Genomic DNA, 57,671 nt, shown 5'->3' with positions numbered 1-57,671 from the left:
ACCGCCGTTCCGCCCACACGGATCAGTCGTGGTTCCCACTCTCCTTCTCTTCGCACTGCTCATCCTGGCGATCATCGTCGGGGCCGCCTTCCTGCGCCCGTGGCTGAACCGCAGCACCGCGGCCGCAGGACGCCGCGCGGGCGACCGTTTCGCGCGAGACTAGCTCGACAAGGCCCTCGCCGAGTTCGGTCGCACGCTGCGGATCCACGCGCCCGCCCCGGAGGCACGTGAGCTCCTGACGATGGCAGCGGCCGCCGGCAAGGACTTCCTCCCGCTGGAAGACGGCGCCATCGGCATCCGCTTCGTCGACCCCGACGACACCGTCGTGCGCGTGACCGCCGACCCGATGGGCGCGGTGCTGCGCGTCGAGACCTTCCGCGAGTACATGGGGTTCCCGCAGACCACGGCGCTGTGGACCGAGCTGCGCTCCCGCGTCGCGGCGGCGGCGGGGGCGCGGGGGATCACGGTGTCCGACGGGCCGCCGGTCTCGTACGTCCGTGGCGCGCTGCTCGACGATCGCAATGCCCGCTGGTCGCGCTCCGGATGAACCGTCCGTCGGCACCGCCCTCCCCGGTGTGAAGAGGGGCTCACGATCCACAGCCGGCGCAACTAGGCTAGGACCGCGTCGCGCCCGGCACAGCGTCCGCTGAGGACACGGTCGCGACGTGCGCCGGGCGGCCTCCTCGTCCGTGCGTGCGATCCCGTTCGGCGGTCGGAGCCCCCGCTCCGCGTCCGGACACGCCAGAAAGGCCCAACCATGAGCGACTCCCCGGACGGCTCCCGCGACGAGCGGTCGCCGGACTTCTTCGACCAGCTGATCGAGACGGCACCGCGCGACCAGCAGTCGTCGTCGGCGTCGAACGCCGCGTTCACGATCGGCTTCCGCGGCTACGACAAGGGCGAGGTCGACGCGGCGCTCGCCTCCCTGCGGGCGCAGGTGCAGCAGCTGTCCGACCAGCTCGCCGAGACGCAGACCAGGGAGACCGAGTCGGTCGAGGCCATCCGCGCGGAGGAGCGTGAGGCGCGCGAGGCGCTGGAGAGCGAGCTCGCCGCCGCGAACGCCAAGGCCGCCGACGCCGAGCAGCAGGTCGCCACGCTGACCTCCGAGCTCGTCGACACCCCGCAGCCCGATGGCGAGGAGGCGCCGTCTCGTCAGCAGTTCGAGGCGATCCTGCGCGTCGCGGAGGAGCAGGCGAACGTGCTGATCCAGAACGCCGCCGTGCAGGCCGACCGGCTCATGGCGGCGGCGCGCGAAGAGGTCGCCGCGCAGCGCGCCGAGGCCGAGGCCGACGCCGATCGCATCACTTCGCAGGCCCAGCGGGACGCCGACCAGGTGCGCCTGAAGATGGAGACCGAGTACACGGCCCACGAGGCGCGCATCGAGCGGGAGGCGTCGCACGCCGCCGAGAAGGTGAACCAGGCGTCGCAGGAGGCCACCGCGATCCGCACGGAGGCCGAGAAGGGCGCGGCGGCGCTGCGTTCGCTCGTCACGAGGGAGACCACGCAGCTGCGGGCGGATGCGGAGCGCGAGGTGCGCGAGATGAACGCCCGCGTGCTCGAGTTCGAGGAGACGCTGACCCGTCGCCAGGACGACGCGCAGCAGGAGTTCCTGGTGCTGCACAACCAGGCCGTCGCGCACGCGGAGCGCATCACGACCGATGCCAACGAGCAGGTCACCGCTTCCCTGGAGCACGCGCAGCGGATCTCCGCGAAGGCGGACGACTACGAGCGGCTCATGCGGTCGCAGGCGCAGGCGATCGAGGCGGACGCGCAGGTGCGCGCCAGGGAGATCCTCGACCGCGCCAGGGTGAAGTCGCAGAAGATCGTCGATGCGGTCACCGGTCACACGACCGCGGTGCTGCACGACGCCGAGGACCGCACGCGGCAGCTGCGCTGGCAGCAGCAGCAGCTGTCGAGCTTCATGGCCGAGGTGCGCGAGCTCATCCGCCCCGACGGCATCTTCAGCGACGATGCGCTGCCCTCGTCGATCGCGGTCGCCGAGGCCACGATCGACGACGAGGACGAGTCGGGTTCGGAGGCCACCGAGACGGTCGTGGAGACGTTCCTGGGCGACGAGGTGCTGGACGACGAGCTCGACGACGACAGCCCGCTCGAGAAGATCACGATCGACGTGGTGGAGACCGACGACAGCAAGCGGTAGAGCCGGACACGACGAAGGCGCGAGCAGCTCTCTGCTCGCGCCTTCGTCGTGTCGTCGGTGTGGTCAGGCCCTGGCCCGGCGCACGCGGCGGCGTCCGGAGCGCGGCACGGACCGGAGCCCGGAGCGCGGTGCGGGCCGGGTCGCAGCGTCGAGTGCGTCGCAGGCGTCGTCGAGCGAGGCGTAGGTACCGAGGTCGGTACCGCGCTCGTCGCGCAGCACGTGTGCGGCGCCGTCGAACTCGACGAAGCCGGCGAACTCGCCGCCGCGGGTGGCGACGTGCACGTCGATGTCGGCCTGCTTCCAGGTGAGGGGGTCGGACGGAGGGACGGTGGTGGTGCTCATGGTGATGCTCATTGCTATGTGGCGGGCACGCAGGGCGGTCCGCAAGTGAGGAGATCGAAGGCGGCGTCGCGCGCGTCGATGTGCGCGAACCGTGGATGGGCCTTGATCAGTGGCGACGCGGCGGCCGAGAGGGGCGAAACGCACACGTTGCATCGTAAGTCTAGCAGAGATGCCGTGACGACGGGTTCGGGGGCGCGACGGAGGAGGTGGGGACATCGCTCCGCCGCGCACGCTGCCGAGCGAGAGTTCGTCAGGCAGCGGTTGCCGGGGCGACGGGGAATCGCGCGCGCGGCGTGGTCGACGATCGGGCGCTGGGGACGCTCACGATCGCGATCCATCCAGTGCATCACGGGATTGGTCACGTGTCAAGTTTTTCTTGGATGAGTGTCCAGTTTTTACTTGACGACTGTTCAAATCCGTGACGGTGCCCACTAGCATGACCGATACCGAACGCAGGGACGGAGTCGAGACGAGACGATGAACACAGCGATCAAGAGGGCCGAGCGCGCCGGAACCGACAAGTTCGCCCTCCGTCGACGGAGCCTGGCGGAGGCCGCGCTGGAGGCGATCGCCGAACGCGGGTTCGCCCGCACGGGGCTGCGCGAGATCGCCCAGCACTCCGAGCTCTCCCACGGCTCGCTGCACTACTACTTCACCGACAAGAACGACCTCATCGCGGAGGCCGTCCGCATCTCGCGCGGCCAGCCGGCCGAGCGCTACGCCGCCATCATCGAGACGGCGACCACCCCCGACGAGCTCGCCGGGCGCGTGGCCGACGAGATGGCCAGGAGCCTGAAGGACGACGCGTCGCTGCACCGCCTCTGGTACGACCTGCGCAATCAGGCACTGTTCGAGTCCGGCTTCGGCGACACGATCGAGCAGATCGAGCAGATGCTGCAGGAGGCGATCGGCGAGGTGCTCGCGCGCTACGCGGAACTCGCCGGGAAACCGTGTCGCTTCGACGCCACCCTGGCGTACGCCCTGACCGACGGCATGCTCCAGAACGCCCTCATCCGCCATCTGCGCGGCGACACGGAGGCGATCTCGCGACTGCGTCAGGAGTGCCTCGCCCTGTTCGCCGCCTGCGTCTGAGCGGCGCGGCGCCTACGTCCCCACCGGAGCCTCGGCCTCGCGCGTGACCGGCGGTCGGAGCACGAGCACGACCACGACGGCTGCCAGGATCAGTGCGGTGAGCGTCACCGGGACCGGCAGCACCGGATCCAACAGCACGAGTGCCGCTCCGGTCGGCACCACCGTGTTGACCACACGGTCCGCGTTCTCCTTGATCGCGATCCACCAGACGCCGAGGAGGAACACCGCGATGGGGACGGTCACGGTGAACGAAGCGGCCATGCTCGACAGGTGGCTCTCACCGGTGAGCACGTCCAGCTCCACCTCGATGCCTGCCGAGAAGGCGGCGGCCGCCGCGAACACGAAGTAGTGCGTGTAGCCGTACCGCAGCGACCGGCGGAACGAGGTGATCGCGCGGTGATGCGGCGGCCAGAAGTAGATCCACCAGAGCGAGGCGGTGACCACCAGCGTGAGCACCGAGATCGCGATCAGCGGCCCGAGCGCCTCGACTTCGTCGAGCGCGTCGATGATCGCGTTCGCCGAGGCGAGCAGGCTCTCCCCCAGCACGATGAGAGTGAACAGCCCGTAGCGCTCTGTGATGTGGTGCCGGTGCCACGGGGTCTGCCGGCGGTATTCGGCGAACACCGGAACGGAGATCTCGATGAGGGCGAACACCACGAACGCCACGATCTGGGCGGGCCCCGTCGGGATCAGGAGGAACAGCACCCAGAGCACCTGCACCCCGGCGATGCCCGCCGCGTACCGGCGGGTGGCGGAGCGCAGCGCACCGGCCGACCGTGAGGCCCTGAGCCACTGCGCGACCATGGCCACGCGCATCACGACGTACCCGATGACCGGTACGGTGAAGTCGCCCTCGTCGAAGGCCCGCGGCACACCGGCCGCGAGGATGAGCACCCCGCCCATCTGCACGAACGTCGTCACGCGGTAGAGCCAGTCGTCCGTGTCGAACGAGGTGGCGAACCACGTGAAGTTCATCCACGCCCACCAGATCGCGAAGAACACCATCGCGTACGACGTGATGCCGTGGACGAAGTCCCCGTGGGAGAGGGCGTGGTGCAGCTGCGACGAGGCGATGCTCACGGCCACGACGAACACCAGGTCGAAGAACAGCTCGAGGGTGCTCGCGGTGCGATGCGGCTGCGCCGGATCACGGGGCAGCATCGTGCGCAGGCGAGAACGAGGAGAGGGTGGGGGCGCCGTCACGGCGTCAGGATAGCGCCCGGGCCGCGCCCGACCGCGCACCACCCGCGATGGGGTTTCATCCATTCCCCGGATTTGTCTTCCGTTTCCTGGCCGCGTCCGCTACAGTGTTCCAGGTCTGCAGCGCCTGCTGCACGAAGCCGCCGGTTGGGACGGCGCCTTCGACTCCGAGATGTGGGATCACGGAGTTCCAGCAGGACCCGAGGGGTCGGGACGCAGACGACTGCCGTGAACGTGGGGTTCACGGTCTGGGGATATCAAACTGGGGAAATCAATGTCGCACTGGGGAATTCTGCGTACATTCACGGCTCAAGGGGCCTCGGCATGACGTCCGTCGAGGATGCTCTGAGCATCTCTCGCACGGGATTCGTTCCGGCCACCGCTCCGCGGGCCACCACGTCGTCCACGCGCCCGGCGACCACGCCGCGCGCTTCGGCGACGCTGGAACGGCGTCGGCAGTGGGAACGTCACTATCGGATGCGGCTGCGGATCACGGATGCGGCTGTCATCCTGATCGCCGTCGCTCTGACGGTCGCGGTCCAGCTGACCTCCGGCGTCGTGGCGATCGAGGCGGGGCGCAACGCTGCTCTGCTCGGCCTCGCCTGGTACCTGATGCTGTCGGCGCTCAACACCCGCGACGCCGCCATCTTCGGTTCCGGGGCCACGGAATACCGCCGCGTGGCACACGCCAGCGGCCTGGCATTCGGCATCACCGCTATCGCGGGCGTCCTGCTGGCGTGGGAGGGACTGCAGCCGCTGTTCCTCGTCGCGCTCCCTGTCGGGACGTTCGGGTTGCTCGGCGCGCGCTGGGCCTGGAGACGGTGGCTGCAGCGCCGCCGGATCCGGGGCCAGTACGCGTCGCGCACCCTGGTGGTCGGCGCGACCGAAGACGTCGAGTATGTGATCACGTCTCTGCAGAAGGGCGCAGAGAACGGCTACCACGTCGTGGGGACGACGCTGGTCGATCGCAAGGCCGGCGCGTTCGCGATCGGGGAGAGCATCTACCCGGTCGTCGGCGATCTCGACAGCGTCGCCGCCGCAGCAGCCCAGCTCGGGGCGGACACGATCATCGTGGCGAGCCGTCCCGATGGAGACCCCGACTTCGTCAAGCAGCTCAGCTGGCAGCTCGAGGGCACCGCCGCCGAGCTCGTGCTCTCGAGCCGACTGACCGACGTCGCCGGTCCTCGCATCTCGCTGCGTCAGGTCGACGGCCTGCCGCTGATCCAGGTGAAGATCCCGACGTACGAGGGCGGAGTGCACGTGCTCAAGCGCGCGCTCGACATCTTCGTCGCGACGGTCGCGTTGATCCCGATCGCCCTCGTCACCCCGGTGCTGATGGCGCTCATCAAGCTCGACTCGCCCGGACCCGCGTTCTTCTTCCAGGAGCGCGTCGGCCGCGACGGCCGCCGCTTCAAGATGGTGAAGTTCCGCTCGATGAAGACCGATGCCGAGCAGCAGCTCGCTGCCCTCAAGGCGCAGAACGACGGCGCCGGTCTTCTGTTCAAGATGAAGGACGACCCCCGCGTCACCCGCGTGGGAAAGGTGCTGCGCAAGCTGTCGCTCGACGAGCTGCCGCAGTTCTGGAACGTCCTCACCGGCGACATGAGTGTCGTCGGGCCTCGTCCGCCACTTCCCAGCGAGGTCACGGCGTACGACGGCACCGTGTTCCGCCGCCTGTACATCAAGCCCGGCATCACGGGCCTGTGGCAGGTGTCCGGGCGCAGCGACCTGTCGTGGGACGAGAGCGTGCGCCTCGACCTGCGGTACGTCGAGAACTGGTCGGTCATGAATGATCTGCAAATCATGTGGCGGACCGCGAAGGTGATGATCCAGCCGAAGGGGGCTTACTGATGGATGACGAAGGACAGGTGATCGAGGGCGAGAAGGCGCCCGCGACGCACCGCAGACGATGGATCGCGATCGGTGCCGTGGCACTGCTCGCGCTGGGCGCCGCAGGGGTTGGCGTCGCCCTCGTGACGAACAACGGCGGAGCGCCGTCGGCCTCGTCCACCCACAAGCCCGTCGACGACGGCGACGAGGACAAGGCGGCATCCGAAGATCCGCTGAAGTCCGTCCCGAAGGTCGTCGACGGCCCGATGAGCGATGACCAGGACGCCGAGGTCAAGCGGGCGACCGCGGCCGCCGACGCCGTGGTCGCCGCCCTCGACGAGGTCAGCCAGCGCGGCGACGGCTCGGCGGTCGGCGTCGACGCGGTCGCGACCGGCTGGGTGCTCGGCGAGGTGCAGTCCCACGCACGGGAGCAGATGGACCTGGGCTACACGCAGACGGGCAAGGCGGTCGTCACGAGCGTCACCCCGACGGCGGTGGACCTGGCGTCCTCCCCCGCGACCATCACCCTCAAGGTGTGCGTCGACGTGTCCGACATCGACGTGAAGGACGCGGCGGGCAACTCGCTCAAGGACTCGCTGTACAACCCCGGCCACCCCGTGGCCCACATCTACGGAGCCGTCTTCGAGGACGACACCTGGAAGATCTCGTCGCACGAGATCCCCGACGTTCAGGACTGCCCCGCAGCCTGACCTTCCCCCAACACCCCCGGGGGATCGCCGATCTCTCGAACACCCGAACGTGGCTCACCCGCACCTGGAGCGACTCACCCCCGAGTCGCTCCAGGCGAGCCTCACACCCGAAGAAGGACTCCATGAACACTGCAGCACCCGCGCGGAGAGTGAAGGCGACCCGCGCAGCCGCTGGCGCCATGATCGCCGCGGCCGTCCTGGTGGGCTCACTGCTCACCCCGCTCGCGGCGAACGCCGCACCCCCGGCACTGCCGGACGGCCTCTCTCAGGAGACCGCCGCCGCGTCGTGCTGGGAGATCAAGCAGAACTACCCGCAGTCCACCGACGGCGTGTACTGGCTGGTCACCCCGGCGCTCGTCGCGCCGGAGCAGTTCTACTGCGACCAGACCACGTCCGGCGGCGGCTGGGTGCTCATCGGCCGAGGCCGCGAAGGCTGGAAGGAGGGGTACAACGGTTTGCGCACCGCAGCCCAGATCCGCAACACCCCGACCGGCACCGACGCGTTCCAGCCGGCACAGCTGCCGGCCGCGACGGTCGACGGACTCCTGAACAACGGCCGCGTCGACGCGCTGGCCGACGGCATCCGCCTGCGCCGCGCCACCAACACGGCCGGCACCACGTGGCAGGAGGGCCGGTTCACGTTCACGCAGCGCGATCGCTGGGTGTGGACCTTCGGCGCCGAGCACCGCGTGAAGAACTACAACTTCGACGGCTCGACCGGCACCGGCGGCCAGACCAACAACTTCGGCAACAACAACCAGCTGCGCCGCGTCGTGTTCAATGAGCAGGCGTCGCACAACTACATCAACGGCTGGGCGTTCGGCTCGAGCATCGGCGGCAGCACCGCGGCCACCTCGTACCTGTGGGCCCCGTCGGGCCAGGGCTACGCGCGGCCGTTCACGCAGGTCTTCCTGCGGCCGCAGCTGAAGCTCGCGAACCTCGACTTCGGCGCCGTGCCCGCCTCGGGCACGCCCGCCTCCACGGTCGCGGCCATCCCGGAGAGCAACGCCATGACCACCGTCTGGGGTGTCTCCGGCTTCGCCAACGGCAGCAGCGGCGAGCTCAACACCGAGGTGGCCGAGTTCGGCGAGGTCGCCGGCAAGGTCTTCGTCGGCGGCAACTTCCGCTACGTGCAGCGCAACGAGGGCGGCACCGGTCAGGTCGAGCAGCCGTACCTCGCGGCCTTCGACGTGAACACGGGCGAGTGGGTCTCCACGTTCCGTCCGCAGCTCAACGGTCAGGTCAAGGCCATCACCGGTCTGCCCGACGGCCGCGTCGCGATCGGTGGACAGTTCTCCACGGTCAACGGCACCCCGCAGGCGGGCATCGCGATCCTCGACCCCACGACCGGGCAGCTCTCGGGCTGGCAGGTCAACGCGGAGCACCGGGCGACCGGCAGCGTGCCCTACGTGCGCGACCTCGACGTGCAGGGCGACTTCCTGTACGTCGCCGGTGCCATGACGCACCTCACCGCGGTCGGCTCCACCATCAGCGCGAGCACCTGGAACGGCGGTCGCATCAACCTGACGACGGGTCGTCCCGACACCAACTGGAACGCGTTCCTCAACGGCACCTCGATCGCCGTCGACGCCTCCGACCAGGGCGACCGCACCTACTTCTCCGGCTACTTCAAGATGAAGCAGACCACGTCCACCCCGAGCGCGGCCGCCATCCAGACCGCCGCGGGCGCCCCGCTGGTCGACCCGCTGTGGGTGCCGAAGTTCAGCAAGGCCACGCTCAACGCGGACGGCTCCTACTCCGGCAACATCTGGCAGCTCGGCGTGACCGAGGCCGGTGGGAAGGTGTGGCTCGGCGGCTCGGAGCACTCGCTCTTCGCCTACGACCGGAACACGTTCGAGCGCGTCGGCGGGTCGATCACGAAGAACGGTGGCGACTTCCAGACCGTCGAGCACGACGCGAACCTCGTGATCGGCGGCTGCCACTGCGGCCACTGGGTCTACCAGGACGCGTACTCGTGGAGTGACGTGGGCACCGGCTGGACGCAGGCCGACAAGATGAACCTGATGGGTGCGTGGGACGCGCAGACCGGCAAGTTCGTGGCCGCGTGGTCGCCCGTCGTGCAGGCTCGCGCCGGCTACGGCGCCTGGGGCACGTTCTTCGACAGCACCGGCGTGCTGTGGGCCGGCGGCGACTTCAGCCGCTCGGTCAGGGCGGGCGAGGTCAACCAGTGGTCGGGCGGGTACATCCGCTTCGCCCCGCGCGACACCACCGCTCCCACGACGCCGGGTGCGATCACGGCGACCCCCGGCAACGGCGGCACCGAGGCGACGCTCACCTGGGCGGCCTCGACCGACACCGGAGGCGTGACCTACGAGGTGCTGCGCGACAACCGGGTGATCGCGTCGACGACGTCGGCCACCTACACCGTGCCGATCACGGAGACCCCGACGAACTACTTCGTCCGGGCACGCGACGCCGCGGGCAACCGTTCCGCGAGCACGGCGGCCTACGTCGCCCAGCCCGCACCCGAGAGCGCCCTCACGTTCATCGAGAACGGCGCGACCTGGTCGTGGCGGTACTCGTCCGACGCGCTGCCGTCCGACTGGAACACGCTCGCGTTCGACGACGCGTCGTGGAACACCGGACAGGGGCTCTTCGGCCGGGGCGTCTCGTCGGCGACGACGAACATCGACCCGACGAACCTCGCGACGAAGCCGCTGAGCGCGCAGTTCCGCAACGAGTTCCAGGTCACGAACGCGCTGAGCGTCGTGAACGGCAGCATCTCGGTCATCGCGAACGACGGCGTGGTGCTGTACCTCAACGGCGTCGAGCTCGGACGGGTGCGGATGCCCGCGGGCACCCTCACGCAGAACTCCTACGCGAACGGCGTCGTGTCGCACACGACCGCCGCCGCGAACCGGGTCGTGTTCGAGGTGCCGCAGGGCGTGCTCGTGGACGGGACGAACGTGCTGGCCGCCTCGGTCCACGCGAACTACCGCACCACTCCGGACCTGAGCTTCGACCTCGCCTTCACGGCGGAGCGCGGCCAGGCGCCGGCGGCTCCGAACCCGGTCACGGGTCTCTCGGGGACCACCACTCTCGATTCCGCCACGCTCACCTGGGCCGCTCCCGCGAGCGGCACCACCCCGCAGTCCTATGTGATCAGCCGGGGCGGCCAGCAGGTCGGCACGACGGACGCCGCGACGACGACGTTCACCGAGAGCGGCCTGACCGCCGCCACGGCGTACGACTACAGCGTGGTCGCGGTCGGGATCGGCGGTCTCGCGTCGACTCCCGCGACGGTCCAGGTGACGACGGCGACTCCGCCGTCGGACAACGAGCTGCCGGTCAGCGTGCCGAGCGGTTCGGCCTGGTCGTGGCGCTACTCGGCCGATCCGCTACCGGCGGACTGGAACGCGGTGGCGTTCGACGCCTCCTCGTGGGCGAGCGGCTCGGCCGTCCTCGCCCGCGGGGTCGCGACGGCGGCGACGAACATCGACCCGACGAACCTCGCAACCAAGCCGCTCAGCGCGCAGTTCCGGCACTCCGTCACGGTGACGGACGCCGCGAGCGTCGCGAACGGCACGGTCACGGTTACGGCGGACGACGGTGTCGTGGTATACCTCAACGGGGTGGAGCTCGGGCGGGCGAACCTCGGGGCGGGGACCCTGACGCAGAATTCGTATGCCACGGCGGCACCGCGGGCGACCACGGCTGCGGCCAACAAGGTCACCTTCGCGGTGCCCGCCAACCTGCTCGTGGAAGGGACGAACGTGATCGCGGCGTCTGTGCACGCCAACTATCGCGGAACTCCCGACCTGAGCTTCGATCTCGCATTGGACATGCCTCGTAAATGACGAAAATCTCCTACGCAGACGCGCGTCGAGCGCTCGCCTCCGCACAGAAAGCGGGGGCGGGCGTTCCCGCGTACCTGCGCTGGATCAATCGACCGCTCGGCGGCAGGGCCGCCGTGGTCGCCGCCACCTGGGGCGCCAGCCCCAACGGGGTCACGGCGGTCAGCGCGTTGTTCGGCCTCGCGGCCGTCGTCGTGCTGGCCGGCGTCACCGCGTGGTGGGCGGGGCCGCTCGCGGCCGTGCTCCTCCTGATCGGGTACATCCTGGACTCCGCCGACGGCCAGCTCGCGCGCATCCAGAAGCGCGGCGGCCCCGCCGGCGAATGGCTCGATCATGTGGTCGACGGTGTGCGGGCCCCGCTCGTGCACATCGCCGTCGCGGTGCACCTGCTCCGCACGGACGCGTGGCCGTGGTTGGTGCTGGTCGCCGGCCTGTTCTCGGTGCTCGTGTCCGGCTGGTTCCTCTCCCAGCTCCTCGCCGAGAAGCTCCTCCCCAAGACTCCCCCTTCCCCGGACGACGGACGCCGTGGCATCCTGGAGTCGTTCGTCAAGCAGCCTCAGGATCCCTCCACGACGTATGTCGTCCTGGCGTTCATCGGACTGCCGTTCGCGTTCGCGGTGCTCTACACCGCACTGTTCGTCTGGCACGTGCTGATCTTCGCCGGCTCGCTCCGCCGCAAGTACACGCAGCTGACCGCACTCTGAACCTGGACGCATCCGCATGGCACTCATCTCTTCACCGAGCCGTTCGCTGATCGCAGCGACCGGTCAAGACCCCAGCCTGGAGGTCGAGCCGAGATCGCTGCCCGCCTGGCCGGTGCTGACCGTGCTGTGGGGCTACCCGCTGTTCTGGCTCCTCGGGATGCTGCCCTTCGCGTCGGTGATCATGGCGGTGCCCATGGTGGCGCTGCTGATCATGCGGCGGCGCATCCTCATCGTCCCCGGCATCCTGCCGTGGATCGGGTTCGTGCTGTGGATGATCCCGTCGGCGCTCATGATCGATCAGCTCGGTCGCGGCGTCGGCCTCGGCGTACGCATCAGCCAGTTCCTCGCGCTGGCGATCATCATGGTCTACATCGTCAACGCGCGCAGCTCGCTGACGCCCAAGCGCATCTTCAACGGGCTGACCTTCATCTGGCTGTTCGTCATCGTGGGTGGCTACCTGGGGATGCTGTTCCCCGAGGTGCAGCTGACCATGACGATCGGTCGGCTGCTGCCGGACGCGATCTCGAGCAACGACTACGTGTCGGAGCTCGTGTTCCCGACCCTCGCCGAGATCCAGACGCCGTGGGGAGCTGCCGAGCCGTTCGTCCGCCCGTCGGCACCGTTCTCGTACACGAACGGCTGGGGGGCGGCGATGGCGGTGCTCACCCCCATCGCGATCGGCACGGCGATCGGCCACCGCACCGCGCGCGCCATGTGGTTCCTGGTGATCGCCCTCGTCGCCGCGATCCCCCCGGCGATCGCGACCACGAACCGCGGCCTGTTCCTCGGCATCGCGGGCGCGATCGTCTACGTCCTGTTCTGCCTGCTGATCCGCGGACGCTTCCTCGCCTTCTTCTGGGTCACGGTGCTGGGTATCGCCGCGGCCGTCATCCTCTTCCTCTCCGGGTTCCTCGACGGCATCGTGGCGCGCCAGGAGACGGTCGACACGACCGAGGGACGCGGCAACCTCTACGCGGAGACCTGGGAGCGGACGCTGCAATCGCCGGTCATCGGCTGGGGCGCTCCCCGGCCCAGCACCTGGAGCGAGATCTACGTCGGCACGCAGGGCGCGATCTGGAACGCGATGTTCTGCTTCGGGCTGGTCGGCCTCGTCCTCTTCCTCGGCATGATCGTGATGGGCGCGGTGCGCACGTTCGACGCCCCGAACCTGTCGGCGGTGTGGATCCACGCCAGCGTGGTCGTGGCGGTCGGCCTGTCGATCTTCTACGGCCTGGACAGGCAGCTGGTGTTCGTCGGCATCGCCCTCGCGGTGCTGCTGCGGGAGAAGTATCTCGGCAAGTCCTCGTACTGGACACCGCAGCCGACGCCGTTCGCGAAGGCGGCGAATGAAGAGTGAGGGGCTGGCGAAGAGTGGTCTGATCAGCCTGTTCGGCTCCGCTTTCGCCGCCCTCGCCGCCCTGCTGCTCACCGCGATCGTCGGTAACACCCTCGGTGCCGACGGGACCGGTCTGTTCTTCCAGGCCATGGGGATCTTCACGATCCTCACCCAGGTGCTCCGGCTCGGGACCAACAGCGGCATCGTCCGCTTCATCGCCGAGCAGCGCGCCTTCCACCGCGCCGGGGCGGAGTGGCGCATCGTGATGTTCGCGGTCGGCCCGGTCGCGGTGGTTTCCGGTCTCGTGTCGCTCGCGATCTGGCTGCTGGCGGATGCGCTCGGAGAGTGGCTGGCCGCGCCGCGCGACGCTGCGGCGATGGCCGATCTGATGCGTGCGATGGTGCCGTATGTCGTGGTGGGCGCCCTGATCGGCGTCCTGCAGATCGCGGCGCGCATGCTTCGGGGCGTCACTGCCTTCACGCTGCTGCAGAGCATCCTGCTCCCGGCCAGCCGACTGCTGACCGTGCTGCTCGCGGTCTCGGTCGCCGGGGTCGGCGCGTGGGGAGCGTTCGAGGCGTGGCTGCTGCCGCAGCCGTTCTGGCTGGTCGTGACGCTCGTGGTGATCGCGGCGCCGTTCGTGCGCGACTTCCGCCGTCGCCGGGAGAGCACGCCGGGCACGCGACCCACGATGGGCGAGTTCTGGCGGTTCAACGCCCCGCGCACGGTGAGCTCTGGCCTGGAGACCGCGCTCGAGTGGTCGGACGTGCTCATCATCGCCGCGCTCGCCTCGCCCTCCGCCGCGGGCGTGTACGCGGTCATCACCCGTGCCGTGCGCGCGGGTGGCGTGGTCGACAAGGCGATGCGCGTGGCGGTGTCCCCGACGATCTCCGCTCTCCTCGCCCGCGAGAACTACGCCGAGTCCACACGACTGCACACCAAGGTCGTGCGGGCGATGATCCTGATGAACTGGCCGTTCTACATGCTGCTCATCTCGATGGGCCCCGCGGTCCTCGGCATCTTCGGCTCGGAGTTCCGCTCCGGGTGGGGACCGATGATGCTGCTGGCTCTGGCGATGATGTTCCAGACCGCGTGCGGCATGCTGCAGAGCATCCTCCTGCAGGGCGGGAAGAGCACGTGGCAGATGTACAACAAGGCGATCGCGCTGGCTGTGAGCATCGGAGGCAACCTCGCCCTCGTGCCGCTCCTGGGGGTCTGGGGTGCCGCGATCACCTGGGTCATCGTGATGCTGGCCGACAACCTCATCGCCGCCGTCCAGGTGCACCGCCTGATGCATGTGGACCTGCAGCCCTCGAAGCTGCTCGTGCCGATGCTGCCGCCCGTCTTGATCTTCGGCGGGGGCGGACTCCTGTTCACGTGGTTCGCGGGGTCGAGTCTGCTCGTGCTGCTGGTGGCCGGTGTCGTGCTGTGCGCGGTGTACGCCGCCGTGCTGTGGCTGTTCCGGCACGCCCTGCACATCGAGACGCTGTGGCGCCGGATCCCGTTCCTCGGCCGCTGGGCCTGACGGGAGTCCGGCGCCCGAGCGTCAGCGCCGCAGCTTGGTCGCGATGATCGCAGCCCCGCTGCGGAACAGGCGCGGGACGAAGGCGAACCACGGCGCGCGGCGGACCGGCTGCTCGAGCAGGGCGCGCACGGTGTCCGCCCCCGGCGTGGCGATCGTCCCGGGGGCTTCCGCGCCGCCGGAGAGCGCGCGGTCGAGCTGGGCGGCGAGTTCAGCGGAGGACAGGGCGCGCCGGATGATCCCGAGCTCGGCCATCTCCGCGCTGAACACGAGCTGGTGATCGTCGACCACCTCGCCGTCTCCGGGCACGCGCGGCACGACGATCGGCACGATGCCGAGGGCACGCATGTCCATCACGCCGCCGGCCCCGCCCTGGAGCACGACCGCGTCGGCCTCCCGGCACAGCGTCAGGAGTTCGGTGTAGGGCAGGATCTCGACGTTCTCGGCGCCGTCGACCGGAGCGGACGGGCCGTGCTGCATCACGAGGCGCACGCCGGGGTTCCGGTGCAGCCACTCCTCCACCCACTGCGAGAGCCGGTCGAAGGGCAGGTGGTACGTGCCGGCGGACACGACGACCAGCGGCGCGCTCACAGCACGACCCCCACGTTGCGCGACCCGGGGTAGAACCGGCGCATCCGCTCCCACTGCACGAGGAACTCGTCCGCGAACGGGTAGACGAGTCGCCCGCTGAGGCCGGGTGAGGTGATGCGGTCGACGGGCTCCAGGTACACCGTCCGCGCCCCGAAGAACCGCGCCTGGGTGAAGAACGGCAGGGCGATGGCCGCGCCGGTCGAGAACACGATGTCGGGCCGCTCCTCGGCCAGCACGCGTCGGGCGAGGCCGAAGTTGCGCAGCAGATTCGGCACGTTCCGCACGGTCGGGTAGTGGATCTCGTACACCTTCTCGTCGGCGAGGCGCGAGCGCGCATCCTCCACCGGGAACGTGGCCCAGCACCGCTCGTGCTCGCCCCACCAGTCCCGCAGCGCCAGCGCCTGGGTGAGATGCCCGCCGGAGGAACAGGCGATGAGGATCTTCATGGCGTCAGATCCCCCGGCCGAGCTTCTGGACGACCTTCGTGATCGCCTGCGGTGTCACGAGCTTCCATGAGATGGCGATCGCGAGCGCCGCCTTGACCTGCTTCGGGTTGTGGCGGAGCGCGCGCCAGGCCCACGAGCGGGCCTCCTTGCCCTGCCCGGCCGAGGCCAGGGAGAACGCGACCTGGGCCTCGATGCGACCGAGGGCCGCGGGGATGGTCGCGAAGTCGGGGTGCTTGCGCAGCAGGTACTGCAGGGCCTCGGCGTACGCGGCCCACTTCCCGAAGTAGTACGACTGCCCCGTCCACAGCACGCGCACCAGCGGCTCGTTCACCACGGTCACGAGCCCGAGGGAGGAACCGCGCAACAGGATGTCGTAGTCCTCGCCGTAGCTGCGCGGAAGCTCCTCGTCGATCAGTCCGAGCTCGCCCAGGAGCACCTCGCGCCGGAACATCAGGCTCGACGAGTGCAGGCCGGGGTTGCGGTTGCGCAGGAAGTCCTCGTGAGTGAGGTCATCGGATGGCACACGGCGGACGATGCGGTTGGTGCCGTCGTCGACGACCATGGCGGTGCCGACGATGATCGCCTCCGGCTTCTCCTCGAAGCGGCGCAGCTGCGCGGCGAGCTTGCCGGGCAGCCACTCGTCGTCGTCGTCGAGAAAGGCCACCAGCCGCCCCTCCGCGGCCAGGATCCCCGAGTTGCGCGCGCCGGCGAGTCCGCGGGTGCGGGTGTTCGAGATGCCGCGCACCGTCCACCCCTCCGGCACCTCGACGTCCGGCACCTCGATCGGGCAGGCGTCGAACACGATGACGACCTCTCCCGTGGCCGAGGTCTTCTGCGCGAGCACGCTCTCGACGCCGAGCTTCATCAGCTCCGGTCGGTTGTGTGTCGGCAGGACGACAGAAACATCCAACTGCATGGTCACTCCCCTTGTGTGACGCGTCCGACCCACGCCGTCGGCGTGCGTCGGAATCCCCTGAGATACACCGGGCCCCATCCCGGCGCGAAGTTCGCACTGCCATCAGCGCGGACTTCGGGTTAGTATAGCGGCTGGCGTCTCTACGGGGAGAGTCGCCTCTGAAGGGGAAACTAACTGGGGAAGGGGATTTCGTCGTGCCAGAAAACACTGACACACGACGTGTTCGGGTCGGAGTCGTCGGCGTGGGGAAGATGGGGCTCTCCCATCTGTCCATCGTCCGGGCTCTGCACAACGTGGAGCTGGTGGGCGTCGTCGACGCCACGGACTACCTGCTCGACGTGCTGAACAAGTACACGGGGGCGCCGACGTACTCGACGCTCGACAAGATGCTCGACGACGCGGCACCGGAGGCGGTGATCATCGCCACGCCGAACGCCTCGCACGCTGCACTCGTCCGCAGCGCGCTCGAGCGCGGTGTGCACGTCTTCTGCGAGAAGCCGCTCACGCTGAGCGCGGCCGAATCGCTCGAGCTCGCCGCGCTGGCCGCCGAGCGGGGGCTCATCGCACAGGTGGGCTTCCACAACCGCTTCATCGCGACGTTCCAGGAGGTCAAGCGCCTGCTCGACGCCGGAGCGCTCGGTCGTGTGACGCACGTCCTGGCCGAGGCCTACGGGCCCGTCGTGCTCAAGCCGAAGGGCTCGACCTGGCGCACCAAGCGGTCGACGGGAGGCGGGTGCGTCTACGACTACGCGACACACCCGCTCAACCTCGTCAACTGGTACCTGGGCACGCCGGAGCGCGTCCGCGGATCGGTGCTGAACAGCATCTTCTCCGCCGACATCGACGACGAGGTCTATTCCACGCTCGACTACCCCGACGGCCTGAGCGTGCAGCTCTCGGTCAACTGGTCCGACGAGTCCTTCCGGAAGATGTCGACCTCGGTCACGATCTCCGGCTCGCAGGGCCGCATCATCGCCGACCGCCAGGAGTTGCGCGTCTACCTCCGCGAGGGGGCGACGATCCCGGCGGGCTACCGTGCGGGGTGGAACATCTCCTACACGACCGACCTCACCGAGCAGGTCGCCTTCTACCTCCGGGGCGAGGAGTACAGCGCGCAGCTGGCATCGTTCGTCGACGCCATCGCGGCGGGCGAGACGGAGGCGCGGGAGAACGGCTTCGCCGGAGCGGCCGAGACGGACCGCGTCATCGAGTGGATCCTGCAGGATTCCGCTGCCGCTGCGGAGTCCGCACCGGCACCTGCCGTGGTCGCCGCGGCACCCGCGGCGAAACGCGGACTGTTCGGACGCGGGAGGAAGGCATGAGCGAGATGACGACGACGACCATGGACCGGCTGCTGCTGGGCGACAACCAGTTCTTCGGCATCAACCACATGTCGGAGGAGAAGGCGCGGGCGCAGGCCATCCGCTTCCAGGACACCCAGGCGATCATCGACGTGGTCGACATCGCCCTCGACAACGGCATCCGCACCCTCATGTGCACCACGCACGAGCGCATCGCCGAGGTCTGCGATCACATGCGCGCGAACCCGCAGCGGTACGCCGACTACCGCTTCTACCCGTGCATGCCGTACGCGCACAAGTACGCCAACGCAGTGACCGACAACGGCATGCTCGGCGCGCTGAAGCAGTTCCTTCCGGAGGAGGGTCTGCTCAACGCGGCGGTGCGCGGCGGCAAGTCGTTCATGAAGAAGGACATCGAGGGCATCATCACGCTGCTCGTCGACGCGGAGATGAAGATGTTCCAGGGCCTCAACACCCCGGTGGTCTTCCTCCAGAACGTCGTGGTCGACCTGATGCTGGGACTCGGCTTCGACGAGGCCTTCGCGATCTTCGATCGTCACGTGCGCGAGCGCTACAACGCGGAGCCCGGCTTCATCACGATGAACCTGCCGATGCTGCTCGACACGCTCGATCGCGTCGGAGTGAAGAACCCGATCGTGTGCGCGAACATCAACGAGATCGGCTTCCGGATGTCCGGCGGCATCGAGGCGTACGAGCAGGCTCTGCGTGAGCGCCCGTTCCGCCCCGTGGCCATGTCGGTGTTCGCGTCCGGGGCCATCCCGCCGCGGCGCGCCCTGGAGTGGATCCACGACCACGCGAACGTCGAGTCGATCGTGTTCGGCGCGTCGTCGCGGTCGTCGATCGAGAGCACCACGGGAATTGTCAGGGAGCTTTGGGGGAGCGACGCCGTATAGTAGGCGGACAACACCCGTCCACAGGATGCATCGAGGGGGAATGCTCGGCCCGCATCCGCAACCCGGACGGTGCTGTGCGAGCGACCGGTTTGCACAGCACCGTTTCGCTCCCCCTCGAGATGAAACTGAAGACACACACCCGAACCCCCATCCATCGCATCCTCTTCGCCTTCGTCGCCGCGCTCGCGGTCGTCGGGGCATCCGTCGTCGCCAGCGGGCCCGCCGTGGCCGCTGACACCACGATCACCTCGGTGATCCCCCGCGGCTCCGCGGGGTGGTCCTACTACCGGGCCGCGACACCTCCGCCTGCCGGGTGGCAGACGGCCGCCAACACCTGGAAGACGGGCACGGCACCGCTCGGTGCCGGCACCGGTGTCGGCACCATCGGCACGCTCATCCCCCGCACGTCGGGTCAGCAGCCGATCGCCACGTACGCCACCAAGACCTTCACGCTCACTTCCGATATGCCGGAATGGGCGTGGGTGAACACGTGGGCCGACGACGGCATCGTCATCTGGATCAACGGCGTCGAGATCGGCCGCAAGAACGCCCCCACCGGGCGCATCACCGACAAGAGCTACGCGACCGCCGCTCCGTCGTCCACCGCCGCCCGCAAGAACCCGGTCTCGTTCTCCATCCCGAGCCGACTGTTCCGCACCGGCACCAACACCATCGCCGTGCAGGTGCTCTCCAACTGGCGAGAGACCCACAACATCAGCTTCGACGCCCACCTCGTGCGCGAGGACAAGCCGGCCGTGACACCGCCGCCGAAGCCCACGCCGACTCCGACGCCGACTCCCACGCCGAAGCCCACGACAACACCGAGCCCGACGCCGAAGCCGACCACCCCGCCGGCGCAGCCGCAGAAGCCGACGACGCCTCCCGCATCGGACGGCAGTGTCCCGGGCTGGGGTGCCCCCACCTGGCGTGACGAGTTCACCTACCGCGACTCCTCCGGCAGCCCCGCGGTCGACCCCGCGAAGTGGAACGTCCGCGGCCAGGACGACCTCGGCCTCCTCTTCGACGCGGCCGTCCCCTCCCGCGACCAGGTGTCGGTGGACGGGAGCGGCGTCCTCCACATCCGCGCCGATTGGCGGACCACCCCCGCGATCCGCCCCTCCACGCAGAGCGGCCCGCGCGAGCTCTGGCACAACACCGGCTACCTGGACCAGCGCCGCCTCCAGTCGGATGACGTCAGCATGAGCCAGCAGTACGGTCGATGGGAGATCCGCGCCAAGACGCCGAGCGGCCCGAACACGTTCGGCTCGCTGGCCGCGTTCTGGCTGCGCAACAACCAGTCCGGAGAGATCGACATCATGGAGGCGTGGGGCTACGACGACGCCGCGGTCCGCGACCAGCGGATCGACACCGCCACGACGACGGTCCACACGCACACCTCGACGCCCTCGGCCAATCAGCGCTACATCTGGCATCACGCCGACTACGGCGCCGCGACACCGGTGTGGAAGGACTTCCACACGTACGCGTTCGAGTTCACGCCGACGTACGCGGCCGTGATCGTCGACGGGAAGCAGCTGTTGCGCGCAACCCCCGCGACCCACCCGAACCTCTGGAACCCGAACTACTTCGGCTCACCGCTGCACATGCGGTTGAACCTCCACGTGGGTCCGTCGACGACCTACTGGGGCCTCCCCAACCCGGCCGACAAGGCGGCGACCCAGAACCTCGACTTCCAGGTCGACTACGTGCGGGTCTGGAGCTACTCCGGCTGACGGGACAAGCGAAGAGGGCACCGGGTCGTCATGACCCGGTGCCCTCTTCGTCTTCTGGTGGCGTTTCAGCGCCGCGAGGTCGTGTGCCCGCGTTTCGGAGCTCCGATCGGACGCGAGACCGGCAGCCCCGCGTCTTCCGGCTCCAGCAGCCGGTCGTCCTCATCGAGGGCGACGTCGTCGTGCTCCGGCACCTCTTCGGTGTCGTCGGCATCGTCGGCGTCGACCTCGTCAGCGACACTGCGCTTGTAGCTGGCGCCCGGTCCGTTGCGCACGCGCGACACGATGAGCGCGGCGATGGCGCCGACGAGGATGCCGAGGAAGAGACCCGCGGCGATGAAGACCAGCACCGAGGGCCGGTTCGACTTCTGCGGCGGATCGGCCGGCGTCACGAGCGTGCCCGAGTAGAACGGCGTCGCGGTGATCCGCGCCTGCTGGTCGAGCAGACCCTGCAGCTGGAGCTGCGTGGCAGCCCGCTCGCTGCTGTCGATGGGCTGCGAGTCGACGACGGCCTGCAGCTGCGCGATGGAGTCCCCCAACTCCGCCGTGGTCTGCTCGACGACGGCACGCGCGTTGTCGGTGCGCTGAGCACCGTACGCCTCAGCGAGCGCGTTCGCCCGGTCGGCCGCCTCCTGCGGCGTGTTCGCGGTCACCTGGAAGCTCAGCACCTGCGAGTTCCGCGGCACGTCGATCACGGTGTTGTTGCGCAGCGCCTCGATCGACGTGTCGTCGAGGTCTTCCACGGCGCGCTTGAGCACGGCCGTCGAGGTCGCCACGACCTTCTCGGTCTCCATGTTCACCGTGTTGAAGCTCGATCCGGTCGAGAGCACGCTGATCGGCTCGACCGTGTGCTGCGCTTCCGCCGTGTACTTCTGCGGATAGATCAGGAAGATCCCGAAACCGACCAACGCGAACGCGACGATCGTCCCCACCAGGACCATCCACGACTGCATGACCCCTCGATAGAGGTCTTCCAATGTCCAGTGTGTTGCCACTTGTGCACTCCCCCAATGCGGCGCCCGACACGTCGTCGGGCGCAGAACGGCGTAAGTCTAGTACTCGGTCCTGTTCAGGAGCCGTGAGCGTTACGCGCCTCAGGGGGCGTCGGGAGCGTGCGAGATCACGAGCCGAGCCTTGCCGCCCTGGCTCTCGATGCTCTCGACCTCCATCGCCGACACCGCGACGGCGTCGTCATCGAGCAGCGTGCGCAGGGCACGCACCGCTGTCGCGGCGGCATCGCGCGCCCCTCCCGGCGTCGTCGGGACGTAGCGGATCGTGACCGCGTAGTCCGCCGCCTGCACGACCTGCATCTGCCGGATGGCTCCGGGGTCGCCGAGGAACAGCCCGCTCAGGCCTCCCGTGATGCGGCGCCCCGACGGGGTTCGCACCACATCGGCCAGTCGTCCCTGCACGGGGGCGATCCGGGGGAAGACCCGCCCGCACGCGCACGCGCCGTCGAGTCGCCGTGATCGGTCCCCCATCTCGTATCGCACGAGCGGGAACACCTCGTTGCTGAAGTCCGTGACGACGACCGAGCCCTCGGTCCCCGCATCCACCGCACGCCCCGCGTCGTCGACGATCTCCACCAGGCGCTGATCGCCCGCGACGTGGAGTCCCTCGTGCTGCTCGCACTCGGCCGCGATCCAGGGGATCTCCGCCGAGCGGTAGGTGTCGAACACGGGAGCACGGAACACCGACTCGAGCAGGGCGCGCTGCCCCGGCTGCAGCATCGCCGCCGTGACGGAGACGGCCGACGTGGGCAGCGTACGCCCCGTCCGCGCCAGATGCGTCGCGACGGCCGTCGCGCCCTCGACATAGGCGACGAGCAGTCGCGGACGCACCCGCTGCCAGTCGCGGACGAACGTCTCGATCGCGTCGTCGGTGATCGCCCGCGCATCGAGGTGCAGGTGGCGACTCGGCCACCACTGCGCGGCGTACACCAGCGCCTCCCTGCCCTGCCGGAGGCGTCGATAGATGAAGGCCATGTCGTCCGCGGGATGCACGCCCCACCAGCGGTAGATCCGCCACCACATCGCCGCGGTCGGGGCGGCCTGGTCGTTGCGCACCCGCAACGGCGATCCGGTGCTGCCGCCCGTCTGCGACACCAGCGCGCGCGAGGAGGGCACCGTCATGGAGAGCACGGCATCCCCCGCATCGCGCAGCGCGGCCTTGGTCACCACCGGCAGCGCGGAGAAGTTGCCCGCTTCCGCGACGTCCTCCCGACCGAATCCCGCCCCCGCGTACAGCTCGCGATAGAACGGCGACGAGTCGAACGCGTGCAGCGCGATGCGGGTCGCCGCGCCCCGCGACAGTTCCTCGAAGGCCGCGCCCCCCAGACGTTCATTGCGGACCATCACCTCGAAGGCGCGTCGGTCGTTCCGCATCAGCAGACGCGTCTTGGCGTCGAAGATCGCTCTTTTCACCACTCCCCCAGCAGCCCGGCCCCCTGCCGGTCAGGTCCATGGTAGAGCGCCGGCCTCAGAGCTCGCCCGGTTTCATCACCTCGACGTCGATCGCGCGGATCACGCGCTGCGCCGCGGTGTCGGTCTCGGGCTCCGCGCTCTCGCCACGACGGCGACGCTGCGGCGCGTACACGACGAGCGAATGGAAGAGGAAGCGCGCGAAGAACGCCACGATCAGCGACAGGGCCGTGGCCAGCACGCTGGAGATGTGCCAGGTCTCGACCATGAGCGCCATGACGGGGATGCGCAGCGCCGCCTCGACGTTGTTGAACGCGAAGGAGCTCGCGAAGCGGATGCCGAGCGCTCGGGCGTCCGTGCGCATGTCGGCGAACACGAAGCGCTCCTGCAAGAGGAAGTTGCCGATGATGGTGACCTCGGCGCCGATGATCGCCGCCCAGACGTACGGCACGCCCGCGGCCGTCAGCGCCCACATGATGCCGAGGTTCGCCACGGCCCCGATGACGCCGATCAGCGCGAAGAGCGACATCTTGCCGAAGCGCAGCCGAGCGAGATGGGCGATGAACGTGGCGCCCTGGCGGATACTCGCCTTCGACGTCCCGTGCCGCCGCTCGGCGAACTCCATCGGCACTTCGGCGATGCGCAGGTCGTTGCGCGCCAGGATCTCCAGCAGGATCTTGAACCCCTGCGGCTTCAAGCCGTCGAGGTCGAGGCGCGACCGGTCCACGAGGAAGAAGCCCGTCATGGGGTCGGTGCTGCGGGCCAGCCGGATGGGGAACATGGCCCTGGTCAGCCACGTGGCCGCGCGGGACACCCCGAAGCGCAGCGCCGTGCCGAGGCCGCTGGTGTCGCCGCCGCCGATGTAGCGCGATGCCGCGACCACGTCCGCCCCGCCCTCGGCGTGCCGGTCGAGGAGCGCGGGCAGCAGCTCGGGCGGGTGCTGGAGGTCGCCGTCCATCACGATGCAGAGGTCAGCGGCTGCGGCGTGCAACCCGAGCACGACGGCACCGCCGAGCCCGCCGGTGTTCTCGGCGCGATGGATCACCCGCACCGGGAGCGGCGCGTCGACGGCCACGCGTTCGACCTCCGCGACGGTGTCGTCCGAGCTGTCGTCCACGAACAGGATCTCCGCCTGCCGCCCGGCAAGCGCCGCCGCCGTGCGCGCCACGAGCTCGGCGACGTTGTCGCGCTCGTTGAACGTCGGCACGATGACCGTGACGGCTGGCCCCACTCGAGTCCCCTTCGCTCGGCAGGCACCGCGCCTGCGCGCTCCATCGTTTCACGCCGACCTATGGGCGGGGAAACCCGCGTCTGATAGACTCTGGCAGCGCGGCTGTGGGAGTCGCATTAAGTGGGTGGGGATCCGCTTAACTGGGGATTTAGTGATCTGGGGAGATCATGGGGACGCGTATCGGCTATGCCGTCGGAGCATTCGACCTTTTCCATGTGGGGCATCTGAATCTGCTCCGGCATGCCAAGCAGCACTGCGACATCCTGATCGCGGGCGTCGTGAGCGACGAGATGCTGCGGCAGGTCAAGGGCATCGAGCCGGTCATCCCGACCGCCGAGCGCGCAGAGATCGTCAAGCACATCTCGTTCGTGGACGACGTCTACATCGAGACCACGCCCTCGAAGATGGACTCCTGGAGAGACGTGCAGTTCACGCACTTCTTCAAGGGCGACGACTGGCGAGGCACCGACAAGGGCCTGCGCCTCGAGCGCGAGTTCGCCGAGGTCGGCGTCGAAGTCGTCTACTTCCCGTACACCGCGCACACGTCGAGCTCCGCGCTCCGTCGTGCGCTCGACGCCATCACCGCCAACGCGGCCGGCGCCGCTACGGCGTCCACCCGCTGACGCGACGCGACCCTTCGGGGGCGGACACCGGCGTCCGCCCCCGAAGCGCGCCACTCGTGCCATGAACCGAGGAGTGCGCAGGACTCCGAGCGTGCCGGCGGCATGCTCGGACGCAGCGACCTAGGCGCCGTCCGACCCGGGACCCCCACCGGGAGCGACGCCGAGCCCGCGCTCCGCCGCGGATCACTCCGGAAGGACACGATGCGAACCGACGCGATTCGGTGGGGGAACAGATCTGTGCGCACGCTGATGGCGCTGGCCGCCGCGGCCACGCTGGGCGGCTCTCTGCTCGCACCCCTGTCGGCGCCCTCCGCGCGCGCCGCCGGGACCGGGAGCGCAGCTCCCGACGGACGCACCGCCGAGACCGCCGCCGCATCGTGCTGGGAGATCAAGCAGAACGACCCCGATTCGGACGACGGCGTCTACTGGCTGGTCACGCCGACGCTCGTCGCTCCGCAGCAGTTCTACTGCGCTCAGGAGGAGTACGGCGGCGGATGGGTGATGATCGGGCGTGGCCGCGAGGGGTGGAGCGAGGACTACGCCGGGCAGGGCGCACCGACGCAGCTCGCCGAGACGCCGGACGGCCCCGGCGCCTTCACCCCGATCCAGCTTCCGGCGAAGACCGTGGACGGCCTCCTCGACGGGGGCCGGGTCGACAAGCTCGCAGACGGCGTGCGGGTTCACCGCGCCTCCTCGATCGACGGGACCTACGGTCAGGAGGTGCGCTTCCGCATCCAGCAGCGCGACCGCTGGACCTGGGCGCTGGGCGGCGCCAACCCCGTGCGCAACTGGGTGTTCGACGGCACGAGCGGCACCGGTGGGAGCACCCGGACCTTCGGGGAGGGTGACGGGTGGCATGTCTCGTCGTTCGTCCACCGCGCGACGCACAAGAAGAAGGCGGGGTGGGCGTACGGCCGCACGGTGACCGGAACCGGCGACAGCTCGTCGTACCTGTGGGCTCCGGCGGGCGAGGGCTACGCGATCCCGTTCGCGCAGGTCTTCGTCCGCCCGAAGCTCCGGCTGTCCGATCTCTCGTTCCCGACGGCACCCGCCACCGGCACGCCCGCCGCAGCCGTGCGCGCCCTCCCCCGCAGCACCGCGATGAAGACGCAGTGGGGTGTGGCCCAGTCGGCGGAGGACGAGGACGGGAGTGCCGCCGTGCGCGCCTTCGGGCAGGCGGGCGCGAGCGTGTTCGTCGGCGGCGACTTCCGGTACGTGCAGCGCACCGAGTCGGGGATCGGTCGTGCGGAGCAGCCGTACCTCGCGGCCTTCGATGTGACGACGGGCGAATGGCTCCCGCGATTCCGACCGGACCTGGACGGCGAGGTGACCGCCATGACCACCCTGCCCGACGGTCGCCTGGCGATCGGCGGCCGGTTCACGACCGTCGACGGCGCGCCGCAACCGGGGCTCGCCCTGCTCGACCCGAGCACCGGCCGCCTGGCCGGCCCCCAGGTGACGGTGGAGCAGCGCGAGACCGCGCGCACACCGGCGGTGCTCGGGCTCGACGTGCACGGCGACGAGCTCTACCTCGCAGGGTCGTTCACCCACCTGTCCGCCGCGGACGCCGACACCGCGACGCCCGCGCACAACGGCGGACGGATCGACCTCGCCACCGGCCTCCCCGACCCGGAGTGGAACCCCGATCTGAACGGCACCGCGCTGGCGATCGACGCGTCCGACCTCGGCGACCGCGCGTACGTCGCCGGGTACTTCACGGCGACGCGCACCACCCCGTCCCGGAGCGCGGCCGCGCTGACGACCGCGCCGGGTGCCGCTCCGGTGCCTCCCCTGTGGGCACCGGCGTTCAGCGCGACCGGAGTCCCTGCACGCGCCGTGGTGGAGACGGGCGGGCGCGTCTACCTCGGTTCCACGCGCCGCTCGATCGCCGCGTACGACCACGCGACCTTTCGCGTGCTCACCGGGTCGACGGCCTCGGGCGGCTCCGACATCCGGAGCATCCTCGCCGCCGGAACGGTGGTGATCGGCGGCTGCGCGTGCGGGCGCTACACCTACCAGTACCAGGGTGAGACGCTGAAGCGGAAGACGCGCAAGATGCGGGCGAGGGCGCTCCAGGTCGATCGCCTCGACGGCCTGGGCGCCTGGGATGGGGCCACCGGCGTCTTCCTCCCCGACTGGGCGCCGCGGCTCGGCTTCGCGGGTCACCTCGGCGTGCAGCGCAGCTTCGTCGACAGCGCGGGAGCGCTGTGGGTCGGCGGTGACCTCGACCGCTCGGTCCGCGCCGGCGGTTCGACGCAGTGGTCGGGTGGCTTCGCCCGGTTCGCCCCGGGGGACAGCACGCCGCCCACCACCCCGGGGCCGATCACCTCCACCCCGGTCGCGGGCGGCGAGCAGGCCGTGCTCACCTGGGGCGCGTCGACCGACACCACGGACGTCGTCTACGAGGTGCTGCGCGGGGACCGTGTGGTCGCCACCACCACGGCATCGACCTACACCGTGCCGATCACCGCCGACCCCACCGCGTACCAGGTCAGAGCGCGTGACACCGCGGGCAACCGGTCGGCGGGCACCGCGGCCTTCGTCGTGCAGCCCCCCTCCCCGGCCGACCTCACGTTCATCGGCGACCGCGACACCTGGGCGTGCCGCTATTCGGCGACCGCCCCTCCCTCCGACTGGACGACGCCGGGCTTCGACGACTCCTCCTGGCACACCGGGTCCGGACTGTTCGGCGCCGGGGTTCGGGGTGCAGCCACCACGCTCAGCCGTGGGGGCGGGCGACCGCTGAGCGCGCAGTTCCGCAAGTCGTTCGAGGTGCAGAACGCTGCCACCGTCACGAACGCACGCGTCTCCGTGATCGCCGACGACGGCGCCGTGCTCACACTCAACGGCACTGAACTCGGACGCATCCGCATGCCGGACGGACAGGTCACCGCGGACACACTCGCAACGCAGGCCGTCTCACCGCCCGAGGCGGCCGGGGGGAGGGTGGTGATCCCGATCCCCGCGGACGCCCTGATCGAGGGCACGAACGTGCTCGCCGTCTCGGTGCACACCGCCGACCGCGCACGGCCCGCCCTCGGATTCGACCTGGCCCTCATCGGCGAGCGCGCTGCCCCACCGCAGCCCGTCACCGGCCTGTCCGCGACGAGCACCGCCGACACGATCGCCCTCACGTGGCGCGCCCCGGCCGGGGGCACGGCCCCGGCGTCGTACGTGATCCGCCGTGACGGGAAGCAGGTGGGCATCGTCGCCGCGCCGACCGTCGCGTTCTCCGACGGAGACCTCGCCGCCTCGGCGGGACACCGCTACACCGTGGTCGCCGTCGCGGCCGACGGACAGGCCTCGACCGCGGCGACCCTTCAGGCCAGCACCACGGCGGACGCGCCCATCGCGATCGCGAACGGATCCGCGTGGTCATGGCGGTACACGAACGCCGCCCTCCCCGCCGGATGGAACACGCTCGGCTTCGACGCCTCGGGATGGGCGACGGGCGCGGCGCTGCTCGGCCGGGGTGCGCGCGTCGCGACCGACATCGATCCCGGCCATCAGTCGCCCTCGCCGATCAGCGCCCAGTTCCGCCACGAGTTCACCGTCACCCACCCCGCCACCGTGCGAGACGGCACGGTCACGGTGATCGCCGACGACGGCGTGGTCGTGTACCTCAACGGCGTCGAGCTCGGCCGGGCGCGCATGCCGGGCGGCGCGATCGGCCAGAACACGTTCGCCTCGGCGTCGGCGGCTGCTCGGGGCGCCTCGGCACGCCGCGTCTCGTTCGTCGTTCCCGCCCGCCTGCTGGTGAAGGGCACGAACGTGCTCGCCGCCTCGGTGCACGCCAACTACCGCACCACACCGGATCTGAGCTTCGACCTCGCCATGACCATGGCTCGCGGCTGACCTCACGCCGCACCCCGCCCCCCATCAGGAAGGAACAACAATGACCAGAAGCACGCAGAGGGGCTCCGCCCGCGCGGGCGCCCTCGTGGGGATCGCGACGGTCGCGGTCCTGGCGGGCTCGCTCCTGGCGCCACTCGGCGCCTCAGCGACCGAGAACGCGCTCGACGCGAACGCGCCCGTCGAGAACGCGGCGACCGAGAACGCGCCGACCGAGAACGCTCCGGTGGCGGGCGCCAGCGCACCGGACGGGCTCACCCCGGAGACCGCGGCCGCCTCCTGCTGGGAGATCAAGCAGAACAACCCCGGGTCGGCGGACGGGGTGTACTGGTTGGTCACGCCCACGCTCGTGGACCCGCAGCAGTTCTACTGCGACCAGACCACCCTCGGCGGAGGCTGGGTCATGATCGGCCGCGGACGCGAGGGGTGGAAGGAGAACTACAACGGCGTGGGAACGCCCGAGCAGATCACCACGACACCCTCGGGGACGGCCGCTTTCGCGCCGGCACAGCTGCCGGCCAAGACCGTCGACGGGCTCCTCGACGGCGCCCGTCCCGACCAGCTCCCTCCGGACAGCATCCGCGTGCACCGCGCATCGGCCGTCGACGGCAGCCGGTGGCAGGAGGTTCGCTTCAGCCTCGCGCGCCGCGACCGCTGGAACTGGACCATGGCCGGCGGCAACCCGATCAAGGACTGGATCATCGGCGGCTTCACCGGCACCGGCGGCTGGACGGGTGCCGTCGGCTGGGGCGGCCCCTCACAATCGGGCTTCGGGCACGACACGGGATGGAACGGCTCCTACTTCGCCCAGCGGCAGTCGCACCGGTACCTGATGGGCTGGTCGTACGGCGCCGAGATCACCGGGCAGGACACCCCGACGTCGTACCTGTGGGCCCCGGCGGGCGCCGGCTTCGCGATCCCCTTCGCGCAGATGTTCGTACGGCCGCAGCTGAAGCTCGCCGATCTCGACTTCGGTACCGTGCCCGCCACGGGCACGGCCGCCTCGACGCTGCGCTCGATCCCCGACAGCAACGCCCAGCGCACCGTGTGGGGTGTCTCCGGCCTCGCCAACGGCAAGGACGGGGAGCTCAACGTCGAGGTCGCGGAGTTCGGCCAGGTCGGGAACACCGTGTTCGCCGGAGGGAACTTCCGGTATGTGCAGCAGTCACGAGACGGCGCCGGACGGGTCGAGCAGCCGTACCTCGCGGGCTTCGACGTGAACAGCGGACAGTGGGTGTCGACGTTCCGGCCGCAGCTCAACGGACAGGTCAAGGCGATCGCCGCACTGCCGGACGGACGCGTGGCCATCGGCGGCCAGTTCACCCAGGTCGACGGCACCCCTCAGGTCGGCCTCGCGTTCCTCGACCCGGCGACCGGCCGGCTCTCCGGGCCGCAGGTGGCCGTGCAGAGCCGCGCCGTCGGTGCCGTGCCCTCGGTGCACGACCTGGACGTGAAGAACGGCTACCTCTACGTCGCCGGGGCCATGACGCATCTCACGGCCGTGGGCTCGGGAAAGAGCGCGAGCGCCTGGAACGGTGGTCGCATCCTCCTGTCCACCAGCACCCCGGACACGAACTGGAACGCGAACCTGAACGGCACGGCCATCGCGGTGGACGCCTCGGATCGCGGTGACCGGACGTACTTCTCCGGCTACTTCACGCGGAAGCAGACGACGTCGACGCCGAGCGCCGTCGCGCTGCAGACCGAGGCCGGCGCTCCGCTGGTGTCGCCGCTGTGGGTCCCGACGTTCAGCGAGGCGACCATCGACGCGAACGGCGACTACCAGGGCTACATCTGGCAGAACGGGGTGACCGAGGTCGGCGACCGCGTGTATCTCGGCGGCTCGCAGCACTCGCTGTTCTCCTACGACCGCTCCACTTTCCAGCTGGTCGGCGGCTCGATCGCGCACGAGGGCGGCGACATGCAGACCGTCGACGACAACGGGTCGGTGGTCATCGCGGGCTGCCACTGCGGCGACGAGGTCTACCAGGACAAGTACCTCAAGCGGGAGATCACGGAACCCTGGACAGAGGTCGACAAGATCAACCTCGCCGGAGCCTGGGACGCGGCGACCGGACACTACATCCCCGACTGGTCTCCCGTGGTCCGTTCGCGTGCGGGGCAGGGCGTGTGGGGCTCGTTCTTCGACAGCACCGGGACGCTGTGGGTCGGCGGCGACCTGACCGACTCGATGCGGGCGGGTGGCGTGAACCAGTGGTCGGGCGGCTTCATCCGCTTCGCCCCCCGCGACAGCACCGCGCCGACGACACCCGGTCCGATCTCCGCGACGCCCACGGCGAGCGGGGATCAGCAGGTGCTCACGTGGGGCGGCTCCACGGACGCCGGTGGCGGGCTCGTGTACGAGGTGCTGCGCGGCAACCGCGTCGTGGCGACCACCACGGCCGCGACCTATACGGCACCCGTCACCGCCGAGCCGACGAACTGGTTCGTGCGGGCGCGCGACGCGGTGGGCAACCGGTCGGCCAGCACGGCCGCGTTCACGGTCGAACCCGCTCCGGCGTCGGCGCTGACCCTGATCGGCAACGGCGACACGTGGTCGTGGCGGTCATCCACGGACCCGCTCCCGTCGACCTGGTCGGAGGCCGACTTCGACGACGCGGACTGGACGGTCGGCCGGGCACTGTTCGGCCGCGGCATCAGCGGCGCCACCACCGACCTCGACCCGTCCGACGCCGCGACGAAGCCGGTGAGCGCGCAGTTCCGGAAGAGCTTCGCGGTGCAGGACGCCGCCTCGGTGGTCGACGGCACCGTCTCGGTCATCGCGAACGACGGCGTGATCCTCTACCTGAACGGGAAGGAGCTGGGGCGCGTGCGGATGCCGGACGGCACCCCGACGCAGAACACGACGGCGACCGCGGTGGTCTCGCAGAAGACCGCGTCGGGAGCGAGGTCCGTGTTCTCGGTACCCGCGGGCGCCCTCGTCGACGGCACCAACGTGCTCGCGGCGTCGGTCCACGCCAACTACCGAGCGACACCGGACCTCGGCTTCGACCTCGCCTTCACGGCACGGCGCTCCACCGCGCCGGGCCCCGTGACCGACCTCACGGCCACCGCCACCGCGGATTCGGCGACACTGTCGTGGACGGCGCCGGCGAGCGCGAACACGGCCGCGTCGTATGTGATCACGCGGGCTGGGAACCAGGTCGGAACGGTCGCCGCGCCGGAGACGGCATTCACGGAGACGGACCTCGCGGCCTCGACGGCGTACGAGTACGGTGTGACGGCGCTCGGCGCGGACGGCGAAGCCTCACCGGTCACCGCCGTCACCGCCACGACGACCGCGACGGCCCCCGACCCTGTTCCGGATCCCGACGCGGGCGGCGACCAAAAGGCCGATCCCGATCAGGACGCCGCTCCCGACGCCGATCCGGCGGCCGACGCGGTGACCGTCGCCGAGGGCTCCACCTGGTCGTGGCGCTCCTCGACCGAGGCGCTCCCGGCCGACTGGAACGCCGTCGGGTTCGACGACTCGGACTGGAGCACGGGTGAGGCGCTGTTCGGCCGGGGCGTGACCTCCGCGACCACCGACCTCGGCGCGGGCGGTGACTCCGCACCGCTGAGCGCCCAGTTCCGGCACACCTTCACCGTGGACGACCCGGCGGCGGTGCACGACGGTTCGGTCACGGTGGTCGCGGACGACGGGGTCGTGCTCTACCTGAACGGGGTCGAGCTCGGGCGGAGCAATCTTCCCGACGGCGCGATCACCGTGGAGACGTACGCCACGGCGGCGCCCCGGGCGACGACCGCGGCGGCCCACCGCGTCACCTTCACCGTTCCGGCGAAGCTCCTCGCGAAGGGAGAGAACGTGCTCGCGGCATCCGTGCACGCCAACTTCCATCTCTCCCCGGACCTGAGCTTCGATCTCGGACTGACCATGCCGCGCGGCTGAGGTCAAGACCAGAGGGCGTCCTTCCCGATCCGATCGGGGAGGGCGCCCTCGTCCGCTCAGTTCGCGACGCCGAGCAGGCTGCGTGCCATCCGGGCCACGTGCGGCGGGGTGTGCGGACCGAGCCAGACCGTCCAGTGCTCGGGCGGCTCCGTGCAGGTCCACTCGACGCACCACGCATGCACGGCACGGGCCAACCGCTCGCCGCGCGCGTGAGCCCTGATCCCCTCGTCGCGGACGAGCCAGCGCACGGAGACACCGGCGGGGGCATCGATGTGCCGGCGCGGAAGATGGGCGGCGGCCTCCAGCAGGATGACGCCCTGCGCGTCCCCCGGCAGCCGCGCCGCGATCCCGGCGATGACGCCCGCGTCCGCCGCATCGCCGGCCACGAGCACCACCCCCACGAGGTCGTCCCAGTCGGGGTCGTCCCGGTGCTCGCACGCGCTGCTCATGAGACCACCATAGGTAAGGATACCCTTACCTATGGTGACCCCACCGGGCTAGCGTGCACAGCCATCGTCGTCAACAGTGTTGTCGGCCGTCGTGGACCCCGCGAGGCTGAGCGCCGTGAGTAGGAGTTCCTCGGATCGACCCGCCCGCGCCGGGCGCACCGCCGCGGCCGTCGCCGGGCTGCTGATCGCGGCACTGCTGTCGGGCTGCGGGATCACGGTGCCCAGCGACCCCGACGGCACGTTGAACGCCGTGACGGGCGGCGAGCTGCGCGTCGGGACCTCCCCCGACGGAGACCTCGTCGAGTTGTCCGGCGACGAACCACGAGGACCCGTCGTCGACCTCGTCGACGGCTTCGCGGCGCACCTCGACGCCGAGACGACCTGGACCGTCGCATCGGAGGAGACCCTCGTGCGCATGCTCGAGCAGGGCGACCTCGACCTCATCGCCGGCGCCCTCACCCCGGATACCCCCTGGATCGACAAGGCCGGAGTCACGCGCGGCTACCCCGGCATCGACGGCGCCGGCGACCGCGAGCTCGTGATGCTCGTGCCGCTCGGGGAGAACGCCTTCCTCTCGGCGCTCGAGTCGTACCTCGACCGGAAGGTGGGGTCGCCATGACGACGACCGGGCAGTTCGGACGGACGACCCTCCCGGACGAGCAGCAGCGCGCGATCCGGAAGGCGGTGCGGTGGGAGGTCTTCACGATCGTCTACACCTCGGTGACGATCGCCGTGATCGCCCTCGTGGTGGGCGAGTCGCAGGCCATGCGCACCGCGTGGATCGAGGACATGCTCTCCCTCATCCCGCAGGTGGCGTTCCTCACCGCGCTGCTCTTCGTGCGCCGCCGCCCCACGCGGAAGCACCCGTACGGGCTGCACAGGGCGATGGGTGTCGGTCACCTCGTCGCGGGTGTCGCCCTCCTCGCCGTGGGCCTCAACCTGGCGACCGAGGCGGTCACGGGTCTCATCTCCGGCGAGCACCCCACCATCGGCACGGTGCAGCTGTTCGGGCAGACCATCTGGCTGGGCTGGCTGATGGTCGCGGTCATGGTCGTCGTGATCGTCGGACCCGTGTTCTTCTACGGACCGGCGAAGTCGAAGCTGGCACCCGTGCTGCACAACAAGCTGCTCTACGCCGACGCCGACATGGCGAAGGCCGACTGGCAGACGACGGTAGCCTCGATCATCGGCGTGCTGGGGGTGGGCATCGGCATCTGGTGGCTGGACGGCGCTGCCGCCCTGTTCATCTCGCTCGGCATCATCTGGGACGGCTTCCGCAACACCAGGACCGCGATCGTGGATCTGATGGACCAGCGCGCCCGCACGTACGACAGCAAGAACCCGCACCCGCTCGCGGGCGACATCGTGTCGTATCTGCGCAGTCGTCCGTGGGTCGCCGAAGCCGCCGTGCGCATGCGCGATCAGGGTCAGGTGTTCCACATCGAGGCCTTCGTCGTGCCGCGCCGGAGCAAGGTCACCACGCACGACCTGTCCGCCGCGGCCGCCGGCATCACCGATCTCGACTGGAAGGTGCAGGACGTCGTGATCGCCCCGGTGGAGAAGCTGCCGGACGAGGCGGACCCCGGGCGATGACGGACGGCGAGCTGTTCCCGGGGTTCACGGAGGAGGTCGTGCGCACCGGCGCCTCCGACGTCTTCGTGCGGCACGGCGGCTCCGGGCCGCCCGTCGTCCTGCTGCACGGTCACCCGCGGACCTCCGCCACCTGGCATCGCGTGGCCCCGCTCCTGGTCGAGCAGGGGTTCACCGTGATCTGCCCCGACCTGCGCGGTTACGGTCGCTCGCGCGGACCCGCGCCCACGCCCGACCACTCCGCCCACTCGAAGCGGGCGGTGGCGGAGGACGTCCGCGGCGTCGTACGCCACCTCGGCCACGAGCGCTTCCACCTCGCGGGGCACGACCGCGGCAGCTACGTCGCGCTGCGTCTCGCCCTCGACTCCCCGGAGGCGGTCGAACGCGTCGCGCTGCTGGACTGCCTCCCGCTCACGGAGCACCTCCGGCGCGCCGACGCCCGCTTCGCGACACGGTGGTGGCACTGGTTCTTCTTCGCGCAGCCCGACATCCCCGAGCGCGTGATCGGGGCCGACCCGGAGGCGTGGTACGCGCCCAAGGCGGATCCGGAGACCATGGGCGCCGCGAATCATGCGGAACTCGTCCGCGCCGTGCACGACCCGTCCGTCGTGCGCGCGATGCTCGAGGACTACCGAGCCGGCCTCACGATCGACCGCGCGCACGAGGAGGCGGACGCCGCCGCGGGGCGCCGCCTGCGGATGCCCGCGCTCGTGCTGTGGTCGACACGCGACGACCTGGAGGACCTTTACGGTGACCCGGTCCGCATCTGGCGGGACTGGGCCGACGACGTGCGCGGGCACGGCATCGAGAGCGGCCACCACATGGCGGAGGAGGCCCCGGCACCCCTCGCCGCGGCGCTGGCCGCCTTCTTCGGCGCCACCCCCGCGGCGCGGACGTAGGCTGGAGGCATGACCTCACCCGTCTCCGACACCATCACCATGTTCGGCGCCGACTGGTGCCGCGACTGCATCCGCACCAAGAAGCAGCTCGACGAGCTGGGCGTCGCGTACACGTACGTCGACCTGGTCGCCGACCCCGCCGCCGCGGACATCGCGAAGGACATCTCGGGTCGCACCAACATCCCCGTCGTGGTGTACCCCGACTCGACCCACCACGTCGAGCCGTCGAACGCCGACGTGGAGTCGAAGCTGCGCGAGCTCTCGCTCATCTGACCGGCCCCATCGCGCCGCTACACTGGCGCGATGAGCACCGAGGCTCGACCCGACCGCGCCCCCGCCCGGCTGTCCCCCCGCACGATCGCGCTGTACGCCGTGGGCTCCGTCGGCACCGGCGGCTACGCGACGCTTCCCGGCCTGGTGCTGACCTACTTCCTCACCGACAACCTCGGCGTCGCCGCCCTCGCGGCCGGCCTGATCGTCACGCTCGCGAAGGTGTGGGACGTGCTGATCGATCCGCTGATCGGTGCCGCGTCCGACCGGCAACTCGCCCGCACCGGCTCTCGCCGCGGGTTCATGGTGGTCGGCGCCGTCACGCTCCCGGTGTTCTTCGCCCTCACCTTCGCGGTGCCGCCCGCCTGGGGTCCCGTGGCCGGAGCGCTCTGCGTGCTCCTGGCCTTCCTCGCGACGGCGACCGCGTTCAGTCTGTTCCAGGTGCCCTACGTCGCGCTGCCCGCCGAGCTGACGTCCGGCTACGACGAGCGCACGCGACTGCTGGGCTGGCGCGTGGTGGTGCTGACGGCCGCGATCCTGCTGTTCGGTGCCGGTGGTCCCGCACTCCGGACGGCCGCGCCCGACCCGGTCGCCGGGTATCTGCTGATGGGCGTCGCGGCGGGACTCGCGATCGGCGTCGGCATGCTCATCGCCTCGCGCACCGCCGCCGCGACCGGCGACGACCCCGCACGGCCGCGGGAGCCGGAGGCATCGTCGGCGTGGCGGGAGCAGTACCTGTCCGGGTTCCGAGCGCTGCGCCGCAGTCAGCCGTTCCGCGCCCTGCTCGCCACGTTCCTGCTGCAGGCGCTCGCGACCGGCACGATGCTGGCCGGGGCCCAGTACGTGGCGACGTGGGTCCTGCGCTCGGAGGACGCGGTCACTCTCGTGTTCGTCGCCCTGGTCGGCCCGGCACTGTTGGCGACGCCCGCGTGGACGGTGGTCGCGCGGCGCCTCGGCAAGGAGCGGGCGTTCGCGATCGCCAGCTGCCTGTTCCTGCTGGCCGCGCTCTCCCTCGTCGCCGCGGTGTGGTCGCCCGGCGGGTGGATGTACGCCGCGGTCGCCGTGGCCGGCATCGCGTACGCGGGCCTGCAGTCGCTGCCGATGGCGATGCTGCCCGACGTGATCTCGCACGACGAGCGGTCGAGCCGACCCGGACAGGCCGGCACGTTCACCGGCATCTGGACCGCGGGCGAGACGGTGGGCTTCGCGCTCGGAGCCACCGCCGTCTCGCTCACTCTGGCCGCGACAGGCTACGTCTCGACCGTCGCCGGGGAGGCGGTCGCGCAGCCGCCCGCCGCGATCACCGGCATCGTGCTGAGCTTCAGCGTGCTGCCCGCCGCACTCATGGCCGCGAGCCTGGCGACCCTCCGGCGCTACCGGCTGCGCCGGGAGGACATCGAGGCGCTGCAGACCACCGACGCCTAAGCTGGGACCGTCCGAAGGAGACGCCGATGACCCCTGCGCGCACGACAACGCCCGACTCCGACTCCGACGCCACCGCCGCGACGGCCCCCGCCTCTCCCCCGCTGGGCGAGGGCGAGCAGGAGCGGTTCGACACCGCGATCGAGGAGCTGCACACCGGGACGCAGCTGTGGGCCGCGCTCACGATCGCCCAGCGCGCGACGCTGCTGCGACAGGTGCGCACGAGCGTCGCCGCGACCGCGGAGGACTGGGCGCGCACCGCCGCCGCCTCCAAGGGCCTCGACGCCCGGCACCCGCTGCGCGGCGAGGAGTGGCTCAGCGGTCCGTACAGCGTGCTCGGCGCGCTCGACGCCTCCATCGCCACGCTGACCCGCCTGGCCGATGGACGCAACCCGCTCGACGGCGTGAAGGTCGACCGCGCGCCGGGCGGCCGCGCTCGCGTGCACGCGTTCCCGCTCACGGGGATCGACCGCTTCCTGCTGTCGGGCTTCACGGGCGAGGTGTGGCTGCGGCCGGGTACAACGCCGAACGCCGCGCGGGCCAGGGCGGGACTGGCGCAGCGCACGCCGGCGCGGTCCGGCGGCGTGGGGCTCGTGCTCGGCGCCGGCAACGTGACCTCGATCCCGGTGCTCGACGTGCTGTACGAGCTGCTGGCGCACAACCGCACGGCCCTGCTCAAGGTCAATCCCACGCAGGACCCGCTGGTGCCGGTGTACAAGCGCGCGCTCGCCCCGCTGATCGAGCCCGGCTTCCTGCGGATCATGCGCGGCGGCCCGGCGGCGGGCGCCTACCTCACGCAGCACCCCGGGATCGCGCACGTGCACATCACCGGATCGGCCGCGACCTTCGACACGATCGTGTGGGGCCCCTCCTCGGGCGAGGGCGCCGCGGCGACGAAGCGGCGGCGGCGTGAGAACCGCCCGCTGCTGAAGAAGCCCATCACGGCCGAGCTCGGCGGCGTCTCCCCCATCATCGTGGTGCCGGGCCCGTGGACCGATGCCGACATCGCGTATCAGGCCGAGCACATCGCCACCATGCGGCTGCAGAACAGCGGGCACAACTGCATCGCCGGTCAGGTCGTGATCCTGTCCGCGGACTGGGACCGCGCCGACGCGTTCCGTGCCGCCCTGCGCCGCGCGTACGCCAACGCACCGGAACGCCCGACCTGGTACCCGGGTTCGGCGTCGCGGATGCAGACCGCCACCGACGCCTACCCCGACGCGCTCGTGCTCGGCGACCGCCTGCTCGTCGAGGTCGACGGCGACGACGACGCCACGGCGCTGGAGAACACCGAGTACTTCGCCCCCGTGCTGGGCGTGGTGAGCCTGCCGGGCACGGGACAGGCGTTCCTGGACGCGGCGGTCGCGCACGCCAACGAGAAGCTGCAGGGCACGCTCGGCGCCAATCTGCTGATCGACCCGGCGACCGAGAAGGCGCTCGGCAGTGGGTTCGACCGGGCGCTCACCGCGCTGCACTACGGCTCGATCGCGATCAACGGCTGGACGGCGTTCGGCTTCATCACGCCGACCCTCACGTGGGGTGCGTTCCCCGGCAGCACGATCGACGACGTGGGCAGCGGCATCGGCGTGGTGCACAACGCGCTGCTGCTCGACGATGTCGAGCGCTCGGTGCTGCGCGGCCCGTTCCGCCCGTTCCCCCGCTCCCTGCCGGTCCTGAACGGTGGCGGACGAGCGACCATCCTCCCGAAGCCGCCGTGGTTCGTGTCGGCCCGCACGGGCGCCGAGGTGAGCGAGGGTCTCACCCGGCATCGCGCGAACGGCGGTGTCGGCGGGCTGCTGGCGACGCTGACGAAGGCCCTGCGCGCCTGACGCCGCGGGGTCAGGCCTCCGCGCGGAACCGGTCGGTTGCGGCGCGGAGCGCGGCGCTGATGCCGGGCTCCGTGGCCGCGTGCCCCGCATCGTCGACCACCACGAACTCGGACTCCGGCCACGCGCGGTGCAGATCCCACGCGGTCATCATGGGCGTCGCGACGTCGTGCCGACCCTGCACGATCACGGCCGGGATGTGCCGGATCGCGTCGACGCCCGCGATCAGCTGTCCCTCGTCCCACCAGCCGCCGTGCACGAAGAAGTGGTTCTCGATGCGCGCGAACGCGGTCGCCCGGCGCGGATCCGACATCGCCGCGATCTGCTCGGGGTCGGGGCGCAGCGTCACGGTCGCGGCCTCCCAGGTCGACCACGCGATCGCGGCGGGCACGTGCACCGCGGGGTCGGGGTCGAACAGCCGCCGGTGGTACGCCTCGATGAGCCGCGAGCGCTCCAGCACCGGGATCGGGGCGATGAACCGCTCCCACAGGTCGGGGAAGAGCGCCGCAGCCCCGCCCTCGTAGAACCACTCGAGCTCGGCGCGGCGCAGGGTGAAGATGCCGCGCAGGACGAGCTCGGTCACCACCTCCGGATGCGCCTGGGCGTAGGCGAGGGCGAGGGCGCTGCCCCACGAGCCCCCGAACACCTGCCACCGCGGGATGCCGAGGTTCTTGCGCAGCAGCTCGAGGTCGGCGATCAGGTGGGCCGTCGTGACGTGCCGCAGATCGGCGTCGGGCTCGCTCGCCGACGGGGTGCTGCGTCCGCACCCGCGCTGGTCGAGCAGCACGATGCGGTAGGCGTCGGGGTCGAAGAACCGGCGCTGCCACGGCGACGTGCCACTGCCGGGGCCGCCGTGCAGGAAGACCACCGGCTTGCCGTCGGGGTTGCCGCTGACCTCCCAGTACACGCGGTGGCCGTCGCCGACGAGCAGCTCGCCCGTGTCGTACGGCTCGATCGCGGGATAGAGTCCCTCGGTGTTCGTCATCATCGGCCCCCCAGCCGGTCGTGCAGTCGTGCGATCTCCACGGTAGCGGAGCGGTCGCCGCCGCCCGGGATCTACGGGTCGAGCTGGTCGGCGGGCAGCGTGAAGACCTGCCCGCACGCCTCGAGTCCGTTGGCGTAGCCCTCCGCGAACCAGCGCTGCCGCTGCTCGCTCGAGCCGTGCGTCCAGCTCTCCGGGTTCACGAAGCCGGACTGCTCCTGGATGTGGTCGTCACCGACCGCGAACGCCGCGTTGAGGGCGTCGACGCGCTGCTCCTCGGTCGACGGCTGCAGGTACGGCACCCCATTGGGATCCGTGCTCTTCGACATCTGTCCGATCCACGCCCCCGCGTAGCAGTCGGCCTGCAGCTCGGTGCGCACCCCGTTGCTGCCGGGACCCGTGCCGTTGTTCGGGTACTGGTCCATGACCCCGGTGATGTACTGGATGTGGTGGCCCCACTCGTGGCCGACGATGTAGAGCTGCGCGAGGTTGCCGGCGGTCGCCCCGAACTGCTGCTGCATGAGCTGGAAGAACGTGGGGTCGATGTAGACCGTCTCGTCGCCCGGGCAGAAGAAGGGGCCGACGGCGTTCGACGCGGTGCCGCAGGCCGTGGGGGTCGAGCCGTCGACGACGATGAGCTGCGGGGCACGGTACCCCTCGACGTGGTCCTCCCAGAACGCATCGAGCGCGAGCTGCGATCCGGCCATGCGGCAGTCGACGTCGGCGTTGGCGTCGGCCCCCGTGTCGCAGTTCTCGATCACCGACCCCTCGGCGGGACCGCCGCCGCCGCTCGGTGCCCCTCCGCCGACGAGTCCGGACAGGTCGATCCCCAGCAGCGGACCGGCGATGAGGGCGAGCAGGCCGAGGACGCCGATACCGGTGCCACCGGCGATCGCAGCCGTGCGTCCGCGACGGCGCGTGGTGTTGCCGGAGAGGTCGGCATCGGGATTGAACGTCATGCGTCGAGGGTACTCCGCGCACCCCCGCGCCGACGGTCGTAGGCTCGGGTCATGACCACGACGATCACCATCACGGGCGCGGGCGGACAGATCGGCTACGCGCTGCTGTTCCGCATCGCGGCGGGCGACCTCCTGGGTCCCGACGAGCGGGTGCGGCTGCGGCTCCTCGAGATCCCGCAGGGCCTCGGCGCTGCGGAGGGAGCCGCCCTCGAACTGCAGGACGGCGCGTTCGACCTGCTCGAGCACGTGGAGGTGACGGACGACGCGGCGGTCGGGTTCGACGGCTGCGACCTCGCGCTGCTCGTCGGCGCGCGCCCCCGCGGGCCCGGCATGGAGCGCGGCGACCTGCTGGCGGCGAACGGCGGCATCTTCGGCCCGCAGGGAGCGGCCATCGCCGCGAACGCCTCGCCGGACGTGCGGGTCACGGTGGTGGGCAACCCCGCCAACACCAACGCGCTGATCGCCGCGGCGGCCGCGGACGGGGTGCCGGCCGAACGCTTCACGGCGCTCACCCGGCTCGACGAGAACCGGGCGAGGGCGCAGCTCGCACAGACCCTCGGCACGCCCGTGCGCACTGTGCGGCGTGTGCCGATCTGGGGCAACCACTCGGCCACGCAGTTCCCCGACGTGTCGCACGCGACGGTCGGCGGGGAGCCGGTGCAGGAGGCGCTGGCGCAGATCGTCGGGGACGTGCCGACCTGGCTGGAGCAGACGTTCATCCCGCGGGTCGCGAAGCGCGGTGCGGAGATCATCGAGGTGCGCGGCTCCTCCTCCGTGGCCTCCGCGGCGAGCGCGACCATCGACCACGTGCGCGACTGGGTGCGCGGCACCGACGACTGGACCTCCGCCGCGGTGGTGTCGCACGGCGAGTACGGCGTGCCGGAGGGGCTCGTGTCGTCGTTCCCCGTGCGATCGGTCGACGGCGAGTGGCGGATCGTCGAGGGTCTGGAGCTGAGCGACTGGGCGCGGCGCCGGATCGACGCCTCGGTCGCCGAGCTGCAGGAGGAGCGCGAGGCGGTGCGGGCGCTCGGGCTGCTCTGACGGCCCTGGGGCGCATGGGGAGTTCTGCCCATCGCCGCGTTCGTGCCGCCCCGGTAGATTTGCTGCGGACGGGACACCGTCGAGGAGGGGCGACGACATGGCACAGTGGGACGATCTGCATCCGGGGCGCGGGGTCACGAGCGCGGTGAACGACGCGGCGACGCGCGTGAGCAACCGCAGCACCGGGACCGAGACGGTGCGCTCGGCGCTGGCGAACGCCGCGACGAGCACCACGGACGAGGTGTGGGCGGGTGACGCCGGTGCGGCCTTCCGGACCTCGCTCACCAAGCCGCAGAACCTGTGCACCGAGCTGACCACCGAGTTCGCCGCCGTGCAGTCGGCGCTCACGGCCTACGCCGCCGAGGTCGACCGCATCCGCGCCGCGACCGCCGCCGCCCACCAGGCGTATGCGAACGGCTATGCGACGTGGAAGGCCGCCGAGGCCGAGGAGAGCCCGTTCCCGCTCTCGACCTACACGTTCAACGCCCCCAGCCCCACGCTGCAGCCGGGCCTGTGGGTGCCGAGCGGCACCACCGCGGGCCTCGCCGACATGCGGCAGGCCGCGAACCAGCTCAAGGCCCTCGCCACGCAGCGCGAGACCGCCGACAGCACGCTGGTGGCCGCCCTCGCCCCGCCGGCCTCTCCGCGCTGGGACGCCATGCAGTCGGCGCTGAGCTTCGCGGGCATCGACGACATCGACGACCTGAACTACGACAACCTCGGCGACGCGTTCGCGAACGTGGCGGACGAGATCGCCGAGGGCGACATCACCGACGAGAACCTGCAGGCGATGCAGGACTTCTTCGACGTGTGGGGCGACGACACGTTCGTCATGTCGCAGTTCTTCCTGGAGGTCGGCGGCGAGAACACCGTCTCGATGATCGACAACCTCGGCGACGCCGTCATGGTGGACGGCCTTGCCGGTGCGACGGCGCTCGCCCTGGCGACGTCGATCCGCGGCGGCCTGTCGACCGGATCCCAGATCTGGATGGAGTCGACGTCGAAGGACTTCGCCGAGAGCATGCTCACCGGCGCCTCGTCGAGCGTCGGCGGCGCGGTCGCCGCGATCGGCTTCCTGTTCTCCGACGAGAAGAACCACCCGCTCGGGGTGAACCTCACGGTGGCGATGGCTGACGAGATCGATCGCATCGAGCGCGACCCCGCCAGCATGCTCTACGGGGGCTGGACCGACTTCTCCCCGAACGCGGGCGGCCGCACCCTGGCGTTCCTGGAGGGCGAGCAGACCGGACTCGACGGCAACCGCGTCGACGATCTGGCCGGGCGCATCTTCTCCACCCTCGGCACCTACCCCGACGCGGCCCTCGACTGGCTCACCTCCACCGAGAACGACCCGTTCGGCGACGGCGACCTCGGCGACGGCCGCATCGAGTACTGGTTCGGTGAGCGCGATTGGAGCGCGAACTCGTCCGGCGACGGCTTCGAAGGGCCCGGAGCTCTGTGGGCCGGCGCGCAGCAGGCCGCGGGAGGCCCGGCCGATGCGACCCACACGTACAACCCCGAGACGTGGCAGCGCGTGGCGGAACTCACCACCCAGGTCGTGCGCGAGCTCACCGGCAACGAATCGTTCCTGCCGGAGAACCTCACGAGCATCGGCCAGGTGCGCGTCGCCGAGGGCATCTCGGTCGCGATGCCCTACTTCTCCGAGGCCATCAGCGAGAGCGACCCGGCCGCGGGAACCCGTCCGTACTTCGAGAACCTGCTGATCGGGACGGACGACCCGCGCGCGATCCCCGATGTCACGCAGGCGCAGCTCGCGCAGCTCCTCGGCACGGCCGCCTGGAGCGACGGGGACACGCCGTCCGCCGGCGCCGCGGTCATCGCCCAGTCGGTGCAGCAGTACCAGGACGCGCTCATCGCGATCGCCGACCTGGCGCCCGCCGACAGCGCCTTCAAGGCCGACGCCCTGGAGCGTGTCGTGGAGCTGCAGGGCTGGCTCGACGGCTCCCCGGCGGGAGCCGCCCTCGGCGAGGCGACCCGTCACGACGAAGCGGTCCAGGCCGCGATCGACGGAGTGGGCACCGTGGTCGGCCTGATCCCGATCCCGGCCGTGGGCGACGTCCTCGTGGCCGGCGGGAGCGTGGTGATCGATGTGGCGCAGAGCGCCGTGATCGGCGGCGTCTCCGACTGGGGCTCCGGACAGGCGACGGCGGCGTGGGCGAACTCGCACGAGGCGCTGCTGGAGGCTCAGGCCGACGCGGCGAACGGCCGCGAGATCGCGACCATGGAGACCATCGAGCAGATGCTCGTGGACCTGGGAATGACCGAGGGCCTCTCGGCGGGACAGGTCGACGACCTCGCCCGCGAGATGTTCGCCGACTACCAGCGCGGTGTCGAGGCCAACACCTCGTGGGCGGAGGGCACCTGATGCGGCGATCCGGCGGCTGGGCGCTCATCCTGATCGGCGGGATCGCGCTCGTCGGCTGCACGCCCGCCGCAGCCGCTCCGCGCGCGGTCTCCACAGAGCCGTCGGCACCCTCCGGCGACCCCCGACCCGACCCCACCGAGACCTACTCCCCCGACGATGTGAAGGTGCCGTGATGACCGATCTCCAGTTCGACTCCGAAGCCGTCGGCGCGACCGGCGGCACGCTGCAGAGCACCGCATGGGCCATGAGCCTCGACGTGGACCTCGCACTCGGCGCGTGCGGCAGCTCCGCCGTCTCCGCGGCCGCCGACACCTGGGCGATGTGGGCCAAGGGCACGCTGCTGCAGCTGCAGAGCATGACCGCCGGTGCGGGCGTGGTCGCCCGCGATGCCGCGACCGCGTTCGAGACGCAGGAGGCCGAGATCACCAGTGCCGCGAACGGCGGAACCCCGTAACCTGCGGGGCGCGTTCGCTCAGCGCCAGCGGATCGCCTGATCCGCGTCACCGCCGCTGGAGGTCCACAGCTCCTGCAGTTCGGTCTTCCACTCGTCCGCGACACCCGCCGACTCGGCGCTCGCCGTGAGCTCCACGACCTGGTCGTCGTTCCGCGTCACCTTCAGCTCGACGCTGCTCACGGGAGCATCGGCGGCGGTGACGCCGTCCCAGCCGGCGAGCGACGCGAGGAACGCCGCCTGCTGGTCGAACCCGTCCGCGGCGATCGCGCCGAGGCCCCAGTCACCGGTCCACGAGCTCTCGCCCTGTCCGTAGAACCAGACGGCGACGGAGGTGTAGTCCTCGGCGTCGTCCTGCGCGAGCACGAGATCGCGCACGCCCTGCAGCACCTCCGCGGAGTCGTCCTCGGACAGCCCCGGTTCGGTCGCGACCACGACCTCGACGCTGTCCACGCGCGCGATGTCCACGCCGTCGATGCCCTCCAGTTCGGCCGCGAGGTCGCCGCGCCGCTCGTCCTCCGATGGGGCGCATCCGGCCAGCAGGAGGAGCGAGGCGGACGCGAGAAGGACAGCGGTGAGGCGACGCATGACCCCTATTCTGGTCGGGCTCCCGCCACGGGTGCAAAACCGGACGCCCGGCGGGTGCCCGCAGGGCACAGATCGGATCGCGGACAGGGCACAATGGAGGACGGAGGTGCGCGATGAGCGAGACGATCGAACCCACGACGGCGGCATCCGTCGACGAGGCCCTGACGAGCCCGCTGCATCTGCCGCACGCGGCCGCCGAGTGCCCCAAGTGCTTCACCGAGCTGCAGGCGAACCGCAACTTCTGGCTCGCCCGGCCCGATGGCTCCCGCCTGGTCGGCCTCGTCGTCTCCCGCGACGACATGCCCTCGGTTGTGGAGCAGCGCGCCGACCTCACCCGCTTCGGCGTGCCCATCGAGGGCTTCCGCCATCCGGCCCCGGACATCCTGGAGAGCTGGAGCGACCGGATCGCCCGTCTCATCGGCACCCTGCACGCCGGTGACGTGCTGGTCGTCGCGACGATCGCCGCGCTCGGCCGCGACAGCGAGGAAGGCGCCCGCACGGTCGCCGAGCTGCGCCGCCACGGCATCATCGTGAAGGTGCTCAACCACAACGCCCGGCATCTGGCCGACGCGGCCGCGGCCCTCCGCTGAGCAGACCTCGACCCCTGGACGTCCGGACGTCCAGGGGTCGAACTCTGCGCGGTGGGGGCCGCCGACGCGGTCAGGAACTCGTGCTCACCGCTGCGCGACCGAAACGCGACGAGCGTTCAGCGCCACCACGACGAGAACAGGCTGTTGCCCCACGAGGAGACCTGCTGCGGCGAGTATCCCGAGTTCTGCACGCTGGGCGCTCCGGCCCAGGAGTTGCCCTGCAGCACGTTCTGCACGACGTCGTTCGACGCCCACCAGTTCGACGATCCGTTGGGCTGACCCCACCCGTCGCCGTAGGAGCTGCCGTAGCCGTAGCCGCCGTCGTACCCCTGGCCCCAGCTGTACGTGTTGCCGGAGCCGAAGTCGTAGCCTCCGTAGCCGTCATCGGCCGAGGCGGGAGCCGCGAACGCGATCCCGCAGGCGACCGCGACGGCTCCCGACGCCACCGCCAGCTTTCCCCAGCGCGCGAACCGCCGCCCATTGTCGTTGCTCTTCATCGTCGTCTCCATGATCTCTTCCTTTCCCGCTGCGGGCAGGATGAAGCCTCGAAACGAGAGTGCTTTCCGAAACGCCAGCCCCCGTCAGCGTGTTTCGGAAGTCACGGTATGCACGGGTCATGCGCATGGCAATATGCCGACGCGGGTGACGCGGAGCGTGCCGCATCCGTCCTCGTGCGGGGTCGGGGACAGCGCCCGGAGACGCAGAAGAGGGGATGCCGGATCGGCATCCCCTCTTCTCGCTGAGGCGTTACTGGCGGATCTGCGCCGCGAGCTGCTCGTCGGTCGACTGCAGCGACTGGGCCGCGACGTCGAGGAAGCGGGCCATGCCCTCGATGCCCGCGATGGTCGCGGTGGCACCCTGGTTGAACTGCGCGTACGAGGCGTCGAACGCACCCGAGGCGGACGTGGTCACGAAGCCGCCCGAGACGAGCTGCGACACGTAGGCGCGCAGGTTCTTGAGCTGGGTCTCGATGTCCTGCTGGCCCGTGCGGAGACGGCCAGCAGCGTCCTTCATGTCGGCGTAGCTGACTTTGAGGTTCGTCATTGGTGTTACCTTCCGGTCGCCCCGGCCGGTGCCGGAGGTGTTCTTGTTCTTCGAGAGTAACGAAGGGCACCCGCCACGCAAATGGGGAGAAGTCCCCATCAGCTCCCCGGCGGTCGCCCACCCGCGCCGGGACCACCCTGCGGGGCGCCGCCGGCGCTCGGCGTCGTCGTGGTGTCGACGCCCACCATGAGCGATGCGCGGTAGCCGGTGCCGGTGTCGCCGGCGATGCTCGCGAGCTGCAGGGCACCCCCGTCATCGCCGAACACCATGTCGGCGTCGAGCGAGGTCTGCGCGAGGTTCCCGGCCGAGCCGTCGTAGGCCGGCAGCGCGTACACAGCCGTGCACGCGGCTTCGGGCAGCGCCAGCTGCGAGGTCGCGATGGCAGCGGTCGAGTCGGTGATCGCGGAGACGTCGGGGTACACCTCGAAGTGGATGTGCGGCCACCGTCCCGAGTAGCAGCCGGGGAAGATCGACGTGAAGGAGACACGGCCGTCCGCATCCGCGACCTGCACGCCGCGGAGGTAGGTCACATCCTCCAGGCCCGAGGAGTACATCGAGTACTCCCCCTGCGCCGTGCAGTGCCACGCGTACACGGCGACCCCGGCGAAGGGCACCCCGCCGTTCGCGAGGTCGAGCACCGTGAGCTCGAACGTCAGCGGCACCCCCTCGGCCGTCGCGCCCCCGTCGATGCTCGAGCGGATGTCGCGCCGGACGATCCCGGACTCCTCCAGCACGTCGGGGCCGTTCGAGCCGTCGCCCGGATAGGGGCCTGCCGTCTCGTCGGGGATCTCGCCGTCCACGCCCGTCGTCGCGGTGCCGTCGCTCCCCGGGTCGGCCGTGGGTGCGGCGGTCGTGCCGGCTCCGGACGACAGCGGCGCGCAGGCTGCGAGCGCGGCGGACGCGGCCCCCAGTCCCACCAGCCCGAGCACGCCGCGCCGGCTGAACAGCGTGCCCAGGTCGAACGCGGCCCCCTGATCGACGACCTCTTCCTCGGTACGCGGCAGCAGTCGCCCCTCGTAGGCGGGGCCCCGCGGTGTGGGCGTGGGTTCGGGACTCGGGCTCATGGCGGCTCCTTCGGGGGCGTCGGGAGTCACCATGGTGCCCGCCCCGATGATCAGGAGCCTCTGGCGGGGCTATGGCTTTCGTATGGGCGGCGGCGTGCCGCCGGTCAGACGGTCTCGGGGACCACGAGCGGGAACTGCACCCGCACGATCTTGCCGCGCTGCGCCAGCACCGCCCGGCCGACCGGGAACTCGCCGCGGCCGATGCGGGGCAGGGGCGCCTTGAGCACGAGCTCGCCGTCGATCGTCTCCGGCTGGAGCACCACACCGCGCCGCGCCTGCTTGATCTCGCCGAGCAGCCCGAAGTTGCTGGTCCACTCGCTCGTGTCGCCCGTGAACAGCAGCAGCAGCTCGCCGCGCGTCGCGCGCTTGACCAGGTCGGACAGCGGCATCTCGAGCAGCGACGACGCGAACTCCGCGACGCCCTCCACCGCCACGACCGGCTTCAGGCCCTGCTCGGCCTTCTCCACGATCTCGGCCACGGCCGCGGTGCCGCTGATGCCGTCCGCCGCCGTCGCGGTCCACGACACCGCGTGGCGCGCCGGGGAGCGGGTCGACCCGAGGAACAGCGTCGGCGTGCCCGGTCGCGCCCGCAGCACCTGCTGCGTGATCGCGGCCAGCGCGTTGCTCTTGCCGCTCGCGGGCGGACCGGCGATCACGAACGTGCCGGTCGGCTCGATGCCGAACGGACCGAGGTCGCTGTCCGCCAGACCCACCACGAGCTGGTCGCCGACCGTCGCCGGCACCTCCTCCAGCCCGTAGCTGAGCGGCAGCGCACGCACCGGCGGCGCGTCGGGCACGCCGCGGCGCGACATCGACGCGGCCATCCGCTCGATCGCCAGCGACTGCTCCTTCATGCTGCGCGTACCGCCGATGATCGCGATCTGCGCCTCGTTCTCGCCCACGATCGCACGCCCCGGCACCGATTCCGGCGTGAGCACGTCCTTGGGCACGTTGAGGATGTTGTACGCGTCGGTGTCGGCCATGCGCAGCACCACGCGGCGCTGGATCATCGCGTTCAGCGCGCTCGGGATGCTCTGGAACCGGTCGGCCGACAGCACCACGTGGATGCCGACCGCACGGCCGTCGGACAGCACCTCCTGCAGCGCGTTGTACGTGTCGGTGCGGCCGATCACGGCCTCGTAGTCGTTGCGGAACGCCGCGAACCCGTCGATCAGCACCACGATGCGCGGCTCGTCGCTCTTGCCCGACAGCTGCCGGTATTCGGTGAGGGTCGCCGCGCCCACCGCCGAATACGCGTCGCCGCGGCGGTCGAGCTCCTGACGCAGCGTCGCGAACAGCCGGGCGACCCGCTCGGCGTCGTCGCCCGAGATGACCGAACCCACGTGGGGCAGGGGCTCCAGCATGCGCAGCGCGCCCGAGCCGAAGTCGAGACCGTACACGTGCACGGGTCCGCCGCGCGGCGTGATGCCCGCCGACACCGCGAGCGTGCGCAGGGCCGCCGACTTGCCGGAGCCGCTGGTGCCGTAGATGACCATGTGGCCCTCGGTGTCGGGCAGGAAGTGGAACGGCACCTGCTCCTGACGCTCGGGCTCGTCGATCACGCCGAGCAGCAGGGCCGCATCGGTGCGCTGCGGCAGCTTGAGCTGGTCGAACGTCGGCGCCAGCTCGTCGAGCCACGGACGCCGCGGCTGGGCGACCTGCGCGGCCTGCGCGGCGAGCACCATCGTGCTCACCAGACGCTGCTGGTCGTTCGGGCCGAGGTCGTCGTCGACCACGACCGCGTTCTCGTCGATCGGCAGCTCCCACGGGCCCTGGTCCGTCGAGCCGAACGCGGCGATGGAGACGTCGGTGCCGTCGTCCTCCCCCAGGCTCCAGCCGCCCGAGTACGCCGACTGGAACAGCGTCATGCGGCCGGGACCCGTCTTCGCGATGCCGCGGCCGGGCGTGCCCGGATCGAACAGCGCCGCGTCCTTCGTGCCGATCACGTCGTTGCTGTCGGTCTCGTCGGCCATGCGCAGCGCGACCCGGAGGTTCGTGTTCGCCCGCAGGTTGTCCTTGATGACACCGGCCGGACGCTGCGTGGCCATGATGAGGTGGATGCCGAGGGAGCGCCCGCGCTGGGCGATGTCGATCACGCCGTCGACGAACTCCGGCACCTCCTTCGCCAGCGCCGCGAACTCGTCGATCACGAGCACCAGGGCGGGCGGGGCCTGCGGGTCGCCCGCGCGCTCCAGCTCCAGGATGTCCTTCGCCTTCTTGCGGTTGAACAGGTGCTCCCGGTAGTGCAGCTCGGCGCGGAGGCTGACCAGCACGCGGCGCACCAGGTGCTCGTTCAGGTCGGTCACGATGCCCACGCAGTGCGGCAGGCTCACACAATCCGCGAACGCCGAGCCGCCCTTGTAGTCCACGAAGAGGAACGTCAGGCGCTCCGGGCTGTACTCGGTCGCCATGCCGAGCACCCACGCCTGCAGGAACTCGCTCTTGCCGGAACCGGTGGTCCCGCCCACGAGCGCGTGCGGGCCCTGCTGCCGGAGGTCGAGCTGCAGGGCGCCCTCCGCCCCCGCGCCGACCAGGGCGCGGAGCTTCGGCTGGTACCGGCGCGCGGAGCCGACCTTGCGCCGGGAGTGCAGCGAGTCGTTCTGCGTCCACCGGTCGATCACGCTCTCCGGCTGCGTGGCCATGTCGCGGCCGAGCAGGTGCAGCATCGAGATCGTGCGCGGCACGTCGCTGCGGTCCAGGGCGACCTCGCCCGCGTCGGTCAGACGCGCCAGAGCGCGCGCGAACACCGCGAACTGCTCCCGCGTGAGCTCGTCGACGGACAGGTCGTCGATCACCTCGCCGAGCCGGACGAAGTGCGCGCTGTCGGTCGACCCGAGCTCGACGAACGTGCGGCACGACGCGGGCAGGGCGGCCGCGTCCTCCGTGAGCCAGACCGGGAAGATGCCGCGGGTGGCCGCACGCTCGGACAGCTGGATCAGGCGGCCGCGGTCGACCGGGGCGTCCGGCGCGATCAGCACGACGATCGCGGGCTTGGGCACCGCGTCATGACGGCTGCGGGAGTCCTCGCCGACCTTCGAGCCGCTGTTCGTCGCGGCCTTCTCGGCCTCCAGCGCCCCGAGCTCCACCGCGTCGCCGCTGCGGTTCGAGCGCTGCGCGATCAGCTCCTCCAGGCGCGCGACGATCTGCCCAGCCGAGGTGGGACCGTCGCCGATCGGCTGCACACCCAGCACGGCCTGCGCCGACCACGCGTGCGGCAGCCACTTCGCATCGGCCAGCTGAGCGCCCCAGCGCGGACCCCACAGGCCCACCACCCCGACATCGGCGGGTGCGTGCAGCCCGGCGAGCTGCGCGAGCAGGGCCCTGGCGTATCCGGTCGAGCGGCCGCCGAGGCCCGCGATGCCGAGCGCGCCGACGTCGGTCAGGTCCTCCAGGATCGGCACCTGCGGCACGATCCTGGTCGCCTCGACGACCGCGTCCAGGCGGTCGACGTACTCCGGGATCGCGCGGTCGCGGCCGTTGGAGTCCTTCACCGAGCTGCGCGAGGCGGTGTCGCCGATCCCGAGTCGCACGTGCAGGAACGACCAGTGCTCGGTGCGCCGCGTCCACACCAGCGGACCGGCGGTGAGCGCGGCGTCGCTGATCTCGCGCAGCAGCGGCACCTCGCGGCGGCGCACATCGATCTCCCGGTCGCGCTCGCTCTGCAGCCGCGCGTCCAGGCGCTCCAGCTGCTCCTCGAAGCGCTTCTTGTCCTCTTCCAGCTCGCGCTTCTGCTGGTTCTTCGTGGTGAGCCACGTGCCGATCATCAGCAGCGGCGACAGCGCCACGAACATGATCGACAGCAGGTTCTGCGTGAACGCGTACATCGCGCCGCCCATGAGCAGCGGGGCGACGAGCGTCAGCAGCGGGAACGGCTGCTTGCGGGCGGGCACGGGGAGGTCGGTGCCGTCGAGCTCCTCGCCCAGGTACCGCTCCTCGACGCGCGGCGAGCGCACGAACTCGACCTGGCGGATGGAGGCCTCCGCGGGCGACGGCGTCGTGGCACCCGCCTCGACCTTGACGCGCACGGGGGTGTCGCCCAGCACGACCGACAGCTCGCCCTCCGCCGCCACCAGGCGCACGACCGAGGCGCCGTCGACGAGGATGCCGTTTGCGGAGTTCAGGTCGATCAGCTCGACACGGTCGCCGATCTCCAGTCGCGCGTGCTTCTTCGACACCAGCGGGTCGTCGATCACCACGTCGCACGACTCGTCGCGACCGAGCACGATCGTGCCGCGGGTCAGCGCGATCGAGCGCGCACCGGGGCCCGCACCGACCTCCATGCGGCCGACCACGGGACGCTGCTCGTACGACGCGGGGACCACACGGACCGTGGCGCCGTGCGCCAGTCCGACGTGCGCGAACGTGGACTCCGGCGCGAGCAGGTCGCCCGCCCCCGACACCACCGAGCTGTACGCCTCCAGGGTCACGGCGGCCGGGTCGGCGTGCGCGAAGGAGCCCAGCGGATCGGCGCGCACGATCATCGCGGCGATCTCGCCGATCGTCGCCGTGCTCTCCGCCGTGACCTCGATGTCGCTGGATGCCGCGCCCTGACGCAGCAGGGTCAGCCGTACCTTCACTCGTTGTCTCCCTCTGCCTCGCTCGGCTGCGGGGCGTCCAGCAGCGGGAGGTCGTCCTTCGTGACGAGACGCGACGCGATCACGTGCTCCACCAGACGCGCACGGCGGTTGGTCGCGAAGCTGCGCTGACCGCCGCGCATGCCGGGCACGCCGACGCGGTCGAACTTGTCGCACACGTTGTCGAGCTTGCGGTTGAACCGCGTGACCGTCCACCCGAGCCGCTCGGCCGCCTTGGCCGACGACGGGATCTCGCTCATGCCCGTGCCGTCGCGACGAAGCTGCGGCTCGGCGAGCGCCAGGATCAGCAGCTTCTGGCTCAGCGTGAGCGGCACGTCGCCGATCGTGGACATGCCGTCGTCGTCGTAGTCGCGCTTGGTGGCACGGAACGCGGGCTCCGCGGCGTGCAGCACCAGCTCGTACGTGGTCGGTCCCGCGCTGAAGACCACCGTGGTGGTCTCGAACACGAGCGGCAGCCGCGCCCCCGGCGCGAGCCACGCCTGCACACCGCCGGCCGAGTCGGTGACGGTGGCTGTGAGGCGGGTGCCGATGTTCGTCAGCCACCACAGGCCGTCGCCCTCGCTGATCTCCAGGAAGTGCCGGTGCAGGAACAGGTTGTCGTCGAGGGCCAGGTCGCCCTCGCGCCCGACCACGAACCGGTTCCCGTGGTCGATCGGGTAGTACTCGCCCGCGAACTCGACCGTGACCCCCGCCACCGCGCTCACTCCACGCACCCCGTCACGGGCTCGGACGCCCTGCCGTCGCCGCGGCGCAGCATGACCTCGATGCACACCTCGCCGGCCGACGCCGGGGCGAACGTGACGGTCGGCTCCGCCACCTGCTTCACGGCTCCGTCGGCCGCGCTGCCGGTCTCGGTCCAGATGAAGCTGTCGTCCTCCTGCGGGTCGGGGTTCTGCCACGTGAACGTGACCTGCTCCCCGGCCCGGGTGCCCGCGAGCTCGGTGACCTTGGGCACCGCGTCGGACACCGGGTCCTGCGGGTCGACCGCGGACTCGGTGCTCTCCGGCCCCGGGTCGGGCGTGAGGCCGGACACGAGCACGTTGAGGCCCACGATGCCGCCGACGACCACGACCACCGCGGCCGCGGCGAGCCCGATCCACAGCCCGCGGCGCGACCGCGGGGCGGACGGCTCCGCGTCGGCCGGGGCCTGGACGGCCGGAGCGACCGGCTCGGGAGCGCGCACGGGCGCGGGGGCCTCGGGCTGCACGACCTGCGGCGGACGCAGGATCGTGCGGTCGTCGCGGTCGGGGCCGGGCGCGGCGGGGCTCGAGGGGGCGGAGGCCGCGGCGGCGAGGGTGCCGGCGGTGCCGGTCGCGGGTGCAGCGGCGGCGGTCGCGGCGGTGTCGCGACGCTGCGTCTGCTCCACGTCGGGCTCCGGACGCGGCGGGGAGTCGAACCGCGGGGCATCGGGCACCACGACCGACGGACCCTTGGGCTGCGTGGCCGCCGACGGCCGCGTCGAGGTGGACATGCCGGGGTCGATGCTGACGATCTCCCGCACCCGGGTCAGGCCGTCGTTGTCGTCCTCCAGGTCTTCCGCGGGCGGGTGGTCGTCGACGATGTCGATCGGCGTGACCGAGTGCGACAGCTCGATCTGCACCTTCTGCAGCGCCCGGGCGAAGGCGACCGCGCTCGGGAAGCGGTCGTCGGGGTTCTTGGCCATCGCCCGCTCGAGCAGCCGCTGCAGGCTCTCGGGCGAGTCGGGACGGCCGAGCGGGGGCAGCGCCGCCCGTTCGATGCGCTCGATCAGGTCGGCGCTGGAGTTGCGCTCCCCCGGGCGCTCGAACGGCGAACGCCCCGCGAGCAGCGTGTACAGCGTGGCACCCAGCGCCCACACGTCGGTGCGCGGACCGCTCTGCGGCGGCTCGGCGAACGACTCCGGCGGCGACCACGGGATCGACATGCCCGACGCCTCGCCCGTCGCGCCCGTGGTGGACGCGATGCCGAAGTCGGTCAGGGCCGGACGGTTGTACTCCGTGACGAGGATGTTCGCCGGCTTGATGTCGCGGTGCAGCACGCCCGCACGATGCGCGGTCTCCACGGCCCCCGCGACCTGGACGCCGACGCGCAGCGCCTCGGCCACCGAGAACGGCTCCTTGCGCGAGCGCAGCTGCAGGTTCGGCCGCGGGCAGTACTCCATCACCAGGTACGGGCGCCCGTCGCCCGCGACACCCGCCTGATAGATCGTGACGATCGCGGGGTGCGTGGACAGCATCGCCATCACGTTCGCCTCGTCGGCGAACTCCTGTGCCGCTCCGCTGGAGATGCGGTCGGCGAGCAGCACCTTCACCGCGACCCGGCGCCGCGGCATCTCCTGCTCGTACAGGAAGACGTCGGCGAAGCCGCCCGTGCCCAGCGGCTCCACATAGGTGAAGCCGGGCAGGGCGGGCGGCGGGGAGGGGCGACGACTCACGGCAGGTCCTCGAACGCGACGGTCACGCCGTCACCGAGGTCCACCACGTCGCCGGACAGCACGAGCGTCTGCTCGCCGGGGTGCAGCCGCACCGGGTCGGCACCGGGGCGCAGCAGCGTCGAGCCGTTCGTCGTGTGCAGGTCGATGACCACCACGGTGTCGCCCTCGGGACGCACCTCGAGGTGGCTGCGCGAGATGTCCTGCTGCGGGCTCTCGACCGCGATCAGGTGCGGCATGTTCGCCCCGCTGGCCCTGGTCGAGCGCGGGCGACGGCCGATGATGACCGTGCGGTCGAGCGTGACCACCTGTCCGGTCGAGACGCGGATGCGTCCGGTCGACACCGCGGCGGGCGCGGCGACCGGGATGACCTCGGTGGGGGCGTCGGGCGCCGCCGCGGGCTGCTGCCGCAGGTCGCGCAGCTCGGCGGCGGAGATGGTGGAGCCGTCGTGGTCGCCCGCGGCGGGCGGCGGGACCGGAGCGGACTCGGGCTCCTCGCTCGGACGCACCGCGGCGGCCTCGATCGGCGTGTGCACGGTCGCGCCCCACAGGTGGTCGAACTCGTCCACGGGCGGCGCAAGCGTGGCCTCGGTGGGCACGAGCGTCGCATCGGGCGCCGCGTCGTCGGCGGGGCCGGCGTCATTGGTGGTCGCGGCGTCGTCGGGGGTCGCGGCGTCGTCGGCGGTCGCGGGGGGCTGCTCGGCCTCCTGCGGCTCGTCGGCCGCGGTGGGGCCCTCGTCGGCGGCGGCCACCGCAGCGGCGTCGGCCGCGGCATCCTCCGACGCGAAGCCCCCGGGCACCGGAAGGCCGGACGGCGGCGGCGGGAGCGGCACCGCGGTGCCCGCGACCGGGGCGGCCGGGGCGGACGGGGTGCCGGACGGTACGGCGGTCGCGGAGGCGGCGGGGCGCGGCGCCTCGGCGAGCACGGGTGCCGGACCCGCGGAGCCCCCGAGGGCCTCGGCGTCGGCCGGCTCCAGCTCGGCGCTGACCGCGGCGGCCAGGACGATCCCGGTGTGCACGGGCAGGGCGGTGCCGGCGGCGTCGTCGTCCACCGTGATCTCGACCGCCGACGCACCGGGGACGAATCGCTCGCTCCACGTGGTCACGTCGGCGCCGGAGAACGACGCGGTCTCGCTGTCCGCGCCGGTCACGCGCACCGTGAGGGCACCGCGCACGGCCACGCGGGCGTCGGACCCCTCCAGCACGGCCGCGACGAACGGCGGCATGGCGGAGAACGAACCGCCGGCCTGCGTCGTGAGCACGTCGATGACCGTGGCGAGGCTGCGCTCCGCGGGCAGGCGCTCCCAGAGCGTCGTCACGGTCGCGCCGGGCACGTCGGGCGGCAGCGCCACCAGGGCGCCGGGGATCACGATCAGGTACCACGGTCCCGGTCGGTAGATCGTCTGCATCAGCGAACCCCTCCTGCTGCGGCCTCGCGCGGGCGCGTGTCGGCGTCGATGTCGGTGTCGTCGGACAGCAGCAGCGTGCCCGGTCGCGACGCGACCGACACCGCGTCGACGACGACCACGGTGATGTTGTCCCGGCCACCGGCCTGCACGGCCTCGTCGACCAGGAGGTCGGCGGCGCGCTGCGGATCAGGCTCCGCGCCGAGGATCTGGGTGATGCGGGCGTCGGGCACCTCGGTCGTGAGCCCGTCGGAGCAGATGAGCATGCGGTCGCCGAGCTCGGCCGGGAACAGCCAGTAGTCCGCGTCGCCCGTGCTGCTCGCGCCGATCGCGCGCGTGATGATGTTGCGGCGGCGGTCGTGCGCGGCCTCCTCGATCGTCAGCTCGCCCGACTCGATGAGCTCCTGCACCACCGAGTGGTCGACGCTGATCTGCTCCAGCTCGCCGTCCGCGAAGCGGTAGGTGCGCGAGTCGCCGATGTTGACCGTGAGCCAGTAGCCCATGCCCTCGACCGAGGCGACGACCACGCCGCTGAGAGTGGTGCCCGCGCGGCCGTTGCCGGTCGTGGACAGCTCCTCGACCGCCGTTCGCGCCCGCGCCAGCGCCTCGAGCAGGTCGTCGAGCTCCAGGTCGGTGCGACCGATGAAGCGCGCGAACTCGTCGATCACCGCGGCGCTCGCGCGCTCCCCCGCCTCGTGGCCGCCCATGCCGTCGGCGACCAGGAACAGGGGGGAGCTGGCCATGTAGGCGTCTTCGTTGAGCGGGCGGCGCAGACCCGAGTGGGTCGCAGCCCCCGTGGACACCACGAGCGGGGCGGTCATGCGTAACCTCCGACCATCACCACGCGGTCGCCGATCTCGATCACGTCGCCGAGCCGGATCGGCACGCGCTGGCCGGCCGGGCACGCGATGCGCTGACCGTCGCGCACGATCGTGAGGCCGTTCGTGGAGTGCCGGTCGAGCACCCAGCCACCCGAGGCCTCGGACGCGGCCTCGAAGTGCGTCTTCGACAGCGACAGCGTCTCGTCGCGCACGGGCACGATCACCGCGCCCTCCT

Annotated in this window: 48 protein-coding genes (1 of these 48 running past the window's edge); 27 read left to right on the top strand and 21 right to left on the bottom strand. The window is 71.1% G+C overall.

Annotated features, from left to right (window positions below):
- Positions 1-28: 28 nt before the first annotated feature.
- The 3 genes from KV394_RS17380 (at position 29) to KV394_RS07960 (ending at position 2,161) form a co-directional block, all read left to right on the top strand.
- Entirely contained in the window at positions 29-163 is a 135-nt protein-coding gene (locus KV394_RS17380) for a hypothetical protein (RefSeq protein WP_282187153.1), read from the top strand.
- Between the two features lie 78 nt (positions 164-241).
- Positions 242-547 carry a hypothetical protein gene (locus KV394_RS07965; RefSeq protein WP_247982747.1) on the top strand — a complete coding sequence of 102 codons (306 nt, stop codon included), beginning with the start codon at positions 242-244 and terminating at the stop codon, positions 545-547.
- Positions 548-757: 210 nt separating this feature from the next.
- Positions 758-2,161, top strand: a complete 1,404-nt coding sequence (locus tag KV394_RS07960; RefSeq protein ID WP_136037116.1) for a DivIVA domain-containing protein — start codon at positions 758-760, stop codon at positions 2,159-2,161.
- Positions 2,162-2,224: 63 nt separating this feature from the next.
- Here the strand turns inward: KV394_RS07960 and KV394_RS07955 are convergent, their stop codons facing one another.
- The gene (locus KV394_RS07955; protein WP_136029378.1) at positions 2,225-2,503 is read right to left on the bottom strand and encodes a hypothetical protein; all 279 of its coding nucleotides are present in this window, start codon (positions 2,501-2,503) and stop codon (positions 2,225-2,227) included.
- Between the two features lie 477 nt (positions 2,504-2,980).
- Between KV394_RS07955 and KV394_RS07950 the strand changes: the two genes are divergently transcribed.
- The gene (locus tag KV394_RS07950; RefSeq protein WP_136029376.1) at positions 2,981-3,595 is read left to right on the top strand and encodes a TetR/AcrR family transcriptional regulator; all 615 of its coding nucleotides are present in this window, start codon (positions 2,981-2,983) and stop codon (positions 3,593-3,595) included.
- A 12-nt stretch (positions 3,596-3,607) separates the two neighbouring features.
- Here KV394_RS07950 and KV394_RS07945 read toward each other — a convergent pair whose 3' ends face one another.
- Positions 3,608-4,756 carry a low temperature requirement protein A gene (locus KV394_RS07945; protein WP_247982746.1) on the bottom strand — a complete coding sequence of 383 codons (1,149 nt, stop codon included), beginning with the start codon at positions 4,754-4,756 and terminating at the stop codon, positions 3,608-3,610.
- 363 nt (positions 4,757-5,119) lie between these two features.
- Here KV394_RS07945 and KV394_RS07940 point away from each other — a divergent pair, with 363 nt between their 5' ends.
- The 6 genes from KV394_RS07940 to KV394_RS07915 all read left to right on the top strand — a co-directional run bounded on the left by KV394_RS07940 (position 5,120) and on the right by KV394_RS07915 (position 14,712).
- Entirely contained in the window at positions 5,120-6,646 is a 1,527-nt protein-coding gene (locus KV394_RS07940; protein ID WP_136044644.1) for a sugar transferase, read from the top strand.
- Positions 6,646-7,335 (top strand): hypothetical protein, encoded by a 690-nt coding sequence (locus tag KV394_RS07935; RefSeq protein ID WP_136029370.1) that lies wholly within the window; start codon positions 6,646-6,648, stop codon positions 7,333-7,335. The genes KV394_RS07940 and KV394_RS07935 overlap by 1 nt, the downstream gene beginning before the upstream one ends.
- Before the next feature lie 122 nt (positions 7,336-7,457).
- Positions 7,458-11,153 carry a fibronectin type III domain-containing protein gene (locus KV394_RS07930; protein WP_247982745.1) on the top strand — a complete coding sequence of 1,232 codons (3,696 nt, stop codon included), beginning with the start codon at positions 7,458-7,460 and terminating at the stop codon, positions 11,151-11,153.
- Positions 11,150-11,854, top strand: coding sequence for a CDP-alcohol phosphatidyltransferase family protein (locus KV394_RS07925; RefSeq protein WP_136029366.1), 705 nt, complete (start codon positions 11,150-11,152; stop codon positions 11,852-11,854). The genes KV394_RS07930 and KV394_RS07925 overlap by 4 nt, the downstream gene beginning before the upstream one ends.
- Positions 11,855-11,870: 16 nt before the next feature.
- Positions 11,871-13,211: an O-antigen ligase family protein gene (locus KV394_RS07920; protein ID WP_136029364.1), complete on the top strand. Its 1,341-nt coding sequence runs from the start codon at positions 11,871-11,873 to the stop codon at positions 13,209-13,211.
- Positions 13,201-14,712: a lipopolysaccharide biosynthesis protein gene (locus KV394_RS07915; RefSeq protein ID WP_247982744.1), complete on the top strand. Its 1,512-nt coding sequence runs from the start codon at positions 13,201-13,203 to the stop codon at positions 14,710-14,712. The genes KV394_RS07920 and KV394_RS07915 overlap by 11 nt, the downstream gene beginning before the upstream one ends.
- Before the next feature lie 21 nt (positions 14,713-14,733).
- Here KV394_RS07915 and KV394_RS07910 read toward each other — a convergent pair whose 3' ends face one another.
- Genes KV394_RS07910 through KV394_RS07900 form a run of 3 tightly spaced genes read right to left on the bottom strand, consistent with a single transcriptional unit; the run spans position 14,734 to position 16,662 of the window.
- Positions 14,734-15,300, bottom strand: coding sequence for a glycosyltransferase (locus tag KV394_RS07910; RefSeq protein ID WP_247638306.1), 567 nt, complete (start codon positions 15,298-15,300; stop codon positions 14,734-14,736).
- Positions 15,297-15,746 carry a glycosyltransferase family 28 protein gene (locus KV394_RS07905; RefSeq protein ID WP_136029358.1) on the bottom strand — a complete coding sequence of 150 codons (450 nt, stop codon included), beginning with the start codon at positions 15,744-15,746 and terminating at the stop codon, positions 15,297-15,299. Before KV394_RS07905 ends, KV394_RS07910 begins: the two co-directional genes overlap by 4 nt.
- Before the next feature lie 4 nt (positions 15,747-15,750).
- Positions 15,751-16,662, bottom strand: coding sequence for a glycosyltransferase family 2 protein (locus tag KV394_RS07900; protein ID WP_168387168.1), 912 nt, complete (start codon positions 16,660-16,662; stop codon positions 15,751-15,753).
- A 194-nt stretch (positions 16,663-16,856) separates the two neighbouring features.
- Between KV394_RS07900 and KV394_RS07895 the strand changes: the two genes are divergently transcribed.
- The 3 genes from KV394_RS07895 to KV394_RS07885 all read left to right on the top strand — a co-directional run bounded on the left by KV394_RS07895 (position 16,857) and on the right by KV394_RS07885 (position 20,610).
- Positions 16,857-17,984, top strand: coding sequence for a Gfo/Idh/MocA family protein (locus KV394_RS07895; protein WP_282187152.1), 1,128 nt, complete (start codon positions 16,857-16,859; stop codon positions 17,982-17,984).
- Positions 17,981-18,877 carry a hypothetical protein gene (locus tag KV394_RS07890; RefSeq protein WP_206251847.1) on the top strand — a complete coding sequence of 299 codons (897 nt, stop codon included), beginning with the start codon at positions 17,981-17,983 and terminating at the stop codon, positions 18,875-18,877. Before KV394_RS07895 ends, KV394_RS07890 begins: the two co-directional genes overlap by 4 nt.
- 119 nt (positions 18,878-18,996) lie before the next feature.
- Positions 18,997-20,610, top strand: a complete 1,614-nt coding sequence (locus KV394_RS07885; protein ID WP_247982742.1) for a glycoside hydrolase family 16 protein — start codon at positions 18,997-18,999, stop codon at positions 20,608-20,610.
- 65 nt (positions 20,611-20,675) lie between these two features.
- Here KV394_RS07885 and KV394_RS07880 read toward each other — a convergent pair whose 3' ends face one another.
- The 3 genes from KV394_RS07880 to KV394_RS07870 form a co-directional block, all read right to left on the bottom strand.
- On the bottom strand, positions 20,676-21,602 hold the full coding sequence (locus tag KV394_RS07880) for a YveK family protein (RefSeq protein ID WP_136044637.1): 927 nt from the start codon (positions 21,600-21,602) through the stop codon (positions 20,676-20,678).
- Positions 21,603-21,701: 99 nt separating this feature from the next.
- The gene (locus KV394_RS07875; RefSeq protein ID WP_247982741.1) at positions 21,702-23,030 is read right to left on the bottom strand and encodes a phenylacetate--CoA ligase family protein; all 1,329 of its coding nucleotides are present in this window, start codon (positions 23,028-23,030) and stop codon (positions 21,702-21,704) included.
- A 55-nt stretch (positions 23,031-23,085) separates the two neighbouring features.
- A complete protein-coding gene (locus KV394_RS07870; RefSeq protein WP_136037106.1) occupies positions 23,086-24,258 on the bottom strand; it encodes a glycosyltransferase in 1,173 nt (390 codons plus the stop codon).
- Positions 24,259-24,425: 167 nt separating this feature from the next.
- Here KV394_RS07870 and KV394_RS07865 point away from each other — a divergent pair, with 167 nt between their 5' ends.
- The 3 genes from KV394_RS07865 (at position 24,426) to KV394_RS07855 (ending at position 32,643) form a co-directional block, all read left to right on the top strand.
- On the top strand, positions 24,426-24,881 hold the full coding sequence (locus KV394_RS07865; protein ID WP_136029343.1) for an adenylyltransferase/cytidyltransferase family protein: 456 nt from the start codon (positions 24,426-24,428) through the stop codon (positions 24,879-24,881).
- A gap of 237 nt (positions 24,882-25,118) precedes the next feature.
- Positions 25,119-28,736 (top strand): fibrinogen-like YCDxxxxGGGW domain-containing protein, encoded by a 3,618-nt coding sequence (locus tag KV394_RS07860; RefSeq protein WP_247982740.1) that lies wholly within the window; start codon positions 25,119-25,121, stop codon positions 28,734-28,736.
- Positions 28,737-28,776: 40 nt separating this feature from the next.
- Positions 28,777-32,643 (top strand): fibrinogen-like YCDxxxxGGGW domain-containing protein, encoded by a 3,867-nt coding sequence (locus tag KV394_RS07855; RefSeq protein WP_247982739.1) that lies wholly within the window; start codon positions 28,777-28,779, stop codon positions 32,641-32,643.
- A gap of 56 nt (positions 32,644-32,699) precedes the next feature.
- Here KV394_RS07855 and KV394_RS07850 read toward each other — a convergent pair whose 3' ends face one another.
- Positions 32,700-33,092 carry an SIP domain-containing protein gene (locus tag KV394_RS07850; protein ID WP_136044633.1) on the bottom strand — a complete coding sequence of 131 codons (393 nt, stop codon included), beginning with the start codon at positions 33,090-33,092 and terminating at the stop codon, positions 32,700-32,702.
- A gap of 115 nt (positions 33,093-33,207) precedes the next feature.
- Here KV394_RS07850 and KV394_RS07845 point away from each other — a divergent pair, with 115 nt between their 5' ends.
- The 6 genes from KV394_RS07845 to KV394_RS07820 are packed head-to-tail and all read left to right on the top strand — an operon-like array spanning position 33,208 to position 39,102.
- Positions 33,208-33,711, top strand: coding sequence for a type 2 periplasmic-binding domain-containing protein (locus tag KV394_RS07845; protein WP_247982738.1), 504 nt, complete (start codon positions 33,208-33,210; stop codon positions 33,709-33,711).
- Entirely contained in the window at positions 33,708-34,685 is a 978-nt protein-coding gene (locus KV394_RS07840) for a cation transporter (protein WP_247982737.1), read from the top strand. Before KV394_RS07845 ends, KV394_RS07840 begins: the two co-directional genes overlap by 4 nt.
- Entirely contained in the window at positions 34,682-35,581 is a 900-nt protein-coding gene (locus tag KV394_RS07835; RefSeq protein WP_247982736.1) for an alpha/beta fold hydrolase, read from the top strand. Before KV394_RS07840 ends, KV394_RS07835 begins: the two co-directional genes overlap by 4 nt.
- A 9-nt stretch (positions 35,582-35,590) precedes the next feature.
- The gene (locus tag KV394_RS07830) at positions 35,591-35,854 is read left to right on the top strand and encodes a glutaredoxin family protein (protein WP_136029330.1); all 264 of its coding nucleotides are present in this window, start codon (positions 35,591-35,593) and stop codon (positions 35,852-35,854) included.
- Between the two features lie 30 nt (positions 35,855-35,884).
- On the top strand, positions 35,885-37,276 hold the full coding sequence (locus KV394_RS07825; RefSeq protein ID WP_247982735.1) for an MFS transporter: 1,392 nt from the start codon (positions 35,885-35,887) through the stop codon (positions 37,274-37,276).
- 26 nt (positions 37,277-37,302) lie between these two features.
- The gene (locus KV394_RS07820; protein ID WP_247982734.1) at positions 37,303-39,102 is read left to right on the top strand and encodes an aldehyde dehydrogenase family protein; all 1,800 of its coding nucleotides are present in this window, start codon (positions 37,303-37,305) and stop codon (positions 39,100-39,102) included.
- Between the two features lie 10 nt (positions 39,103-39,112).
- On the opposite strand, the gene pip is transcribed toward KV394_RS07820, so the two are convergent.
- Positions 39,113-40,087, bottom strand: coding sequence for a prolyl aminopeptidase (pip, locus tag KV394_RS07815; protein ID WP_205812613.1), 975 nt, complete (start codon positions 40,085-40,087; stop codon positions 39,113-39,115).
- A 68-nt stretch (positions 40,088-40,155) separates the two neighbouring features.
- Positions 40,156-41,040, bottom strand: a complete 885-nt coding sequence (gene ypfJ / locus KV394_RS07810) for a KPN_02809 family neutral zinc metallopeptidase (protein ID WP_136029324.1) — start codon at positions 41,038-41,040, stop codon at positions 40,156-40,158.
- 51 nt (positions 41,041-41,091) lie between these two features.
- Here ypfJ and KV394_RS07805 point away from each other — a divergent pair, with 51 nt between their 5' ends.
- From KV394_RS07805 to KV394_RS07790, 4 genes are all read left to right on the top strand, one after another.
- A complete protein-coding gene (locus KV394_RS07805; protein ID WP_136037099.1) occupies positions 41,092-42,081 on the top strand; it encodes a malate dehydrogenase in 990 nt (329 codons plus the stop codon).
- 97 nt (positions 42,082-42,178) lie between these two features.
- A complete protein-coding gene (locus tag KV394_RS07800; protein ID WP_136044627.1) occupies positions 42,179-44,467 on the top strand; it encodes a hypothetical protein in 2,289 nt (762 codons plus the stop codon).
- Positions 44,467-44,640, top strand: coding sequence for a hypothetical protein (locus KV394_RS07795; protein WP_168387166.1), 174 nt, complete (start codon positions 44,467-44,469; stop codon positions 44,638-44,640). The genes KV394_RS07800 and KV394_RS07795 overlap by 1 nt, the downstream gene beginning before the upstream one ends.
- Positions 44,640-44,921 (top strand): hypothetical protein, encoded by a 282-nt coding sequence (locus KV394_RS07790; RefSeq protein ID WP_136029318.1) that lies wholly within the window; start codon positions 44,640-44,642, stop codon positions 44,919-44,921. Before KV394_RS07795 ends, KV394_RS07790 begins: the two co-directional genes overlap by 1 nt.
- Before the next feature lie 18 nt (positions 44,922-44,939).
- On the opposite strand, the gene KV394_RS07785 is transcribed toward KV394_RS07790, so the two are convergent.
- On the bottom strand, positions 44,940-45,506 hold the full coding sequence (locus KV394_RS07785) for a hypothetical protein (protein WP_247982733.1): 567 nt from the start codon (positions 45,504-45,506) through the stop codon (positions 44,940-44,942).
- A 113-nt stretch (positions 45,507-45,619) separates the two neighbouring features.
- Here KV394_RS07785 and KV394_RS07780 point away from each other — a divergent pair, with 113 nt between their 5' ends.
- Positions 45,620-46,096 (top strand): recombinase family protein, encoded by a 477-nt coding sequence (locus KV394_RS07780; protein ID WP_136029314.1) that lies wholly within the window; start codon positions 45,620-45,622, stop codon positions 46,094-46,096.
- Positions 46,097-46,212: 116 nt separating this feature from the next.
- On the opposite strand, the gene KV394_RS07775 is transcribed toward KV394_RS07780, so the two are convergent.
- From KV394_RS07775 to KV394_RS17375, 9 genes are all read right to left on the bottom strand, one after another.
- On the bottom strand, positions 46,213-46,605 hold the full coding sequence (locus KV394_RS07775) for a hypothetical protein (RefSeq protein WP_136044625.1): 393 nt from the start codon (positions 46,603-46,605) through the stop codon (positions 46,213-46,215).
- 238 nt (positions 46,606-46,843) lie between these two features.
- On the bottom strand, positions 46,844-47,140 hold the full coding sequence (locus tag KV394_RS07770; RefSeq protein ID WP_017204355.1) for a WXG100 family type VII secretion target: 297 nt from the start codon (positions 47,138-47,140) through the stop codon (positions 46,844-46,846).
- A gap of 98 nt (positions 47,141-47,238) precedes the next feature.
- Positions 47,239-48,204: an intradiol ring-cleavage dioxygenase gene (locus KV394_RS07765; RefSeq protein WP_247638299.1), complete on the bottom strand. Its 966-nt coding sequence runs from the start codon at positions 48,202-48,204 to the stop codon at positions 47,239-47,241.
- Between the two features lie 104 nt (positions 48,205-48,308).
- Positions 48,309-52,781, bottom strand: a complete 4,473-nt coding sequence (locus KV394_RS07760; RefSeq protein WP_247982732.1) for an FtsK/SpoIIIE domain-containing protein — start codon at positions 52,779-52,781, stop codon at positions 48,309-48,311.
- The gene (locus KV394_RS07755; protein ID WP_372490605.1) at positions 52,778-53,494 is read right to left on the bottom strand and encodes a hypothetical protein; all 717 of its coding nucleotides are present in this window, start codon (positions 53,492-53,494) and stop codon (positions 52,778-52,780) included. The genes KV394_RS07760 and KV394_RS07755 overlap by 4 nt, the downstream gene beginning before the upstream one ends.
- 5 nt (positions 53,495-53,499) lie before the next feature.
- Positions 53,500-55,212 (bottom strand): serine/threonine-protein kinase, encoded by a 1,713-nt coding sequence (locus tag KV394_RS07750; RefSeq protein ID WP_247982731.1) that lies wholly within the window; start codon positions 55,210-55,212, stop codon positions 53,500-53,502.
- Positions 55,209-56,618, bottom strand: a complete 1,410-nt coding sequence (locus KV394_RS07745) for an FHA domain-containing protein (RefSeq protein ID WP_247982730.1) — start codon at positions 56,616-56,618, stop codon at positions 55,209-55,211. The genes KV394_RS07750 and KV394_RS07745 overlap by 4 nt, the downstream gene beginning before the upstream one ends.
- Positions 56,618-57,436 carry a PP2C family protein-serine/threonine phosphatase gene (locus KV394_RS07740; protein WP_136031075.1) on the bottom strand — a complete coding sequence of 273 codons (819 nt, stop codon included), beginning with the start codon at positions 57,434-57,436 and terminating at the stop codon, positions 56,618-56,620. Before KV394_RS07740 ends, KV394_RS07745 begins: the two co-directional genes overlap by 1 nt.
- A protein-coding gene (locus KV394_RS17375) for an RDD family protein (RefSeq protein WP_282187151.1) crosses the window boundary here: on the bottom strand, positions 57,433-57,671 show its final stretch. The gene runs 1,111 nt beyond the window's last position; the window shows 239 of its 1,350 coding nt (coding positions 1,112-1,350); the start codon falls outside the window, past its right edge — the gene reads right to left on this strand; its stop codon occupies positions 57,433-57,435. The genes KV394_RS07740 and KV394_RS17375 overlap by 4 nt, the downstream gene beginning before the upstream one ends.

This window comes from Microbacterium sufflavum (assembly GCF_023101165.1).
Lineage (GTDB): Bacteria > Actinomycetota > Actinomycetes > Actinomycetales > Microbacteriaceae > Microbacterium > Microbacterium sufflavum.
The sequence above is the reverse complement of the archived record's forward strand: the minus strand, read 5'-3'. Positions and strand labels throughout refer to the sequence as shown.

Coding starts and splice junctions, on each gene's coding strand:
- KV394_RS07825 (WP_247982735.1), top strand. CDS start 35,885: ATGAGCACCGAGGCTCGACCCGACCGCGCCCCCGCCCGGCTGTCCCCC.
- KV394_RS07850 (WP_136044633.1), bottom strand. CDS start 33,092: ATGAGCAGCGCGTGCGAGCACCGGGACGACCCCGACTGGGACGACCTC.
- KV394_RS07940 (WP_136044644.1), top strand. CDS start 5,120: ATGACGTCCGTCGAGGATGCTCTGAGCATCTCTCGCACGGGATTCGTT.
- KV394_RS07785 (WP_247982733.1), bottom strand. CDS start 45,506: ATGCGTCGCCTCACCGCTGTCCTTCTCGCGTCCGCCTCGCTCCTCCTG.
- KV394_RS07835 (WP_247982736.1), top strand. CDS start 34,682: ATGACGGACGGCGAGCTGTTCCCGGGGTTCACGGAGGAGGTCGTGCGC.
- KV394_RS07805 (WP_136037099.1), top strand. CDS start 41,092: ATGACCACGACGATCACCATCACGGGCGCGGGCGGACAGATCGGCTAC.
- KV394_RS07900 (WP_168387168.1), bottom strand. CDS start 16,662: ATGCAGTTGGATGTTTCTGTCGTCCTGCCGACACACAACCGACCGGAG.
- KV394_RS07920 (WP_136029364.1), top strand. CDS start 11,871: ATGGCACTCATCTCTTCACCGAGCCGTTCGCTGATCGCAGCGACCGGT.
- KV394_RS07795 (WP_168387166.1), top strand. CDS start 44,467: ATGCGGCGATCCGGCGGCTGGGCGCTCATCCTGATCGGCGGGATCGCG.
- KV394_RS07950 (WP_136029376.1), top strand. CDS start 2,981: ATGAACACAGCGATCAAGAGGGCCGAGCGCGCCGGAACCGACAAGTTC.
- KV394_RS07800 (WP_136044627.1), top strand. CDS start 42,179: ATGGCACAGTGGGACGATCTGCATCCGGGGCGCGGGGTCACGAGCGCG.
- KV394_RS07905 (WP_136029358.1), bottom strand. CDS start 15,746: ATGAAGATCCTCATCGCCTGTTCCTCCGGCGGGCATCTCACCCAGGCG.
- KV394_RS07855 (WP_247982739.1), top strand. CDS start 28,777: ATGACCAGAAGCACGCAGAGGGGCTCCGCCCGCGCGGGCGCCCTCGTG.
- KV394_RS07790 (WP_136029318.1), top strand. CDS start 44,640: ATGACCGATCTCCAGTTCGACTCCGAAGCCGTCGGCGCGACCGGCGGC.
- KV394_RS07960 (WP_136037116.1), top strand. CDS start 758: ATGAGCGACTCCCCGGACGGCTCCCGCGACGAGCGGTCGCCGGACTTC.
- KV394_RS07865 (WP_136029343.1), top strand. CDS start 24,426: ATGGGGACGCGTATCGGCTATGCCGTCGGAGCATTCGACCTTTTCCAT.
- ypfJ (WP_136029324.1), bottom strand. CDS start 41,040: ATGACGTTCAATCCCGATGCCGACCTCTCCGGCAACACCACGCGCCGT.
- KV394_RS07840 (WP_247982737.1), top strand. CDS start 33,708: ATGACGACGACCGGGCAGTTCGGACGGACGACCCTCCCGGACGAGCAG.
- pip (WP_205812613.1), bottom strand. CDS start 40,087: ATGATGACGAACACCGAGGGACTCTATCCCGCGATCGAGCCGTACGAC.
- KV394_RS07780 (WP_136029314.1), top strand. CDS start 45,620: ATGAGCGAGACGATCGAACCCACGACGGCGGCATCCGTCGACGAGGCC.
- KV394_RS07890 (WP_206251847.1), top strand. CDS start 17,981: ATGAGCGAGATGACGACGACGACCATGGACCGGCTGCTGCTGGGCGAC.
- KV394_RS07930 (WP_247982745.1), top strand. CDS start 7,458: ATGAACACTGCAGCACCCGCGCGGAGAGTGAAGGCGACCCGCGCAGCC.
- KV394_RS07955 (WP_136029378.1), bottom strand. CDS start 2,503: ATGAGCACCACCACCGTCCCTCCGTCCGACCCCCTCACCTGGAAGCAG.
- KV394_RS07965 (WP_247982747.1), top strand. CDS start 242: ATGGCAGCGGCCGCCGGCAAGGACTTCCTCCCGCTGGAAGACGGCGCC.
- KV394_RS07765 (WP_247638299.1), bottom strand. CDS start 48,204: ATGAGCCCGAGTCCCGAACCCACGCCCACACCGCGGGGCCCCGCCTAC.
- KV394_RS07915 (WP_247982744.1), top strand. CDS start 13,201: ATGAAGAGTGAGGGGCTGGCGAAGAGTGGTCTGATCAGCCTGTTCGGC.
- KV394_RS07945 (WP_247982746.1), bottom strand. CDS start 4,756: ATGCTGCCCCGTGATCCGGCGCAGCCGCATCGCACCGCGAGCACCCTC.
- KV394_RS07770 (WP_017204355.1), bottom strand. CDS start 47,140: ATGACGAACCTCAAAGTCAGCTACGCCGACATGAAGGACGCTGCTGGC.
- KV394_RS07885 (WP_247982742.1), top strand. CDS start 18,997: ATGAAACTGAAGACACACACCCGAACCCCCATCCATCGCATCCTCTTC.
- KV394_RS07925 (WP_136029366.1), top strand. CDS start 11,150: ATGACGAAAATCTCCTACGCAGACGCGCGTCGAGCGCTCGCCTCCGCA.
- KV394_RS07775 (WP_136044625.1), bottom strand. CDS start 46,605: ATGGAGACGACGATGAAGAGCAACGACAATGGGCGGCGGTTCGCGCGC.
- KV394_RS07740 (WP_136031075.1), bottom strand. CDS start 57,436: ATGACCGCCCCGCTCGTGGTGTCCACGGGGGCTGCGACCCACTCGGGT.
- KV394_RS07745 (WP_247982730.1), bottom strand. CDS start 56,618: ATGCAGACGATCTACCGACCGGGACCGTGGTACCTGATCGTGATCCCC.
- KV394_RS07820 (WP_247982734.1), top strand. CDS start 37,303: ATGACCCCTGCGCGCACGACAACGCCCGACTCCGACTCCGACGCCACC.
- KV394_RS07830 (WP_136029330.1), top strand. CDS start 35,591: ATGACCTCACCCGTCTCCGACACCATCACCATGTTCGGCGCCGACTGG.
- KV394_RS07935 (WP_136029370.1), top strand. CDS start 6,646: ATGGATGACGAAGGACAGGTGATCGAGGGCGAGAAGGCGCCCGCGACG.